This window comes from Kocuria sp. HMSC066H03 (genome assembly GCF_001812045.1).
GTDB lineage: Bacteria > Actinomycetota > Actinomycetes > Actinomycetales > Micrococcaceae > Kocuria > Kocuria rhizophila.
In genome coordinates, this window is record NZ_KV807503.1 from 230,687 (window position 1) to 287,310 (window position 56,624).

The following is a 56,624-nucleotide window of genomic DNA, read 5'->3' on the forward strand; positions in this document are numbered from 1 at the left end:
ATCTTCCCGGGTCAGGTCCTGAACATCCCCGCCTGATCCAGGCACCTCATCGCTCGTCGATGACCGGCTGACCCGGCCGAGCCGATCGACCGGGTCGGTCGCAGAACCCCGCCCCTCACCGTCATGGTGAGGGGCGGGGTTCTTCGTGTGCCCGAGGTCTGGCGTCCGACATCCAACGTCCGCAGCCTGCGCGCCGCCCGCCGTGCACGGGTTGCCGCCGTGGCGGTGACACCATGGGCTCATGCAGTTCGACATCGTGATCATTGGGGCGGGCATCGCGGGCCTGTCCGTGGCCTCTGAACTGGCGTGGCTGCGCGGCACGGGGCACGGCATCTGCCTCCTGGAGGCGGAGGACGACGTCGCCCAGCACACCTCCGCGCGCTCCGCCCAGCAGCTCATTCCCAGCTACGGCCCGGAACCGGTGCTGGAGCTGACCCGGTGGTCCATTGCCCGGCTGTCGGAGGTCTCTGCGGAGCTGCCCTCGCCCCTGGTGTGGCCGAGCCCGTTCATGGTGGCCGGTTCCGCCGAGCACGTCGCGGCGGAGACGGTGCCTGGCCTGCGCCGTGCCACCGACGCAGAGCTGCTGGCGCTGTGCCCCGAGCTCCGGGCGGACCCGGCGCGCTACCGCACCGCCGCGGTGGACGACTCCGCCGTGCGCTCCGACGCCTCGGCACTGCTCGCGTGGCACAGGCGCCGGGCCGAGGAGGCCGGGGTCAGCATCCGCACGGGGTTCCGCGTGGCCGGTGCGCAGCGGTCCGGTGAGGTCTGGGAGCTGTCGCCCGTGGTGGGCGGGCGGAGAACGGACCCGGGCGACACGGTCCGCGCGGCCACCGTGGTGAACGCGGCCGGGGCGTGGGCGGAGCACGTCGGTTCGCTGCTGGGTGCCGCGCCGCAGGGGCTGCAGCCGCTGCGCCGCACCGCAGCCCTGGTCCGTCTGGACTCGGCCATGCCCGCGGAGCACCCCATGGTCATGGATGCCGCAGAGCACTGGTACTACCGGCCCGACCCCGTGGGGGCCATGATCTCGGTGGGGGAGTCCGAGCCCAGCGAGGCGTGCGACGCGCAACCGCACCCGGGCGCCGTCGAGCGCCTGATCGCGACCGTCCAGCAGAACACGGCACTGCGCATCACCGGGGTGGTGAAGGCGTGGACCGGACTGCGGACGGAACGCGCGTGCGGCGTGCCCGTGTGCGGCTGGGACACCGCGGCCGGGGGCGTGTTCTGGCTCGCCGGGCAGGGTGGCTACGGCTTCCAGACGAGCGCGGCGATGGCCACCGCGGCGGCCGAGCAGGTTGTCGCCGGGCATGTGGGGGACTGGTTGAGCCCTCGGACGGTGGGGGCGCTGCAGCCGGAGCCTGCCGCGTGAGCCCGGTGGATCCGCTCATGGCCGCGCGCCAGGTCAAGCACGCGCTGTTCGTGGTGAACAAGCGGCGCCGCCGAACCCAGAAGGCCCTCCGTTTCGCCGCGGTCACCACGGCGGCGCCGTGGCACGCACGTCTGACGACCTACGAGTTCGACGCCGCCCGCTACCGTCGTTCCTTCGTGGCCCGCACGCCCCCGGCCCCGGACGGGCCGCAGGAGCTGCCGCGGCGCGTGGTCACCCTGTGGCTCGGGGACAATCCCCTGACTCCGCGGCGACGCGCCAACCTGGACGTGATGCGGGACCGGATCGGACTGCCCGTGGAGCTGGTCACACGGGAGAACCTGGACCAGTGGCTGGTGCCGGGGCATCCGCTGCACCCGGCGTACGAGAACCTGTCCCTGGTCCACCGCTCCGACTACCTGCGGGCATACCTCATGCACCACCACGGCGGGGGCTACTGCGACCTCAAGGCGCCCGTGACGTCCTGGGAGGCCGCCTTCGCGCGGATGGATGCGGACCAGCAGGCGTGGCTGAGCGGCTACCCGGAGAGAGCAGCACAGGACGTGACCCGGCTGACCGGCGCGCTCGGCACGGATCTGGCGTGGCACCACCACCGGCTCGTGGGCATGGGGGCCTACCTGGTGCGCTCCCACACCCCCCTGACCGCGGAGTGGCTGCGGGAGGTCGAGCGCCGAATGGGCTACTGGGCGGACCAGGCGGCGGAGTTCCCCGGGGAGGAGCGCGGCGAGGTGGTGGGCTACCCCGTCTCCTGGACCCGGATGCTGGGCGGCGTTCTGCACCCGCTGCAGCTGAAGCACCTGGACCACGTCCGGCAGGACCTGGACCTCAGGCTGGACCTGGGCGACTACCAGTAGCGCGGGGCGCTGACGGCCTCATCCCCGGGGGGGGTGCTGGGACCCCTGTCAGTCCGCAACCCCGAGCTGCCGCGCGAGCCACGCGTACTCCCACGCGGTGTCCTTCCACTGCGCGTACCTCCCGGACGCGCCACCGTGGCCGCCGGCCATCTCGCAGCGCAGCAGCACGGTCTCCGGGCGCGCCACGCGGGTGCGCAGCTCGGCCACCCACTTGGCGGGCTCCACGTAGAGCACGCGGGTGTCGTTGAGGCTCGTGACGGCGAGGATCGGCGGGTAGTCGGCGTCCCGCACGTTCTCGTAGGGGGAGTAGGAGTGCATGTACTCGTAGACCTCAGCGGACTCCACGGGGTTGCCCCACTCCTCCCACTCCAGGGCGGTGAGCGGCAGCTCGGGCATGAGCATGGAGGTCAGGGCGTCCACGAACGGCACCGCGGCCAGCCCGCCGCAGTACAGCTCGGGGGCCAGGTTCAGCACTGCGCCCGCGAGCAGACCGCCCGCCGAGCCGCCCATCAGCGCGATCCGCCGCGCATCCACGTCCGGGCGCGCGGCCAGGTGCCGGGTCACGGCCACGAAGTCCGTGAACGTGTTGGTCTTGGTGTTCTTCTTGCCGTTCTCGTACCACGCGCGCCCCAGCTCACCGCCACCGCGCACGTGCGCCACGGCCCAGACCACGCCACGGTCCAGCAGGGACAGCCGCGAGATGGAGAACGCCGGGTCCGTGCTGATCTCGTAGGAGCCGTACGCGTACTGCAGCACGGGCGCGGGCACGGCGGGGTCCAGGTCCGCGCGGCGGACCAGGCTCACGGGAATCCGCGTGCCGTCCTCGGCGACCGCCCAGTCCCGCTCCACCGTGTAGTCCTCGCTGCGGTACCCGCCCAGCACGGTAGTCTCGCGCCGCAGCACGGGCTCACCCACGCCGAACTCGTCCAGCGCACCGGCCCCGGGCTCGCCCGTGGGGATGTCGTACACGCGCGGCGGCGTCACGAAGGACGTGTAGGACACCCGCACCACCGGGTTCTCGTACTCCGCGGAAAGCACGCCGGTGCTGCTGAGGTCCTCGTCGAACGCGGCCTCGGTCCCGGCCAGCAGCCCGGCGTCCGCCGCCGTGCCGGTGTCCGGGGACGACGACGCCGCTCCGCCCGCCCGCGCGCCCGTTCCGTCGTGCGCCGCCCCGGCCACCAGCGGCTCCAGGGCGGTGCGGGGGATCAGGCGCACCCGGGGCGTGGTGTTCTCACGTAAGGCCACCACCAGGTGGGTGGCCGTGGGGATGCCGGACTCCACGCGCACGGTGTCCGAGGCCGGGACCACGTCCACCAGGTCCACCTCCGTGAGGCTCCACCCAGCGTGCTCCAGCGGCATGAGGCTGATGCGCCCGTTGGGGGCGTGCGCGTCGTGGGAGAGCAGCAGGACATCGGTGCCGGCCACCGTGAGGGGTTCCACCTCGTAGAGCACCCGCTCGTCCCGCGAGAGGACAACCCGCCACGGCAGGTCCGCGGGGGTCTCTGCGCGTGCCTTCTTCGTGCCATCACCGTGACCGGGCGCCGTTCCCGTGCACTCGTCGGGCGCGTCCCGGTGCGCGGTGGAGGGGGCCGCCCCGGCGGACTGGCCATGGGAACCCGGCACGGCGGCGTCGTTCGCGGGAAGCTCAGCCAGGCGCAGGATGCGGTACTCGCTGTACTCCGAGCAGGAGGAGGACAGCATGAGCCACTGCTTGTCCGCGGAGAGCTCGGCGCCGAGCCAGAGGCCCGGGTCGTCCTCCTGGAACAGCAGCTGGTCCTGCGCCACGTCCGTGCCGATCACGTGCCGGTACACGCGGTACGGACGCCAGGACTCGTCCACCACGGTGTAGACCACCTGGGCCGCGTCCGGGGTGAGGAACGCGCCGTAGGAGGTCTGGGGGATCCGGTCCGCGAGCAGCTCCCCGGTGGTGAGGTCCTTGACGTGGACGGTGAACCGCTCGTCCCCGGCGGTGTCCTCGGACCACGCGAGCCGGGAGCCGTCCTCCGCGACGCTGAACGCCCCCAGGGCGTAGAACTCGTGCTCCTGGGACGCGGCGTTCGCGTCCAGGAGGGTCTGCTCGCCGTCCAGGGGCGTTCCGGGCTCCACGGCGGGCGGGGTCCAGTCCGCAGGGTCCGCCACGGGAACCCGGCAGAACACCTGGTGCGCGCCGCCCTCCACGGTGCGGGCGAAGTACCACCAGTCCCCGTGGCGGCTGGGGACCGAGAGGTCCGTCTCCTGCGTGCGGTCCTTGATCTCCGTGTAGATGCTCTCCCGCAGCGGGGCGAGGTCCGCGGTGACGGCCTCCGCGTAGGTGTTCTCGGCGTCCAGGTGCGCCCGGACCTCGGGGGAGTCCTTCTCGCGGAGCCACTCGTAGGGGTCGGCGAACGTGTGACCGTGGAACGTGCGCTCCACGGGACGGCGGGGTGCCACGGGGAAGGTCTGCTGCTCGGAAGTCATGCGCCCCAGTCTAGGGACGCGGCGGTGGGCCGTGCGGGAGTCTCACCGCACGGCCCACCGGGGTGGCGCTGCGTTCCAGTTGCGGCTTGCCAGGCCCGGCGCGGGAGCCGCGCCCCAAACCTTCGCGCGCCGGACCCGCCTGCTGCGGGACCGGGGTCCGCGACCGGTGGCCAGGCCGTCAGCCCCTCAGGGCCTCCCGCCACTTGAGCGCCTTGCCGGTGCGCAGGATGGAGCGTTCGTAGATCACCGCGGCGAGCCAGATGGCCAGGGCGGTCGTCACGATCAGCAGCACCAGGGAGCCGATGTGCTCCCACCACTCGCCCTGGTCCAGGAAGATGCGTAGCGGCACGGCCACCGGGGCGGAGAACGGGATCCAGCTCATGATGCGCAGCGCCTCCGGGTTGTCGTTGAAGAAGATCACACCGAAGTAGGGGAGCATGATCAGCATCATCACGGGCATGGACGTGGAGCCGATGTCCTCCTGCCGGGACACCATGGACGCCGCGGCGGCGTAGAGGGCCGCGATCATCACGAACCCGATGGAGAACAGCATCACGAACCACAGGATGGGCACACCCATCCCGTCCAGGGGCAGCACGTTGCCGTTGATCTGCATCCCCAGCAGCAGTGCCCCGGCCAGCAGCGCCACCTGCAGGATGGCCATGGCCGCGTTGCCCAGCACCTTCCCGGCCATCATGGCCCGCGCCGGGACTGCTGCGAGCAGGATCTCCACGACCCGCGACTGCTTCTCCTCGATCACGGACACCGCGATCTGCTGGCCGAACGTCACGGCGGCCATGAAGAACACGAGTCCGAAGCCGAAGGCCATGAGGTACCGCAGCGCGGGGTTCGGCGCTGCGGGGTCCAGCAGCTCCACCCCCGGGCTCGTGGACAGCGCCTGCACCAGACCCGAGGGGGCGTCCGTCATGGCCAGGACACTCACACCGGCCGGACTGCCGGAATCCGGCACCACGGCGGCGTCGGCCGCGCCGGAGAGCACAGCTTCGCGTGCCGCGTCCGCGGAGGCGACGGTCTGCGGAGCGTAGTCCTCGCCGAGGGCCTGGACGGACGGTGCGGTCTGGTCCACCACGGCCACGCTCGTGGCGTCCCCGGCGAACAGGTCGCCCAGGCGTGGCACGAGCAGCGTGGCGGCCAGTGCGGCGGCCAGCAGGATCAGCGTGGTGATGATGAAGGGCTTGGAGGTGGCCTTCACCCCCATCTCGCGTGCGGCCACGGTGCCCACCGCGGACCAGAAGGGCGTGCGCCGTGGCTGGCGCTGGTGGGTGGTGCTCGTGGGGGTGGCGGTGGCGGTGCTCATCGGGTGACCTCCGTGAAGATCTCGTGCAGGGTGCGGGTGACGGGTCCGAAGCGGTGGACGGTGCCCCGGGCCACGGCCTCGGTGAGGACGGCGTGGGCCGTGGCGTCCGAGGCCGCCCGGAAGCGGACGCGCCCGCCGTCGAAGGCGAGCACCTCCACGCCGGGGGCCTCGCGCACCCAGCCGGTGTCCGCGGCGGCGTCGAGCTCCCACTCGGGAACGGCGTGGGCGGCCAGCAGCTCGGCGCGCGAGCCCGCGGCGCGCACCCGCCCGTCCGCGAGGATGACGAGCTCGTCGCACAGCCGCTCCACGACGTCCAGCTGGTGGGAGGAGAACAGGACGGGAACCCCGGTGTCCGCGGTCTCCCGCAGCACCTGCACCGTGGTCTCCACGGCGTGGGGGTCCAGCCCGGAGAAGGGCTCGTCCAGCACGAGGGCCACCGGGTCGTGCACGAGTGCGGCGGCGATCTGGGCCCGCTGCTGGTTGCCCAGGGACAGCTCCTCGAGCCGGCTGCCCGCGCGGCCGGCGAGCCCCAGGCGCTCGAGCAGCGCCATGGCCCGGGCCTTCGCGTCCGCGCCGGTCATGCTGTGCAACCGGCCCAGGTAGACCAGCTGGTCCAGCACGGTCATCTTGGGGTACAGCCCACGCTCCTCGGGCATGTACCCGATGCCCGCGCGGTAGTCGGCGGTGATGGGGGAGCCGTCCACCTCGATCCGTCCCGAGTCCGCCGAGAGCACCCCCAGGAGGATGCGCATGGTGGTGGTCTTGCCCGCGCCGTTGCCGCCCACGAACCCCGTCATGAGGCCCGGGCGGATGCTGAAGGTCAGGTCCTCGAGCACGTGCGCCGACCCGAAGGACTTGTTCACCCCGTTCACTGTGATCATGGTTCGAGCCTAGGAAGTCACGCCCGTGTCCGACTCCCCCGGGCGGCGGATTCTGCACCCCCGCGATCCTCCGCCCGGGGGAGGAGACGCCCACTGCGCGGTGGGGCCGGTCTCAGGCGCCGGTCACACCGTGCTCGAACGCCCAGATCACGGCGTGGACCCGGTCACGCGCCCCCGTCTTCAGCAGCACGTTGGACACGTGGGTCTTGACCGTGGCCCTGCCCACGAACAGCTCGCGCGCGATCTCATCGTTGGACAGGCCGCGCGCCATGGCGGCCAGCACCTCGGTCTCGCGGGCGGTGAGACCCGCGCGGGCGGCGTCGTCCTGCCCGTCCGCGATCTCGGACTCCGGGCCGGGACGGCCGGCGGACGACGCCGCCGCGTCACCCGCCGGGGCACGGCCGGTCTGCGCATCGACCTCCGCCGCCGGTTCGACGGTGCGTGCCAGCACCCTGCGCGTGACCAGAGGGTCCAGCAGCGCGTCGCCGCGGCCCAGCACCCGCACCGCCTGGATCAGCTCCTCGGGTCCCGCGGACTTCAGCAGGAACCCCGAGGCACCGGCGGAGAGCGCCGCGAACAGGGCCTCGTCCGTGTCGAACGTGGTGAGGATCAGCACGGCGGCACGGGAATCCGAGGCGACGAGCCGACGGGTGGCCTCGATGCCGTCCAGCCGCGGCATCTGCACGTCCATGCACACCACGTCCGGGTCGAGGGCCGCGGCGAGCTCCAGGGCCTCCTCGCCGTCCGCGGCCTCTCCCACCACCTCCATGTCCTCCTGCGACGTGAGGATGGCGGAGAAGCCGAGGCGAATCAGCGGCTGGTCGTCCACGAGCAGGACACGCAGGCTCACGGCATGACCTCCTGCGGGGCGTGGACGGGCACCGTGGCCCGCACGAGCCAGCCGCCGTCCGCCTTGGGGCCCGCGTCCAGTGTGCCGCCCATCGACGCCATCCGTTCCTCCATGCCGATCAGGCCCGTGCCCGTGCCGTGGGCGGCCGGTTTCCCTGGCCGGGCGCCGCGCCCGTTGTCGCTGATCTCCAGCTCCACGCGGCTGGCCTCCGTGCGCAGCCGCACCGTGACGACCGCCCGTGGCCCGGCGTGCTTGCGGGCGTTGGTGAGCCCCTCCTGTGCCGTGCGGTACAGCGCCAGCTGGGCCGGCGGCGGCAGCTGCGGCTCCGGGCCGATCCGCTTGAGCACTGCGTCCTGGCCGATCGCCCGGGCGTCGGCCACGAGTGCCTCGAGGTCGGAGAGCCGGGGCACGGAGTCGGGGGCCTCCTCGCCGTCGCGCAGGGTGTGGACCATGGTCTTGAGCTCGGTCACGGCCTCCCGTGCGGAGGACTCCACACCGCGCAGGTGCTCGGCGGCGGCGCGGGGATCCTGAGACATGGTGAGGCGCGCCGTCCCGGCCTGGACGCCCATGGCCGTGACGTGGTGGGCCACTACGTCGTGCAGCTCGCGGGCGATCCTGAGCCGTTCGAGGCTCACGGCCTGCTCCGCGAGCCGCTCCTGCTGCTGCCGGATCTCGGCGTGGGCGGCCTCGAGCTCCTGCCGCTCGATGGCCGCGTTCCACGCCCCGTCGCCGAAGACCCACGCCCCGGCGAAGTAGGCGATGTTCACGACGAACTGGATCGCGGCGATCGCCATGTAGGCGTTGACGCCGCGCTCACCCACCTCCGGATCCGTGAACTGCTCCACGGTGCTCCAGCCCAGCCACACCGCCATCCCCACGGCCACGGCGGCGCGGGACCACGTGGCGCGACGGCGGTCCGGGCACCAGGCCCCCACGGAGTAGAAGCCCAGGAACAGCACCACCTGGGAGGCGTACATCTCGATCCCGACCCACGTGACCAGCGCGAAGTACACGAAGGACACCGCCACCATCACTGCCACGGGGAAGCGACGCCGCCATGCGAGCGGGGTGGCCAGCACGACGGCGCCCAGGGCAACCCACCCGACATCCGCCTTCCACGGGACCGACTGCACGAAGTCGGAGAGGTACACCAGCTCGACGCCGGCCAGGGCCAGCACGCCGGCACCCCGGGCATCCCGCCAGCGCCACCCCGGCGGCAGGGCGCGGTGGGGCGGGGAGGTGTCCGGGGCGGGGTGCATGGGTTCACCCTACCGAGGTCGCTCGCGGGGCTGTCCGGGTGCACCACGCACAATGGTGGGGTGATCGCCTCCCTCGACACCTCGCCCCGTGTGCCGCGCGCCGACCTCCGCATGCAGATCCTGCTGGTGCTCGGGGTGTCCCTGGGCGCTTCCGCGGTGTACTCGGTGCTGGACCTCGTGGAGATGGCGGTGCAGTCCTCGATCGCGGAGAGCTCCACCACGCTCAACCAGCCCCTCAGCCCGGTTCCGGTGATCGACGCGCTGCGGCGCCTCACCAGCATCTGCTTCGCAATCGTGCCCGTGGTGCTCGCCCTGTGGTTCCTGGCGGGAACCACCTCCCGCATCCCCGCGGTCCTGCGCGGCATCGGTGCGGACGCGCGCCGCCCGGGGCACGACGCCGCCCGGGGCCTCGCGCTGTTCGCCGTGATGGGCGGTGGGACCCTCGTGCTCTACCAGGCCGGGCGGGCGCTCGGGATCACGGCGGAGATCACCACGTCCACCCTGGAGAACACGTGGTGGACGGTTCCGCTGCTGCTGCTCACCGCCCTGCGGCACGCGCTCGTGGAGGAGATCATCGTGGTGGCGTTCCTCGCGGAACGGATGCGGCGGCTGGGCCGCTCGTGGTGGACGGTGGCGATCGTGTCCTCGGTGCTCCGGGCGAGCTACCACCTGTACCAGGGGGTGGGACCGGCGCTGGGCAACCTGGTCATGGGGCTCGTGTTCGTGTGGTGCTACCGCCGGTACGGGCGTGTGATGCCGCTTCTGGTCGCGCACTTCCTGCTGGACGCAGTCGGCTTCCTCGCACCGCAGCTCCTGGCGGGCTGACCGCCTGGGTGGGTGGCGGCGTCGTGCCCCGCCGGATCAGATGGTGACGGGCCCGTCCGGCGTGCCGAAGGTGACCGCCATGAGACCGGGCGTGCCGTGGGGAGCGGACCACGTGACGTCCACCGAGCGCAGGACGTCCTCCACAGGGCCACCGAGCCAGTCCGTGACGCGCTCGGGGGAGCCGGCGATGTCCATGCCGGTCAGCCGGACGTCCGTGAGCCGCGCCTGGGAGGGGTGCATCTCGTCCGCGGAGTCGAAGTGGATCATGAACGGCAGCTGCGGATCCGCGATCAGGCCCTTGACGCCGATCTGGTGCCAGTCCAGGCGGCGGCCGTCCGGGAAGATCCGGCCGCCCGGCACGGAGGGGCGGCCCAGTTTCTGCTCGAACGGGGCGAGGTCCGGGACCTCCACGACCCACCCGAGCCAGCCGCCGCCAGCCTCCGAACGCGCGCGGACGGCCTGACCGAACGGCGCCTTGTCCGCGGCGGGGTGCTCCAGGACGGTCACGACCTCCACGTACTGGTGGTCCGTGAGCGGCAGGATCATGTTCTGCGTGCCGAACCGGGGGTGCACGCCGCCCTTCACGGGCTCGATCCCCAGGCGGTCCGCTATCCGCTCGGTGGTGGCCTCCAGCCCGTCCGGCTGCGCTGCGAAGGAAACGTGGTCCAGCTTCATGCAGTCATGGTGGCACCCGTCACACGGGGGTCCAAATCGGCGGGTGCAACACTGCGGACACCGAACTTGACGCGGCGGCCCCCCGGTTCCCACACTTGAGGTCTAGGTCACGAGAGTCAGCGCCAAGCCCCAGCTTGCTGACCGGCAACCCTCCCTACCGCGGCGGGGTGCCCTGGGTGAAGACCTGGCCGTGACGTCGTCCGACGTCCACGGCAAGCGCGGGCCACCGGTCGCCCGTTCGTACGGGCACCGTGCGGACGGTCGCCTGGCCCCTGATCCTTCCGAGAAGGAGCACGGCCATGAGCACTGCACCCACCCCCGACAACTCCCAGGACTGGGCGTTCGAGACCCGCCAGATCCACGCGGGCCAGAACCCCGACCCCGTGACGGGTTCGCGGGCGTTGCCCATCCACCAGACCTCGTCCTTCGTGTTCCCGGATGCGGACACGGCCGCCGCGCGCTTCGCGCTGCAGGACATGGGCCCCATCTACTCCCGCCTGACCAACCCCACCACCGAGGTGGTGGAGAAGCGCCTCGCCTCGCTGGAGGGCGGGGTGGGAGCCCTGATGGTCTCCTCCGGGCAGGCCGCGGCCACGCTCGCGGTGCTCAACCTGGGCGGAGCGGGAACGCACGTGGTGGCCAGCCCGTCCCTCTACGGCGGCTCCTACAACCTGCTCAAGCACACGCTGCCGCGCCTGGGCGTGGAGACCACCTTCGTGGCGGACCCGGACGACCCCCAGCAGTGGCGGGACGCCGTGCGCCCCACCACCGTGGCGTTCTTCGGGGAGATGATCCCCAACCCCCGCAACGACGTCCTGGACGTGGAGACCGTTGCCGGGATCGCCCACGAGGCCGGGGTGCCGCTGATCGTGGACAACACAGTGGCCACCCCGTACCTGGTGCGGCCCATCGAGTGGGGCGCGGACATCGTGCTGCACTCGGGCACCAAGTTCCTGGGCGGGCACGGCACCGCGATCGGTGGGTTCATCGTGGACGCCGGGCGCTTCGACTACGGCGCGGACCCGGAGCGGTTCCCGGGCTTCAACCAGCCGGACCCCACCTACAACGGTCTGGTGTACGCCCGTGACCTGGGCGCGGACGGCGCCTTCGGCGTGAACCTCTCCTACGTCCTGAAGGCCCGGGTGCAGCTGCTGCGGGACTTGGGCACGTCCATCTCCCCGTTCAACGCGTTCCTCATCGAGCAGGGGATCGAGACCCTGTCCCTGCGCGTGGAGCGCCACGTGGCCAACGCCCAGCGGGTGTCCGAGTGGCTCGAGTCCCGCCCCGAGGTGCGCTCGGTGTCCTACGCGGGGCTGCCGTCCTCGCCGTGGCACGAGCGCGCGCGGAAGTACGCACCGCGCGGGGCGGGTTCCGTGCTCGGCTTCGTGCTGGAGGGCGGCAAGGAGGCGGGGATCGCGTTCGTGGACGCGCTGAGCCTGCACTCCCACGTGGCGAACATCGGGGACGTGCGGTCCCTGGTGATCCACCCGGCGTCGACGACGCACGCGCAGCTCTCCGAGGACGAGCAGCTCGCGGCGGGCGTGGAGCCGGGCTTCGTGCGGCTCTCGGTGGGCACCGAGGGGATCGAGGACATCCTGGCGGACCTGGAAGCGGGGTTCGCAGCGGTGGCCGCGGCACCGGGCACCCAGGAGTCGACCCACGAGCGGGGCGATCGGGACCCGGCGACCTCACCGGCGGACCGGCCCCTGGGAAGCATGGAGCCGATCGCGGACGCCGGTGCGGAGCCCGCCGCGGCTGCCGGGACCGGCGCGGAAGGCGGCCCTGCGGCGTCGTCGACGGCGCGTGCGGACGTGGCCGCCGAGCCCGCGGCATGACCGTGGTGCAGACAGCCCCGGCGGTGCGCCGGGACGGTGTGGTGCGGGCCGCAGAGATCGGGGAGCTCACCCCGGAGTCCGGGTTCCGGCTGCCGGACGTGCGCCTGGCCTACGAGACGTGGGGTGAGCTGGCCCCGGACGGCTCCAACGCGGTGCTGGTCGAGCACGCGCTCACGGGCGACTCGCACGCGGCGCGCGGCACGGCCGTGGGGTACGGGGACACAGCGCCCTTCGACATGGCCGGGCACCGTGTCGCGGCGGACACCGGCGGCTGGTGGGACGGGCTCATCGGACCGGGAGCGGCCATCGACACCACCCGCTGGTTCGTGGTGTGCGCGAACATCCTGGGCGGCTGCCACGGCAGCACCGGCCCGGCGAGCCTCGCGCCGGACGCCGCACCGTGGGGCTCGCGCTTCCCACGCGTCACCGTGCGGGACACCGTGGCCGCGGAGGCGCGGCTCGCGGACCGGCTCGGGATCCGGCGGTGGCGGCTCGTGGTGGGCGGTTCGATGGGCGGTGCCCGCGCGCTGGAGTGGGCGGTGTGCCACCCGGAGCGGGTGGCGGCGTGCGCGGTGATCGCCGCGAACGCCCGGGTCAGTGCTGAGCAGCTCGCGTGGGGCCGCACCCAGGCGCTCGCGATCCGGCAGGACCCGCACTTCCGCGGCGGGGACTACTACGGAGGCCCGCACCCCGCCGAAGGACTCGGCCTCGCGCGGCGGATCGCGCACATCACCTACCGCAGCGCGCACGAGCTCGCCGCGCGCTTCGGCCGGGAGGCGCAGGGCGGAAGCGCGTCGGGGGACGACGCCGGGATCGCGGACGCCACCGGTCCCCGGGGCGGCTGGGGTGCTGCTCGCCCGCACCGCACCGTGGACCGGGGGCGCTACCGGGTGGAGAGCTACCTGGACCACCAGGCGCTCAAGCTCGTGACCCGTTTCGACGCGAACGCGTACCTCAGTGTCAACGAGACGCTGATGTCCCACGACGTCGCCCGGGGCCGCGGCAGCCTCCGGCATGCCCTCGCCCGCACCCGCTGCGAGTGGCTCGTGGCGGCGGTGGACTCGGACCGGCTGTTCCCGCCCGAGGAGTCCGCCGAGCTCGCGGCCACACTGCCGGGTGAGCACGAGGTGCACACCATCACCTCACCGAGCGGTCACGACGGCTTCCTGCTGGAGACCCCGCAGGTGGGCCGGCTGCTGCGGGCCACGGTGCTGCGGGACTGAGCTGGCGGGCGGCTCGAAGACTGGCGGGGGATGGCATGGGCTGCATGACGTTCATGTCATCCCGCGGGGGCGTGCCAACGGATGCAGGCCCGTTGCCATGGTGGGAGTCCAGTGTCATGCTCTCCCACATGCAGCCCCAGACACTCCTTGCCGCCTATGACTCGCAGCTGCGTGGCGCGGCTGAAGTGGCCGACGCGCCCGTCGTGGTGAAGATCGGTCCCGTCCTCGCTGCGGTCTTTCCTGAGCGTCACCGAGCATTCGTCACCCATGCCCCGTTTCCCACGGCCGAATCAGAACTGGATGACCTGATAGCCAGTGTGGTTTCCAAGTTCGCCTCGGACTCTCGGGTGGACCACATCTCGTGGAAAACCCGAGCACATGACCGCCTGCCCTCCCTGGTCGCCACGCTTCAGCACCACGGATTCGCTCTCGGAGAACCGGAGACGGTCATGGCGGGCGAGGCGGATGTGCTCATCTCCGCGGCCGCCGGCCCGGAGCAGCTTCGTGGCTACACGGTGGAACGAGCGGTAACGGAAGCGTCATTGCGAGAAGCGGAGAATCTTGCTGGTCGGGTTTTTGGGGACTCCCCGGAAAGGATGCGACTGCAGGAAGACGAGCTGGTCGAGCGGTGGCGCAGCGCCCCTGAATCGTTCGAGATGTGGGTGGTACGTGATGAGGACGGCCACGTGGTGTGCTCCGGCCGCTCCGAGTTCCCGGAGCGAACCGACTTCGCAGGACTGTGGGGCGGCGCGTGCCTCGGAGGCCATCGCGGGCGCGGGCTGTACCGAGCCCTGGTGGTCCAGCGGGCCCGCTCGGCCCGGCACCGAGGGCGGACACTGATCCACGTCGACTGCAGCGAGTACTCGCGGCCCATTTTGGAACGGGCAGGCCTGCTTCCCCTCACCACGGTACGGTCAGCCACCCGTGCCTGCCCCTGACCGCGGTGGGCATGCCCTTGCCATCATCCACGCTACGGCTGCTAACGCAGTCCGTGCATGCGCAGTCCCCACTTGAGAGGAATCCCGGCGTTACTGGTGATATCGCCAGCGAGCGACCTCAGTCGAATCGGTGCACAACGACCGGCTGCTCCCGCCGTTCCTGTTCTCCTGCCGCGGCACTATGGCCGCGGCGACATATCGAGTTCCGCACCAAAATAACGACAAGAAGCGACAGGGGCAAGGGGAGGAGGGCGAAATGGTCTCCGAAGGGCTGGAACATAATGCGTGCCACTAAAAATACGGCCACGCCGACGGAAAGAGGTACAAGCAGTATCCTGAGCCGTTCGGTTCGCCTGTGGTCATGCCCGAGTGGGCTTCCGTGAAGGTTGTTCTCGGACGTCCCACGACCATATGCCGCCGATCCCGTCTTTCCACCCGCCTCGTGTAGTTTTCGGGTCATTGCTTACCAGTGTAGCCGGAATGTAATTCCGACTTCATATTTCTCGCTGTGAACGGCTCCCGCCGGCCTTGTACCGTCTGCGGATGGATAAGGTGACCGCCCATGCGGGTGGCCGTCGGCGGTTGCCGGGCGTCCAACGAGCTGGTTTCGCCGGGCGCGGCCACAAAATACGGCACCCGCACCCCGGAGGTGGGTTCTAGCGATCCCCGCAGCACCCTGAATTTCAGGGAGTTGCGGGGATCGTGTTGTCAGATGAGTTGAAGGTGGCGTTTTTCCAGGCGCTGGAACGTGGGGATGGCAGCATCACAGTGGCTGCTCGCGATGTTGGTGTGAACCGGAATACCGCATACGGCTGGGCACGTAAAGCAGGGATCCGTGGTCGCGGGATCCCCAGCACCGGGCCGCACCCGCGGAAGGACGAGTACTTTCAGCTCAGGGCCGGAGGCCTCTCGCGGCGTGAAGCGGTAGCCATCGTCGGAGTCCATGAGCGCACCGCGCAGGAATGGGACCGCGGCATCAAACACACGGGCCATGTCCGCATCTATCCAGATGGCCGCCGGGTGGACTACAACACCGGTATGACCACACTCCTCGCGGGTCCTGCGCTACCAGCTCTGGAAGCCCAACTAGATCCCCGCTTCCTCACGCTGAAGGACCGGGAAGTGATCGCTGACCTGCACCGTGCTGGGCACAGCTTGCGCGCGATCGGCCGAGCGTTGGGCAGGCCGGCCTCGACGATCAAACGCGAGCTCGATGCCCGTTCAGTGGACGGGGCGTACCAGCCGTATGCCGCTCAGCGTGGCTGGGCAGCATCTCGGCCCCGGCCGAAGAAACCCAAGCTCTGCCTGCCTTCCCGGCTGCGGGACTACGTCCAGGACAAGCTCATGCTGCGGTGGTCTCCGGAGCAGATCAGTCACACTCTGGTCAAAGAGTTCCACGACGATGAGAGCATGCGAGTGAGTCCCGAGACTATCTATCAGGCCCTCTACCTCCAAGCCCGTGGCGGTCTGAAACGGGAGGTCGCAGCCGCGCTGCGCACCGGCCGGACCCGCCGCAAGCCCCACAAACATCCTGATCAACGCACCTCGCGGTTCGTTGATCACATGGTGATGATCTCCGACCGCCCACCGCAGGTCGAGGACCGGGCCGTGCCCGGGCACTGGGAAGGCGATCTCATCGTGGGCCCCGGCAGCGCCTCGGCGATCCTCACCTTGGTCGAGCGTTCCACTCGCTACGTTCTGCTGGGGCACCTGCCCGGTGGCCACAGCGCCGAGGAAGTCCGAGATGTGCTCACAGCGCTGATCACCACGTTGCCCGCACACCTGCGGGGCTCACTGACCTGGGACCAGGGATGCGAGATGGCACGGCACAAACAATTCACGGTCGCGACAGGGGTGCCGGTGTACTTCTGCGACCCCCACTCACCATGGCAGCGCGGTAGCAACGAGAACACCAACGGCCTGTTGCGTCAGTACTTCCCCAAGAGCACCGACCTTCGGCCTTACAGCCCGCAGGACCTCGAGCACGTCTCACAGGAACTCAACGCACGCCCACGCAAAACGCTCAACTGGGATACCCCAGCCGAGCGTCTGCGTGATCTACTGACAACCACATAACCATCAGGTGTTGCGAGGACCCCTAGAAACCGCCCGGGAGGGGAGCGGGCGCCGTCGTCGTGTGGTGGAGCAGAGCGGGAGGGCTCAGGCCTCCTCGGCCTGCTGGGGGATCTCCTCGCCCGCGCCGGGGATCGTGGCCTGGCCGAAGGCGGGGCGCTTGGCGGTGATGTAGTCCCCGGAGCTGCGGCGGCGGATGCGGCGGCCCACCCACGGGACGAAGTACTTGCGGGCCCACACCATGTCGTCCCGGCGGGCCTGACGCCAGTTGCGTGCGGGGCGCTCCTCGGGGTGGTCGGGGGTGAGCCCGTGGTCCACACCCAGGCAGTCCAAGGCCTCGCACGCGATGAGCTGGTGGCCCAGCGGGGAGAAGTGCAGGCGGTCAGGTGCCCACATCTGGGGGTCGCTCAGCTGGTTCAGCCCCCACAGGTCCACGAGCACGGCGTCGTGGCGGGCGGCCACCGTGCGCACGTTCTCGTTCCAGATGGCCACGCGGCCGCGGATGCTGCGCATCACCGGGGTGTTGCCGATGTCCGGGGCGTCGAACATGACCACGGTGGCGCCGGTCGCGGCGATCTGCTCGATCACGGTGTCCAGCCGGGAGGCGATGTCGTCCGGGTCCGCGCCGGGTCGGAGCATGTCGTTGCCGCCGGCGCTGATGGTCACGAGGTCCGGTGTCAGCTCGAGCGCCGGCTCCAGCTGCTCGTCCACGATCGGCTGGAAGAGACGCCCGCGGATGGCCAGGTTGGCGTAGGCGAAGTCGTCGGTGGTGCGGGCGAGCTCCTCGGCCATGCGGTCCGCCCAGCCCCGGAACCCGCCGGGGACGGTGTCGTCCGGATCGCCCACGCCCTCGGTGAACGAGTCGCCCATGGACACCATCCGGTGCCACGGGTGCAGGGGCTCGGCGGGGGACTCGGCGGTGGGATCGGGAGACGTGGTCCGGGGCGCAGTGCTCTCATCCATACGCAAATTACTAACACGTATTCCTGGGCGGCGCCGTCATGGTCCGTCACGGGACCGTGTGAGGATGGGGCCATGGCACAAGCACCCCACGTGATCTGGAACAACGACGAGGCCGACCGCGCCGGCACGCCCCTGGTGGTGATGTTCCACGGCTACGGCTCCCACGAGGGAGACCTCATGGCCCTGAGCGCGTCCCTCCCGGACGGGTTCACCGTGGCCTCCGTGCGGGCACCGCAGCGCGCGGGCGCGGGTTTCCAGTGGTTCGCGCTGTCCTCGGACCTGGGCTTCACCACGGACGCCGTGGTGGCCGCCGCGGAACCAGTGGTGCAGTGGCTGCGGGACGAGTCCCTGCAGCACACGCACGTGATCCTGCTGGGCTTCTCCCAGGGGATGGCGATCGCCACCACGGTGGCCCGCCACGCCCCGGACCTCGTGGACGCGGTGGTGGGGCTGTCCGGTTTCGTGGTCCCGGTGGCGGACGACGACGCCCAGGCCAACTTCTTCCACGACGCCGCCCTGCGCGACGAGCCGTTGCGGATGTTCTGGGGCCGGGACCCCGAGGACCCGGTGATCCCGCCCGCCCTGGTGGACCTGACCGCTGAGTGGGCCCAGCAGCACGCGGACGCCACCAAGGTGCAGTACCGGGGGATCGGTCACGGGGTCTCACCCCAGGAGCTGTCCCATGTGTCGGAGTACCTGCGGGCACTCACGGACTGAGCGCACCGGCCACCCGACTGATCGTCCGGTCCGGCGCACCCACTGCGGTGGGGGTGCCGGACCGCCCTATGCGCTGACGATGCGCACGGGCGGCATACCGGAGGCCGGGACCTCCAGCACGTCCCCGGGGTGCAGCTGCGCGCCCCGGCGGGTCTCCACCGCGCCGTTGACCTGCACCGCACCATCGGACACCAGGGTCTTCGCGTGGTGGCCGTCCTCGGCCAGGTTGGCCAGCTTCAACGCCTGGCCCAGGCGGATCATCTGGTCCCGGATGGGCATCTCTTCATACGCAGTGTCGCTCATGCGTCCATTGTCTCAGGCGTGCCCGGGGCGGATCGCCGGGAACGCGGCCCGGTGCCCGGACGTGCGGGGACGGGGTGGGGTGAGGAGGGACGGGAACGCCACCGGGCGGCGTCGTGCCCCCAAGTAGTTGCACGTCCAATGAACTGGGGATACGTTCGGGGGAGACGTGCATCACACCCTCCCACCATCCCCAGGAGAAGCCATGACACTCGTTCCCCACTTCGTCGCAGGCCGGAAGACCCCGGGAGACTCCGGTCGCACGCAGGACGTCTACAACCCCGTGGAGGGCGCGGTGAGCGCCCAGGTGCCGCTGGCATCCGCAGAAGAGGTTGCGCAGGCCGTGACCGCTGCCGAGGAGGCGTTCCCGCAGTGGTCCGGGCTCAACGCTCAGCGCCGCGCGCGCATCCTGCTCAAGTGGGTGGACCTGATCACCGAGAACATGGACGAGCTGGCCACCCTGCTCTCCAACGAGCACGGCAAGACCTTCCCGGACGCGAAGGGCGACATCCAGCGCGGCGTGGAGGTCGTGGAGTTCGCGGCAGGTGCACCGCACCTGCTCAAGGGCGAGTTCTCCAGCGGCGCGGGCACGGGCATTGACGTCCACTCGATGCGCCAGCCCCTCGGCGTGGTCGCGGGGATCACACCGTTCAACTTCCCCGCCATGATCCCGCTGTGGAAGGCGGGCATTGCGCTCGCCGCAGGCAACACCTTCGTGCTCAAGCCCTCCGAGCGGGACCCCTCCGTGCCCGTGCGGCTCGCGGAGCTGGCGCTCGAGGCGGGCATGCCCGCGGGTGCGCTGAACGTGGTCCACGGTGACAAGACCGCCGTGGACGCTCTGATCGAGGATCCGCGCGTGCGGGCCGTCGGGTTCGTGGGCTCCTCGCCCATCGCCCAGTCCATCTACACCGCGGCAGCCGCGCAGAACAAGCGCGCCCAGTGCTTCGGGGGCGCCAAGAACCACATGGTGATCATGCCGGACGCGGACCTGGAGCAGGCCGCGGACGCCCTGATCGGTGCGGCCTTCGGCTCCGCCGGCGAGCGCTGCATGGCCATCTCCGTGGCCGTCCCCGTGGGGGAGGCCACCGCGGACAGGCTGCGCGCGCTGCTCGAGGAGCGGATCGCCACGCTCACGCTCGGCCCGTCCCTGGAGCCGTCCTCGGACTTCGGTCCCGTGGTCAGCGCCCAGGCCAAGGAGCGCATCGAGTCCTACATCGCCGCGGGCGAGAAGGAGGGCGCGGAGCTCGTGGTGGACGGCCGCGGGGCCACCGTGGACGGGCACCCCAACGGGTTCTGGGTGGGCGCCACCCTGTTCGACCACGTGACGACGGACATGAGCATCTACCGCGAGGAGATCTTCGGTCCGGTGCTGTGCATCGCGCGCGCCGCGGACTACGAGGAGGCCCTGCGCCTGCCCAGCGAGCACGAGTACGGCAACGGCGTGGCCATCTTCACCCGCGACGGGGACACGGCCCGGGACTTCACCACCCGCGTGGAGGTGGGCATGGTGGGCGTCAACGTCCCCATCCCCGTGCCGATCGCGTACTACACCTTCGGCGGCTGGAAGGCCTCGGGCTTCGGGGACCTCAACCAGCACGGCACGGACGGGCTGAAGTTCTACACCAAGACCAAGACCGTCACCACGCGCTGGCCCTCCGGGACCAAGGAGGGCGCGAGCTTCGTGATGCCCGCGGGCAGCTGAGCCGCGCGGCGTCGTCGTGCGCCACGCCGTGGGCGCGCCGTACGACGCCGCCGTGCCCCGCAGTCCCGCCCCGCCGCCGGGCCCCGCACGACGGCGCCCGGCGGAGTCCCAGCACTCCGGCCCTCCCGCATTCCCGCGGCTCCGCGACGCGCGGCGCCACCGCCACCCCTGGAACGAGGAACGTCATGACAGAGACCACCAGCCAGCAGCTCCCCACCGTAGCCTTCCTGGGCCTGGGCCACATGGGTGGACCCATGGCCGTGAACCTGGTGAAGGCCGGGGTGTCCGTGACCGCCTTCGACGTGGTGCCCGCCGCCATGGACGCCGCCCGTGAGCAGGGGCTCACCGTGGCGGAGACCCCGGAGGACGCCGTGCGCCAGGCGCAGGTGGTCATCACCATGTTCCCGTCCGGGCAGCACGTGAAGGACGCCTACACGGGGGCCGGCGGCGGCGAGGGTCTGCTGGCCGCGGCACCCGCCGGGGCCACGTTCCTGGACTGCTCCACCATCAACATCTCCGAGGCGCAGGAGGCCGCGGCCCTGGCACGGGAGAAGGGGTTCACCGCCGCGGACGCCCCGGTCTCCGGCGGAGTGGTGGGTGCCACCGCCGGGACGCTCGCGTTCATGGTGGGTGCACCGGACGAGGTCTTTGAGCGCGTGCGGCCCCTGCTGGAGATCATGGGCGCGCGCGTGGTGCACTGCGGCGGCAACGGCATGGGCCAGGCCGCGAAAATCTGCAACAACATGGTCCTGGGCGTGTCCATGGTGGCGGTGAGCGAGGCGTTCGTGCTCGCGGAGAAGCTGGGCCTGGAGCACCAGGCGCTCTACGACGTGGTCTCCAACGCCTCGGGCCAGTGCTGGGCGCTGACCACCAACTGCCCCGTTCCCGGCCCCGTGCCCACGAGCCCCGCCAACAACGACTACGAGCCCGGTTTTGCCGGCGCGCTGATGGCCAAGGACCTCAACCTCGCGGCCACCGCACTGGAGCAGACCGGTGCCACCGCGCCCATGGGGCGTCTTGCGGCGAAGCTCTACAACCAGTTCGTGGCGGACGGCCACGCGGGCAAGGATTTCTCCGAGATCATCACGACGCTGCGGGAGGGGTCTCGGGAGGGGTGAAGTCCCCCTCGCGGGCACGGAGCCCGCTCAGCGCCGCCACGACCGCCTCCACCTCGTGCGCCGCGAGTCCGGTGTCCAGGAAGAGCTGCTCGTTCAGCGCCTTCGTGGCACGGCCCACCACGTCCAGGCCGGTGGGGGTGAGCGCCACGTTCACCGCCCGCCGGTCCGTGCTGACAGGTTCCCGGCGCACCAGCCCGGCGTCCTCCAGCCGGTCCACCGCGTTGGTGATGGACGTGGGGTGCACCTGCAGCAGGGCGCTGGCCCGCTTCATGAGCATCTTGTGCTCGCGCGCGAAGCTGAGCAGGGCGAGCACCTCGTAGCGCGAGAACGTCAGCCGGAAGGGCTTGAGGATCCGGTCCGCCCGGCCCAGCAGGATCTGCTGGGCCCGCATGATCGAGGTCACCGCGGCCATCGGGCCCGCAGCCTCGGTCCAGCCCCTGCGCTCCCAGTTGCGCTGTGCTTCCGCAATGGGGTCCCTGTTGAGCGGCTGGTTCTGGGGCATGGGCACAGTCTAGGGGCGCGCAGGGGGCGTGATCGGGACCACACGAAAATACATGCCTGCGTTATAGTCGGAAGTACCACTATCGACCTGCCCACCACCTTAGGAACAGGACCATGACCTCAGCCGCAGCATCCCCGCGCGCCCCCCGCTCCCTCCCGGGCCCCGACCTCCTGCACCTGGAGCGCCAGCTGCCCGAGTCCGAGCGCGAGCGGCTGCACGCCATCACGGAGCACCTGCAGGCCGAGGTGCGGCACCAGAGCGTGGATGCGTGGAACAAGGAGGAGCTGCCGCGCCACCTGCTGCCCGCGCTCGCGGATCTCGGGCTGGGGCAGGTGGCCCAGGACGGGTCCTCGCGGCTGTTCCAGGGGCTGGTGCACGCGCAGATCGCCCGTGCGGACATCTCCCTCTCCGCGCTGCTGGGCATCCACAACGAGCTGATCGTGGGCACCATTGCCGCGTTCGGCTCCCCGGAGCAGCAGGAGACGTGGCTGCCGGGGCTCATGAAGCTCGAGAGGCTCGGCGCGTTCTGCCTCACGGAGCCGGACCACGGCTCGGACATCGCGGGCGGGCTGGCCACCACGGCCACCCGTGACGGGGACGGCTGGGTCCTCAACGGCCGCAAGCGCTGGATCGGGCTGGGCACCGTGGCGGACCTCGCGCTCGTGTGGGCACGGGACACCGCGGACGGCCGCATCAAGTGCTTCGCGGTGGACACCTCCCTGCCGGGGTACACGGCGTCCAAGATCGAGCACAAGATCGGGCTGCGGATCATGCAGAACGCGGACATCGAGCTCACGGACCTGCGGCTGCCCGCGGATGCCCTGCTGCCCGGCGCCGAGGACTTCTCCGCGGCCAACGGACTGCTCAAGGACTCCCGCGCGTGGGTCGGCTGGCAGGCGGTCGGCGCCCAGATGGCCGTGTTCGACATCGTGCGCGACTATGCAATCGAGCGGATCCAGTTCGGCAAGCCGCTCGCGAGCTTCCAGCTGGTGCAGCAGGTCATCGCGGAGGCGGCCGGCAACCTTGCCGCCTGCTCGGGGCTCATGGCCCAGGTGACCCGCGTGCAGGAGGCGGACGACCTGCAGATGATGCAGGCCGCCCTGGCCAAGTCCACCGCCACGCGATTGGCCCGCCAGAGCGCGTCCCAGGCCCGGGACGCCCTGGGCGGCAACGGCCTGCTCAGCCACTGCGGGATCGCCAAGGTCATGGCGGACATCGAGGCCATCCACACGTACGAGGGCAGCTACCACATCAACTCGCTGATCGTGGGTCGCGCGCTCACGGGCGTCTCAGCGTTCGTCTCGTAGCGGCGCGCCGGGGACGACGCCGCTGGGCCGGGTCCGGCGCCCGCCCCCGCCCTCACCGGCGCAACCGCCCCGGGCCGCGCGATCCCCCTGCGCGCCGGGGTGCCCTGTTCCGAGGGCATGCTGCGAGGGCGGGGCGGCGAGGTGAGGCGCGCGGGACCGTGCGGTGCGCGGGCACTCCGGCCGTGCGGCGTCGTCGTGCGCGGGGGTTAGGTCCGGCCTGCGGAACCTCGCTACCCTGGAGCGGAACGGCTCTCCCCGTGCGGGTCGAGAGCCTGAGCCCACCGATCCCCACGCGCGAGCCCCCGCGGCTCCGCGCGAGAAACGGAAGTGAGACCGCATGGCCCCGAAATCCACCCTGGACAATGTCATCTCCCTGGCCAAGCGCCGGGGCTTCGTGTTCCAGGCGGGTGAGATCTACGGGGGTTCGCGCTCCGCGTGGGACTACGGGCCGCTGGGTGCGGAGCTGAAGGAGAACATCAAGCGCGAGTGGTGGCAGACCTTCGTGCGCGGCCGCGCGGACATGGTGGGGCTGGACTCCTCGATCATCCTGCCGTCCGCGGTGTGGCAGGCCTCCGGGCACGTGGAGACCTTCACCGACCCCCTGGTGGAGTCCCTGCACACCCACAAGCGCTACCGTGCGGACCACCTGCTGGAGGCGTACGAGGCCAAGCACGGCCACCCCCCGGTCAACGGCCTGGCGGACGTCAAGGACCCGGAGACCGGCCAGGACGGCAAGTGGACCGAGCCCCAGCAGTTCTCCGGTCTGATGAAGACCTTCCTGGGCCCCGTGGACAACGAGGAGGGCAAGCACTTCCTGCGCCCGGAGACCGCCCAGGGCATCTTCGTGAACTTCCTCAACGTGGTGACCGCCGCGCGCAAGAAGCCGCCGTTCGGCATCGGGCAGATCGGCAAGGCGTTCCGCAACGAGATCACCCCGGGCAACTTCATCTTCCGCACGCGCGAGTTCGAGCAAATGGAGATCGAGTACTTCATCCACCCGGACGAGGCCAAGCAGTACTTCGACGAGTGGGTCGAGGCGTGCTGGAACTGGTTCGTGGACCTGGGCGTGAACCCGGACAACATGCGCCGCTACGACGTCCCCGCGGACGACCGCGCGCACTACTCGGACGGCACCATCGACATCGAGTACCGCTTCGGCTTCCAGGGCTCCGAGTGGGGTGAGCTGATGGGCGTGGCCAACCGCACGGACTTCGACCTCAGCAACCACACCGAGGCCTCCGGCACCAAGATGCAGTACTTCGACCAGGCCTCCGGCGAGCGCTACACCCCCTACGTGATCGAGCCGTCCTTCGGGCTGACCCGCTCCATGATGGCGTTCCTGGTGGACGCGTACGTGGAGGACGAGGCACCCAACACCAAGGGCGGTGTGGACACCCGCACCGTGCTGCGCCTGGACCCGCGCCTGGCCCCGGTCAAGGCCGCCGTGCTGCCGCTGTCCAAGAAGGAGGACCTGCGCCCCGCCGCGCAGCACCTGGACGCCGAGCTGCGCCGGCGCTGGAACATCGACTACGACGACGCCGGGGCCATCGGGCGCCGCTACCGCCGCCAGGACGAGATCGGCACGCCGTTCTGCATCACGGTGGACTTCGACACCCTGGAGGACCAGGCCGTGACCATCCGCTCGCGCGACGAGATGACCCAGGAGCGCGTGGGCCTGGACCGCGTGCAGCAGTACCTGGTCGAGCGCCTGGAGAAGTGAGCGCATGAGCATCGACTACCGCCCCTGGCAGGAGGACGACGACCTCCGCCTGCTCGAGCTGTGGCCGGACCCCGAGTCCGCGCCCGTCCAGGCGTTCCGCGCCCGGCTGGGTGCCGAGGACCAGAGCGGTTTCGCCGTGACGCTCGTGGCCACGGACGACGACGTTCCGGTCGCCGCCGGGGTCTGCTACGCCTCCGCGTGGCACCCGCAGCGGCTGTGGCTGTTCGTGGAGGTCGCGCCGGACCACCGCCGCGAGGGCATCGGGCGGGAGCTGGCGTCCCGGCTGCGGGCGGCCGCCCGTGAGACGGGTGCTCCCGTCGAGGCCCTGCGCACGCGCGTGACCCCGGGCTCCACGGGAGAGGGCTTCGCCCGCTCCCTGGGCTTCGCGGAGGCCATGCGCTCCCGCGTGGTGCGTGTGGACGCCGGAGCCCTGCCCGCGCCCACGCTCGGGCAGAACGCGGACGGCTCCGACGCCGAGGCCGTGGAGGACCTCGCGACCGGCTCCGTGGAGCTGACCCGCGCGGTGGAGTCCTTCTACCGGGAGGTCCACGCGTGGGACCCGGTGGGGGACGTGAGTATCGGCGCGGTCAACAGGCAGTTCCTCTCGGACACCGCCGGGGCCTACGGTGCCGTGGTGCTGCGTCGCACGGTGGACGGCACGGACGGCAAGGGCCCGATCGCGGCGTTCGCCGTGAGCTACCGCCCGTTCGACCCGGCCAACCCGCACGACGAGCCGCAGCCGAACGAGGTCGCGGACGTGCTGCTCGGCTACGTGCCCGGTGCGGCCGGGGCCACCCCGGAGCAGTCCGGCGCGGCCCTGGAGACCCTGCTGGCGCTGCTCGTGAGCGACTATCCGGTGGAGCTGGAGGTGGACGACTCCATGGGCCCGCTGGTCAGCGTGGTGGACAACCTCCTGGCCGCGGGAGTCGCCCGCATGGTCACGGAGGCCGAGACGCTGGTGCTGGACTAGCGCAGCCCACGAGAGCCCTCCTGCCGCGCCCGCGGTGGGAGGGCTCTCGCGTGTCCGCGGGATGCTCGCGCGCGGCGCGCGCACGTCGGTGCAGTGTCCACTGTGGCGTTGCCTGCCCCACCTCTGGCACTCCCAGGCTGCCACCTGGCAACGCCTCACCCCCGCGCATGCGCTTTCCGCGGTGAGGACCGTGGTAAGACGTTCACGGACGAAAGGACCTCCATGCCCGCTTCCCAGGCGCACTCCTCGCAGCACACCGGCCCCACCGCACCCGGGCCCTCTGGCGACGCCGCCGCACCGCAAGATTCCCACCCGCACGCCACTGGTGCGCCCGACGCCCAGCCCCTGAGCGGGCGGCTGAGGCTGATCGCCACCGTGGCCACCTTCGGCGGCCTGCTGTTCGGCTACGACACCGGCGTGATCAACGGCGCGCTGCCCTCTCTGGTCTCCGACATGCAGCTGACCCCATTCCTGGAGGGGCTCGTGGCCTCCATCCTGCCGTTCGGCGCGGCGTGGGGTGCCGCGTTCGGCGGGCGGCTCGCGGACCGGTTCGGGCGGCGTCGTGTGCTCATGGTGCTCGCCGTGGTGTTCGTGGTGGCGACCGTCGGCTGTGCACTCGCGCCCTCCGTGGGCGTGCTCGTGGCGTTCCGCGCGGTGCTGGGACTCGCCGTGGGGGCGTCCTCGGTGATCGTGCCCGTGTTCCTCGCGGAGCTGGCGCCCGCCCACCTGCGCGGGCGCGTGGTCGCGCAGAACGAGCTCATGATCGTGGGCGGGCAGGCGCTCGCGTTCGTGTTCAACGCGGGACTGGCGACGGCGTTCGGCCACCTCCCGCACGTGTGGCGCTACATGCTCGTGCTCGCCACGCTGCCCGCCCTGGCGCTGTGGATCGGGATGATCGTGGTGCCGGAATCCCCGCGCTGGCTCGCCCGGAAGGGGCGCGGCGAGGAGATGGTGCGCGTGCTGCGTCGGATCCGGGAGGACGCCTACACGCCGCAGGAGGCGGACACGGTGCGGGAGCTCGCCGCGCAGGATGCGCACCGCCCGGCGGCCAGCGTCCTGGACCTGGTGCGCGTCCCGTGGATCCGCCGGATCTTCGGTATCGGCGCGGGCATGGCCGTGATCAACCAGATCTCCGGGATCAACGCCATCCAGTACTACGGGGTCACCGTGCTGCAGGACGCCGGGTTCGGGGGCAACGGCGCGTTCTACGCGAACATCATCCCGGGGGTCGTGGGTGCCGCGGCGGTGGGCCTGGCCATGGTGCTGCTCAAGCACGTGGGGCGTCGGCCCATGCTGCTCACCGGACTTTGCGGAACCATCGTGTCCCTGACCGCCTTTGCGCTGGTCTACCTGCTGGTCCCGGAGGGCAACCCCGCACGGGCCTGGGCGGTGCTCGCGTGCATCGTGGTGTTCGTGGGCTTCATGCAGTGCTGCATCGGGACGGTCACGTGGCTGTACATGTCCGAGATCTTCCCGCTGTCCGTGCGCGGGGTGGGAATGGGCGCGTGCGCGTGGTTGCTGTGGATGATGACCTTCGTGGTGGGGCTGACCTTCCCCCTGCTCACGGACGCCCTGGGCGTGGGGTACACCGTGCTGATCTTCGTTGCGCTGCAGCTCGTGGCGCTCGTGTGGGTGCACCGCGTGGCCCCCGAGACCAAGGACCGCACCCTGGAGGAGCTCGAGGAGCACTTCCGCGCCGCGTAGGGGACAATGGCGTGTCGCCACCGCACCACCCGATCATGTGAGGAACCGTCCGTGTCCTGTGAACCCGCCGTCGTCGCCCCGCCGGAGGAAGCCGGGTGCCCGCAGTGGGTGCCCCAGCCGGACGTCCTCGCGCGCGCCGAGCTGCTGAGCGAGCGCTTCGAGCGGGCGTACGGCCGCGCGCCCGTGGGCGTGTGGGCCGCGCCGGGCCGCGCCAACCTCATGGGGGAGTACATCGACTACTCGGGCGGGATGTGCCTGCCCTTCGCCCACCAGTACGTCACGCTCACTGCCGCGGCACCGCGCACGGACGGCGTGCTGCGGGCGCTGTCCCTGCAGGACGCGGACGAGTCCGTGGCGGACGAGAGGCTGCGCGAGATCGCGGTCGGGGACGTCGCCCCCGGCCGGGTCGGCGGCTGGTTCGGGTACGCGGCCGGGGTCGCGTGGGGGATGAACCGCGTGGCGGCCGGGCTCTCGGCACACCCCGTGGCGGTCCCGGAGCTCGCCCTGGCGCCCGGTTTCGGCGCGGACCTCATGGTGGACTCCACCGTGCCGATCGGTGCGGGCCTCGCCTCCTCCGCCGCGCTCGAGTGCTCCGTGGCCCTCGCCCTGTTCTCGCTGAGCACCGGCAACGACCGCCCGGACGACGCCCTGCGCCGCGCCCTCGCACGCGCGTGCATGGACGCCGAGAACTACATCGTGGGTGCGAACACGGGCGGGCTGGACCAGACCGCCTCGCTGCGCTCGCACGCGGGGGAGACGCTCGCCCTGGACTGCCGGGACTTCGGGGTCACCAGCCTGCCCGCGGACCCCACGGACTCCGGGCTGGCGTGGCTCGCGGTGGACACCCGTGCTCCGCACCGGCTCGCGGACGGCCAGTACAGCTCCCGCCGGGCACAGTGCGAGGCCGCCGCCGCGGTGCTCGGCGTGGCCCGGTTGCGGGACGCTCTGCCCGAGCACCCCACCGACGACGACGCCGCGGCAGTCCTCGAGCGCTTCGACGCCCTGCTCCGGGAAGGCGCCCCGCTCGACGCGGACCCGGACGGCACCCGGCTGCGGCTGCGGCACTCCCTGACCGAGATGGTCCGTTCCGTACGGATTGCGGACGAGCTCGCGTCCACCGAGCCGGACTGGCACCTCGTGGGCCGGCTGCTCGTGGCGGGCCACGAGTCCATGCGCGTGGACTGCCAGGTCACGGTTCCGGAGCTCGACGCCGCCGTGACCGCGTGCCTCGACGCCGGGGCCCTGGGCGCCAAGGTGGTGGGCGGCGGTTTCGGCGGCTCCGTGATCGCGCTGGCACCTGCGGATGATGTCGAGGCGCTCGCGGCGTTCGTGTGCCGGTCCTTCGCGGAGCACTGCTTCCGCGACCCCCTGTTCCTCACCCTGACCCCGTCGCCCGCGGGGCGGCGAGTCCGCTAAGATTCAGCGCAGTAGCACACATGCTGAAAGGCCGAATTCTCTGTCTTGGAATTGCATGCTATACAAAACATAACATCGTAAATTGATAGCGGCGAATATAAATTATTAAGTAGTTCAAGGTCAACCAGATCAAGGTGCGTGATGACTACCCTCATTGCTAAAGTCGATCACATTACCCATGCTGGCCTCGCTATGCTGAGGTTGCCTGATGGCCGTTTGGTTGCCGGGGACAACTACGTGTCGAACCTACATCCGGAAGTGGGGGATGTACTAGTCCTTGGAGACGAGTGGGGGTTCGGCTCAGACGACGACTGGGAACCTGAAGTGGAACTAGGGGTTGTTGAGCAGGTTGTAGAGGACACAGCTATCGTTCGCGGCCCTCAGGGTCTAGTCGCTCGGACGGCGCCTGAGTCTATCGGTATATCAAATTCGGATTTAGTATTATTCAACCGAAGTCCACGGATCTTAAAAACGCTAGGAAAGAAACCCGCGCCACCACCCCTGTTTGATGATGGGTTCAACCCCCAAAGTCTACGCAAAGCTCCGAACTTAGATCTCCGCTGGGATGATTTTGTTGGTTTCCCAGATATCAAAGAGCAGGCACAGACCATGGCTGCCGTACAAATGCGACTGGAATCTCGAAAAAAGCTGATCGACTTAGGTGTTAATCCGATTAAAGGTGTTCTGTTCCAGGGTCCGCCAGGTACAGGAAAAACATTTCTTGCTAAAATTATGGCCGCGCAATCCGGTGCGGAATTTTATTTAGTCACTGCGGCATCACTTGGAGGACGGTTGGTGGGCGAAAGTGAGCAGAGACTCGAGTCCATCTACACCGATGCCGCAGCTCAGAAGATGTCGATAGTGTTTATTGATGAAATTGATGTTTTAACTAAAGATCGCGCGAATGAAAATGACCACGGTTCACGGCTGGTCAATGTGTTTTTGACAAACATGGATGGGGTCGACAGTCCCACCAATGTTATAACGGTCGGGACAACAAATCGCGTGGGAGACATTGACCGCGCGCTCAGGCGGCCAGGCCGTTTCGATCGGGAGTTGACATTCCGTAGCCCCAACCTCGAAGATCGCAAAGCCATTCTTTCGTCTGGTAATCACGTCCGGTCCGAAAATTTTGACTACGGAAAAATCGCGGATGCGACAGACGGTTGGACTGCGGCAGAAGTCGGAGCAATTTGGCAATATGCAGCCGAAATGACAGTGCTAAGTGAGCGCACTCGAATCGCTTACGATCATTTCATGATGGGGTTTGAGCGTGCTAAGTGCTCCAGGGATAGACGATTGGCTGGTAAATAATGAACAAGCTACGTGAGTGGTGGCTGAAGAGACGCCGGTCTCGGGCATTGAAAAAGATTAATAAGCTGCGCCGTAAAGTGGAGCCAATCGGGGGGCTCAAGCAAATAATCTATCTAGACGCGGTGGCGCTTAGAAGCCTTTATATATCGCGTTATGGCCCGGAAGATGCGCGCATCACAATTACGAATTCCAAGACACGTGATGCGGAACTTGGTGGTTCGGTTGGTATTTCCTCTTCGGGTGTCGGGTCTGCTGGACTTGGCGGTCAATTTAAGCGTAGTACCGAGAAGGCTATACAAGTCGAACGTATTTCTTCAGAGCAGTCGCTTCTAAAAGACTTATTGGACCGAGAGTCCATTCAGGGTGGGGGCAGCGAATTCTGGGATGCGACCATTCTGTCGGACAGGGTGACCTCTACGAACCAAATTAAGCTACATCGCGGAACCATGGTTCAAATTCGTATTCGACTCCAAGCTGACATCACATTTCGTATTAGCTCCCTAGCTGATTCCATTGCGAAGTTGGCAGAATCGTCCCCCGATGTAGTCTTGTCGGGGCCGTCCGAAATGTTGCAGATTGCTGATATTCTACGCCAGCTACTTCTCGAGCAGGCTCCGATTGACGCGGAATTAACCGATTGGAGTCTTTCCCCTGATCAACGTGCACTCGTCCCTGTTTCAGAAGCTTCCTTTCCTGTGCGGCTCGCGGCTCTAACTGAAATCGAAAATTATTGGATTGATGTGCGTCGCGCATTGTTTGACAATGCGGAGTGCACAGCGCTGATTCGGGTTAGCGAGGATTTCCCTTCGCCTAGATGGTCTCCTGTCAAACTTTTCGATGCTGTGAGAGGCATTCCTGGGTTTGGGGAAGTCGAGGCGTCTATCGCCAAGGTGACGGATATGTTGAATACCGCTGTAGCGGCGCCGCCACCACAAAGCAATTCATTTACCCCTGCCCTTCAGCACTATGCGGGTAAACGATGCCCGATTCATATTCACGATGTGATTAGTAAACAAATCCCAAGGATTGCAGAACAATATCAAACAACTTCGGATATTGCCACCGAATTTGACAAGGCTCTTGATGAAATTGATGAGTTAGCCAGGCTTGAAAGCATTTCCGCAGAAGATCCCGATGAACTTGGGCGGTGGAGGTCCGAAGCCCTTGGGCTTGTTACCAGTTTTGAACAGCAGAGCTTTGATTCCTACGACGAGAATAATGCGGTCGCGGAATCGCCTCGATATTTAGTTGGCGAAGTAATTGCCCTCTATTGGTAATTGGATGCATTGTGGATGCCGTCTCATCTAGAGTCGGGTGATGTGTCGAACGGGAGTGCGTTCTAGATCGTTTATTTTGCGTTTGCTCTCGACTGTCGACTTGGGTACGCATCCGCCTAGCCGCCCCGGAAGCGGGTGGTCTGATTCATGGCCATATGTGTTTTGCATCCACCAGCGTTCTTGCTTGCTTGTGGTCACAAATAATTGCCATCAAAAGTTTGAGATGGAGTGGTTTGATGTTTTCTATCTGGGTATCTAGTCGCCGACTTAGGCGCGGCCTCACCGCCCGTGGGCGCGGTGACCTCGCTGAGGCCCGGACGCTGCTCGAGGACGCCCTGCGCACCGCCCGCCTGGGTGACGCGTGGTGCGCGGCGGGTGATGCGGCGTCGTCGCTCGGGGACCTGGAACGGGACGCGGGGAACCTCACCGACGCCGAGCACCACTACCGGATCGGTGCCGTGCAGTACCGCCGGGCGGAGCGCACCGCGCGGTCCGTGCGCGGGCGGGTGCGGTGCCTGGAGGAGCTCGGGGACGTGCTGCTCGCGCTCGGGCGTCCGTGGGACGCATACCGCGTGTTCCAGGAGGGCGCCGAGGTGGCCGGGGTGGATCCCGACCGGCCGGCTCACGCGGGTAGCACCGGGTTCGTGACCCGCGAGGATCTGCGCTGGACCTCCCACCTGGCCACGGCAGCGCAGGCGGCGGGGCGGCGTCGTGTGGCGGAGGAGCACTACGAGGCGGTGCTCAGCGGCTGCGAGACCCGCCGGGACGTGGCCGGGCAGATCCTGTGCTGGCGGGGGCTCGCCGCGCTCGCCGCGGACCGGATGGCGTGGGCCGACGCCGCCCACGCCCTGGAGAACGCCTCGAACCTGTACTCGGCGCTGCCCGATCCGGAAGCTCACACGGACGAGTGGGTGGCCTGCCTGCGGGAGCTCGGGGCCGCGTGCAAGACCCTGGGTCGCCGGGACGAGCAGGTGCGGGCGTTCAAGCTCGCGGTGCGCCTGGAACAGATCGCTGCGTCCGAATGAATGGGTTGAGCTTCCTCGTAACTGACCATTAATGATGGATCCGTGTGGTACCTTCAATTTCATGCATGCAAACACGAAGCAACGCTGATTTAGTCGGATAAGACCCGTCATTGATTCAGATCGCCTTATTCTGACAAGATGACGTGCCCCGACTGCTAACGGTGTATTCCAATCGCAACAAATGGATAAAAATGTCTCCACGCAACGAATTCGGAGAATTAAAAATTCGCACACGGGCGAATATAATCGCAATCATTTCAGGTTATGTGCTGGCTGTAGTCTTTCTCGTTCTTTGGTTGCTAAGACTCGTTCCATACGAAACTCAATGGGGCAGCTTAGGTGAGTGGGCATCTGCCATATTCACGGGAGGCGGCTTATTGTTCGCTGGTATATCTGCGAGAGCAGCGCGGGACGCTTTAGTGAATGATCGAATACGCAGAGACAAGGAGGATGAACTTAGGAAGACAACAACTAGGAACAATCTTGTTTTAAAGTGTGAATGGGAAACTTTTTATGGCGGCCGAGTAGGGATGGCTGCGGGGCGTGCCAGTTACCACATCAAGAACACATCGGCTCACCCATTTTTTAACTGCAAAATCGAATTCACGAATGAAACCGAGAATCCCAGCCACGATCACTATTGTGATGATCTTGAGGATAAACTATCTAATGAATTCGGGCAATCGAAGTCGTTTAATGCTTGGTACCAGGCGAAAGTCGTTGGTACTCTACTTCCTGGTGAGGAACTGCGGGGGGATATAAATATTTACAACAAGTATGCTCTTCCTGGATGGGATCCAGATAAATTTGCACTTCCTGCACTATATTTCACGGACGTTTGGGGTTTGAGCTGGAAGCGAGACCGATCCACGACTGGTTGGATTTTGGGTCAGGAGATACCGCAGGAAAATCCCATATGCATGTGTTGTGAATGATACCTTAATTCAGTATAAAACATATAAGTTGTCACTAAGAAATAAATGAATAGAATTTCTGGAGGCTAGATCTATCCTCTCTGAGCCTCGAGTAGAATTTGGGATTAATTAGCACTGGGAGAGGTCGCTCATGTGCTCAGGTAGGCATCGATCCATTCCGCACTTCCGATTGGACGCATACACGGACGAGTGGGTCGCGTGCCTGCGGGGCCTCGGGGCCGCGTGCAAGACCCTGGGCCGCCGGGACGAGCAGGTGCGCGCATTCCAGCTCGCGGTGCGCCTCGAACAGATCGCGGTGTCCGGAACCGGACGGAACACCCCCGCCTGAGAGGGCACCGGGCAGGACGACGACGCTCGGCGCGATCCGCGCGAGCGGCGTCGCCCAGGGTGCGGGGTCCGGTACTGCGCGGCCGCGCACCGGAACGGGTGCGGCGTCGTCGTGTCCGGGTGGGGGAAGGGGCTTGGCCGCGGCCCGTTGCTCGCAGGTGAGACAATGGCAGGCGATGAGCACCGAGACGACTGAGACCGCGGGCCGCGAACCGGCCGTGCTGAACCTGAAGCCGCTGCACCTGGGACCGTTGACCATCGACGTCCCCGTGGTGCTGGCTCCCATGGCCGGGGTGACCAACAAGTCCTTCCGCAAGCTGTGCCGCGAGTACGGCGGGGGACTGTACGTGACCGAGATGGTCACGGCGCGCGCGTTGGTGGAGCGGCGGCCGGAGTCCCTGCGGATCATCCACCACGACCCGGACGAGACCCCGCGCTCCATCCAGATCTACGGCGTGGACGCCGTGAACGTGGGCAAAGCCGTGCGGATGGTCGCGCAGGAGGACCGCGCGGACCACATCGACCTCAACTTCGGCTGCCCCGTGCCCAAGGTCACCAAGCGCGGCGGCGGCTCCGCCCTGCCGTGGAAGACGGACCTGTTCCGGGCAATCGTGAGCACCGCGGTGCGCGAGGCCGGGGACATTCCCGTGACGGTGAAGATGCGCATCGGCATCGACGACGAGCACCAGACCTACCTGGACGCCGGGCGCATGGCCCGGGACGAGGGCGTGGCCGCCGTCGCGCTGCACGGGCGCACCCTGGAGCAGCACTACTCGGGCACCGCGAACTGGGATGCCATCGCGCGGCTGCGCGAGGCCCTGCCGGACATCCCCGTGCTCGGCAACGGGGACATCTTCTCCGCCGAGGACGCGGTGCGGATGGTCGAGCACACGGGCGTGGACGGCGTCGTCGTGGGCCGCGGCTGCCAGGGCCGCCCGTGGCTGTTCGGGGACCTGCAGGCCGCGTTCGAGGGCAGCCCGCGCCGCTTCCGGCCGGGCGTGCGCAAGGTCGCGGACACCGTCTACCGCCACGCGGAGCTGCTCACCGAGGAGTTCTGGGACGAGGCCAAGGGCTGCCGCGAGATCCGCAAGCACGTGTCCTGGTACTTCAAGGGCTATCCCGTGGGCGGTGAGCTGCGCGCGAAGATGGCGCAGGTCCCGGACCTCGCCGCGCTGCGCGAGCTGCTGGACCAGCTGGACCTGGACGCCCCCTACCCCGGTGCGGACGTGGAGGGGCCCCGCGGTCGCGCGGGCTCCCCCAAGAAGCCGCACCTGCCGGACGGCTGGCTGTCCTCGCGGATCCTGGGCGACGCCGAACGGCTGGGTCTCGCGGCCGCCGAACTCGACGTCTCGGGAGGCTGAGCGCCGTGCACACCCCGGACCGCCTGGGCATCCTGGCCCCCGGCTACGAGCCATCGGACACCGAGCGCTACGTCAGCGAGGACCACCACAACCGCCACCGCAGCCACTTCGAGCGGGACCGCGCGCGCGTGCTGCACAGCTCCGCGCTGCGCCGGCTCGCGGCCAAGACGCAGGTGGTCGCCCCGCAGACGGACGACTTCGTGCGCAACCGCCTCACCCATTCGCTGGAGGTTGCGCAGATCGGGCGGGAGCTCGGCAAGGCGCTGGGCTGCGACCCGGACGTGGTGGACGCCGCGTGCCTGTCCCACGACCTCGGCCACCCGCCCTTCGGGCACAACGGGGAGACGGTGCTCGCACAGCTGACCCGGGGGATCGGGGGCTTCGAGGGCAACGCGCAGACCCTGCGGCTGCTCGTGCGGCTGGAACCCAAGCTCGTGACGCCCTCGGGGGAGCCCGCGGGGCTGAACCTCACGCGCGCCACGCTGGACGCCACATGCAAGTACCCGTGGTCCGCCGCGGACGCCCCGCCGCGGACGGACGGGCGGCCCAACCGGAAGTTCGGCGCATACGAGGACGACCTCCCCGTGTTCGAGTGGTTCCGCGAAGGTGCCGTGGAGGGCCGCAAGTGCCTGGAGGCGCAGGTCATGGACCTCGCGGACGACATCTCCTACAGCGTGCACGACGTGGAGGACGCCGTGGCCGCCCACGCCCTGCAGCTGGACCTGCTGGCCGAGCCCACCCAGCGCGGGCGGGTCATCGAGTGCACGCGCGGCTGGTACCTCCCGGACGCCACGGACGAGGAGCTCGACGCCGCCCTGCGCCGTCTCGAGGCCACCCCGGCCTGGGTGCCGCGCATGGACGGCACCCGCGGGGACCTCGCGCGGCTCAAGAACATGACCAGCCAGCTCATCGGCCGCTTCGCGATGTCCGCGGTGGAGGCCACCCGGGAGGTCGCCGGTGAGGATCGGCTCACCCGGTACCGGGCGTCCCTGGTGGTGCCGCGCGAGACGGAGCTGGAGATCGGGGTGCTCAAGGGCATCGCCACCGCGTTCGTGATGACCGTGCGGGACGCCATGCCCCTGTACGAGAACCAGCACGAGATCCTCACCATCCTGGTGGAGGCCCTCATGGAGACCGACGGCCGGTTCCTCTCCCCGGAGTTCGCCGCGGACTGGCGGGGAGTGGCGGACGGACCGGGGGCGGAGGCCGCACGGCTGCGGCTCGTGGTGGACCAGATCGCGTGCCTCACGGACCACTCGGCCGTGGCACTGCACGACAGGATCCGCGGCACCAACTGGCGGACCGGGGACAAGCCGCTCTGGTGAGCGGGCGGGCCCGGGCCTGCCCGGGGCGGATGGGGCGCAGACCGTGGCCACGCGGGCGGTGGCCGCGCCGGGTTGGTCCCGCGCGGCGTCGTCGTCCCCTGGGGCCCGGCCGCGGCAGGGCGTCGTCCACGCACCGTGCGGGCACCCTGCACACCCGCCCGGGCGGCGCCGTCCGTGGTTTGACGGGGTGCCTAAACTGGCCCAGTGGCCGGACTGATCAAGCGTGAAGACATCGACGAGGTTCGCGCGCGCACGGACATCCGCGAGGTCGTCGAGCAGTACGTGACGCTCAAGCCCGCGGGGATCGGCTCCTACAAGGGGCTCTGCCCGTTCCACGACGAGCGCTCGCCGTCCTTCCACGTGCGCCCCCAGATGGGTACATACCACTGCTTCGGCTGCGACGAGTCCGGGGACGTCATCGCGTTCCTCATGGAGATGGACCACACCCCGTTCACGGAGACCGTGGAGCGGCTGGCCGCACGTATCGGCTACGAGCTGCACTACGAGCAGGGCGGGGCGCCCAACCGCGAGGAGGTGGGCCGCCGGCAGCGCCTGCTGGACGCCCACAAGGTGGCCGCGGAGTTCTTCCAGCGCAACCTCTACACCCGCCAGGCCGCCGCCGCCCAGAAGTTCCTGGGGGAGCGCGGCTTCGACCAGGACGCCGCCCGCACCTACGGTGTGGGGTACGCACCGCAGGGCTGGTCCCACCTGCTGAACCACCTGCGCAACCAGGGGTTCACGGAGCAGGAGCTCAAGCTCACGGGCATGTTCTCGGAGGGCAACCGCGGACTATACGACCGCTTCCGCGGCCGCCTCATCTGGCCCATCCGCGCAGTGGCCGGGGAGGTGATCGGCTTCGGGGCGCGCAAGCTCTACGAGGACGACCAGGGCCCCAAGTACCTCAACACCCCCGAGACGCAGCTCTACAAGAAGTCCCAGGTGCTGTACGGCATCGACCTGGCCAAGCGGCCCATCGCCAAGACCAAGCAGGTGGTGGTGGTGGAGGGCTACACGGACGTCATGGCGTGCCATTTGGCGGGGGTCGCCACGGCGGTGGCCACGTGCGGCACGGCGTTCGGCCCGGAGCACATCAAGATCGTGCGCCGCTTCCTCTCGGACGACTCCGCCGGCGGCGAGGTGGTCTTCACCTTCGACGGCGACGCCGCCGGGCAGAAGGCCGCGCTGCGCGCCTTCCAGGAGGACCAGCGGTTCGTGGCCCAGACCTACGTGGCCGTGGAGCCGAACGGCATGGACCCGTGCGACCTCCGACTGGCCCGCGGGGACGTGGCCGTGCGGGACCTCGTGGAGACCCGCACCCCGCTGTTCGAGTTCGCGCTGCGGGCCACCATCAAGGAGTACGACGTCAACAGCCTTGAGGGGCGGCTGCGCGCCATGCGGGCGTGCGCGCCCATCGTCGCGCAGATCCGCGACCCCTCCCTGCGCCCCGCCTACGCGCGCGAGCTCTCGGGGTGGCTCGGGATCGAGACGGACGAGGTGATGCGCGCGGTGACCGCGGCGGCCAAATCCGCGCAGCGCGGCGGTTCGGGACCTGCTGGCTCGGGGCCTTCCGGCCCCTCCGGCCAGGGGCCCGCGGGTTCGGGGCGTTCTGGAGCAGGACCGGCCGGTTCCGGGTACGACGGCGCTCGCGGTCGGCAGCAGGCCCAGGGACCATCGCGCGGGGGAGCGGACCACGACTCGCAGGCATCGCGGGGAGGGGCCGGCACTCACGAAGGTTCCCCCGAGGAGCCGCGCACCGTGGAGCTCCCCGATCCCCGGGAGCCGGTCTCCCGCATGGAGCGCGAGGCGCTGGAAGTCGTGCTGCAGGTCCCGGACCTCGTGCCGCTGGCCTACTGGGGGCACTTCGAGTCCGCGGGCATGACGTACCGGGTGCACCAGGTCATGCACGACGCCGTGGTGGGTGCCCGCGCGGACCTGGGAGAGGGTGTCCAGGGCGGACGCGTGTGGCTGGAAGCCGTGCGGAACCACCTGCCCGAACCGCTGCACGGCTACCTGGCGCAGCTGTCCGTCACGCCGTTGCCTGCGGCCACCGAGCAGCAGATGCGCAACTACGCGGTGGGGGTCATCACCTCGCTCGTGGAGATGCACATCAACCGGGAGAAGTCAGACAAGCTCGCGCACCTCAACCGGCTCAACGCGCAGCGCGAGCCGGACCTCTACCAGCAGCTCAACCGCGAGCTGCTGGACCTGGAGCTGCAGCGGCGCAGCCTCATGGGAGTCTGATTCCCAGCGGGCAGCCGGTAGCCAGCCCCAGGTCCCCGCGCACCCGGCACCCGGTAGATGACGGGCCCGGTAGTGGCCCGCCCGGGCGATTTGAGGAAGCTCGCTGGGCGCTGTAAAGTATCGTCTCGTTGCGCAGCAACATGTGCATTCCCCCGTAGCTCAATTGGCAGAGCATTCGACTGTTAATCGAAGGGTTACTGGTTCGAGTCCAGTCGGGGGAGCCAGCAAGCCGGGTCTGACCTGCGGAAACGCAGAACGGGCCCGGCTTTCCTTGTGCTCGGAAACGCCTTAGGCCATGGTGTCGCCACGAATTCGTGGCCGCCCGTCCGTTGCCCCGGGGCCCTCGGGAACGGCACCGATACAGTGGACCTCTGCTGCTACCTCGCGGCCCCACGACGACGACAGGCGGGTGACCCGGTTCCATGACCCTCGCGTCCCGCCGTCTCGCGGCGCTGATCGCCGTCCTCTACTCCACGTGGCTCGTGGCCCCGCTGCTGGATCCACAGTTGCATCCGTGGACCTCCTACGCCTCCGAGTATTTCGTGGCAGACCGCCCCGCGGCCACGCTCCTGCGCACCACGGACGGGATCTCCGGGATGCTGCTGATCGTGATGGCCGTCCTGTCCTACTCGCGGGCCCGCACGCTGTGGCGCGGACTGCCCGGCGGCCTCGGGGCACCGGAGACCGCCCCGCCCACGCGGCGTCGTGCGCGGCAGGCCGTGCGGGTGTGGTGCGCGGCCCTGGCTGTGGCGGGTGCGGCCACGGTGGTGGACGCCATCAACCCCATGACGTGCGCGCCCTCGGTCTCAGCCGAGTGCGCCGCCGCCGAGGCCGCGGGAACGCTGCCGCTGCAGCACCACATGCATACCGCATCCTCCGCCGTGGCGGGAACGGCGTTCGTCGTGGCCATGCTCGCCTCGCTCGTGCTGAGCACCGCCGCCGATCGGGTGATCCGGATCGCCAGCTGGGTGGGCGTCGTGACCATCGCCCTGTCCGCGGTGGACGCCCTGCTCACCAGGATCCCCACGGAGGGGATCACGCAGCGGATCTCGATGGTCGCGATCGTCGTGTGGCTCGTGGCCGTCGCGGGCCTGCCGGTCGTGGACCGGGTGCGCGCCGCACCCCGGGCGGTTGCGGCGTGAACCACTCCACCGCCGCGCTGTGGCGCGAGCACCTGAGCGAGATCCCGGTCCAGGGCGTGCCGGTCCGGGTGCTGGACATCGGCTCCGGCCCGGCGCTCGTGTGCTCCTCGGGCGTGGCCTCCGTGCTGTGGGACTGGGCGCCGGTGGTCGAGCTGCTGCGCGGAGACCACCGCGTGATCGTGCTGGACCGTCCCGGCTACGCACCGGGTCAGGAAGTCCCCGAGACCCTTCCGGAGCTGGACACCGAGGCCGCGCGACTGCTCGCCGTTCTCGACGCCCTGGACGTACCCGGCCCGGTCACCGCGGTGGGGCACTCCTTCGGTGCCGCAGTGGTCGAGGCCGCCGCCCGCCTCCATCCCGGCCGCTGGGGGTCCCTGGTGCTCCTGGACGGCTCCGTCCCCGAGGCCGAGGGTGCCGACCCGACGCACGACGCGGCCCGCACCGCCCGCCGCTTCCGCCACCGCACCCACCCCGCGGTGCGCTCCCGCGCCGTTCGTAGCATCTGGCGTCTCGTGGGGCCGGCGGTCTCGGTGGCGCTGGTGCCCGGGCGGCTGCGCGTGGCCCGGGTGATGGGCGGTCTGCGTGCCGAGGCCTCCGCACCGAATGCGCTGCTGGCCTCCCTGCGCGAGCTCGCGGGCTACGTGGCGTGCATGAACCGGCTCCGCGAACTGCGGACCCGGCTGCCTCTGGATCCCCGGGTGCCCCTCACGGTGGTGGCCGCCAACGGCCGCGTGCCCCGGCCGGGGCTGTCCCGGTGGGTGCGCCACGTCCTTGCCCAGGCCGCTCGGCTCGCGGTGGAGACCTCGGTGCGCTCCGTGGTGGTCTCCCGCAGCGGGCACTTCGTGATGCTTGACCAGCCGCGCCGCACCGCCGAACTGATCGCGCAGGCCGTCCCCCGCTGACGCCCCGGCGCACGACGCCGCCCGCGCACCGGGCTCGCTCCCTGCACCACCCGCTGCTGGTCAGCGCGCCAAGGACAACATTTTGTGTCCTTATATGCGAATGATTATCATTACAGTCTAATGACTACGACACCCCGTCTCTCACCCCGGGCCCACGCGCTGCTGGTGCTCGCGCTGCTCGTCGCGCTGGGCGCCTCCGTGCCCGCCGCCGTCTCGGGGGGTGCCGCGGAGATTCCCGTCGCGGACACCGCCCGGTTCTTCTGGGCCGCACTGACCGGCGGAGCAATCCCTGCGGCGGACTTCACCGACTACACCGTGGTGCTGCAGATCCGCACCCCGCGGGTGTTGCTCGCGGCGGTGGTGGGAGCGGGGCTGAGCGCCCTGGGCATCGCGGCGCAGGCCATGGTGCGCAACCCCCTGGCGGACCCCTTCATCCTGGGGATCTCCTCCGGCGCGGCCGTGGGCGCGAGCGCCGTCGTCTCCTGGGGACTGTTCGCCGCGCTCGGGGGACTCGCGCTGAGTGCGGCCGCGTTCCTGGGCGCGCTGGCGGCGTCGGCACTCGTGTACCGGCTGTCCCGCACCCCGGGCGGGGTGGCGCCCGTGCGCCTGATCCTCACGGGCGTGGTGCTCTCGTTCGGCTTCCAGGCGCTGATGTCCGCCATCGTCTTCTTCGACGCCAAGGGCGACGCCGCCCGCACCGTCATGTTCTGGATGCTCGGCTCCCTGGGCGCGGCCACGTGGCAGCAGCTTCCCCTGCCGGTCGCGGCCACCGCGCTGTGCCTCGCGTGGCTCGCATGGCGCGCACAGGACCTGGACACCCTCTCCATGGGGGACGGCTCCGCCGCGAGCCTGGGCGTGGACCCGGATCGGATGCGCGTGCAGCTGTTCGCGCTCACGGTCCTGGGCACAGCCACGCTCGTCTCGGTCGCGGGGACCATCGGCTTCGTGGGACTGGTGGTCCCGCATGCCACCCGCATCGTGCTGGGTCCGGCCCACCGGCGCGCCGTGGTGGTGGCCCCGCTCGTGGGCGCGCTGTTCATGGTGTGGGTGGACCTGCTCAGCCGCGTGGCCGTGCCGCCCCGTGAACTGCCGCTCGGCGTGGTCACCGCGCTGATCGGCGTGCCGGTGTTCCTGGTGCTGATGCGCCGCGCCGGCTACGTCTTCGGGGGTTCCCGGTGAGGGCGCCCGCGCCGCGGCCCGCGGCAGCCCCGGGGGGAGCGCTCGCGCCGGGCACGACGCCGCCCGACCCGGCCCCCGCAGGCACGTCGCCTTCCGGCCACGTTGCCGGACGCACCGCGCCGTCCGGCCAGGCCACCGCCGCGTCCATGGACACCCCGCAGTGCGGGACCGGTCTGGAGCTGGCGGAGCTGAGGCTCGACGTCGCCGGGCGCACCGTGGTGCCGGGCCTCACCATGCGGGTGGCGCCGGGGGAGGTCGTGGGGCTGGTGGGTCCCAACGGCTGCGGGAAGTCCACCGTGCTCAAGGCCCTCTACCGTGCCCTGCGCCCGTGCGGCGGGGCCGTGCTGATCGACGGCGAGTCCCTGCACGGCATGCGCTTCCGGGACTCGGCCGCACGGGTCGCGGCGCTGCCCCAGGACGAGCGGAGCGAGCTGGACTTCCTGGTCGCGGAGGTCGTGCGCCTGGGTGCCGCGGCCAACCCGCGCCTGCGCGCGGAGGAGCTGAACGGCGTCGTGCGGGATGCCATGGCCCGCGCGGGGGTGGCGGACCTGGCCGACCGCAGCGTGCTGGGGCTCTCCGGGGGCGAGCGCCAGCGGGTGCTCATCGCCCGCGCCCTGGCCCAGCGCACCCCGTACCTTCTGCTGGACGAGCCCACCAACCACCTGGACCTGCGTCACCAGACGGACCTGCTGCGCACGCTGCGCGGCACCGCCGGGACCGGCCCCGCCGTGCTGCTGGCCTTGCACGACCTCAACCTCGCCGCCGCGCTGTGCGACCGGGTCGTGGTGCTCGCCGAGGGGCGCGTGGTAGCCGACGCCCCGCCCCACGAGGCCCTGGACCCGGACACCGTGGAGCGCGTCTACGGCGTGCGGCCCCTGCTGATCACCCGTCCCGACACCGGGACACCCCATCTGCTGTTCCCCATCGACCGAGAGGACCCCTCATGAGAACACCCCCTGGCTCCGGCCCCCACGGCGTCGAGCGTGCACACGGAGGCACCGGCGCGCCCAAGACCCGTCCCCCGCACCTGCCCGGTGGCGAAGCCGCCCCGCACGGAGGCGCAAGGTGCGCTGGGGACGGGCCGGGCGGCGTCGTGCCCCGCAGTGCACCCGGAGGCGGCCGGGCGCTGACCCGCCGCGGCGCGCCCCTGGCCGTGGGGCTCGTGGCGAGCCTGCTGCTCACCGGCTGCGGCGCGCAGGTCCAGAAGGACGCGGCGTCGGGCGCGGAGAAGACCATCGAGAACTGCGGTCGCAGCAGCACGTACCCCACCCCGCAGAAAGCCGTGGCGTACGACGTCTCGGCCATCGAGAAGATGTTTTCGCTCGGGCTCGCGGAGCAGATGCGGGGAATCGTGCTCCCGCAGACCGTGAGCAGCGTGGTCGAGAAGTCCCCCTACAAGGAGGACTACGGCAGGACCGAGACCATCTCCGACTCCGTGCTGGGCCAGGAGGCCGTGGTCAGCGCTCAGGCGGACTGGGTCTTCGCCGGCTGGCAGGCCGGGTTCAGCGAGGCCCGCGGGGTCACCCCGGACTCCCTGCAGGGCGTGGGGATCAACTCCTACATGCAGCACGAGACGTGCAAGGGCTACCAGGGGGACACCTCCGACCCCGACCCCCTGGACGCCACGGTCGAGGACCTGAAGGATCTGGGGACGATCTTCGGCGTCGAGGACCGTGCGCAGGAGCTCGTGGGACAGCTGCAGGAGAAGCGGCGCGCCCTGCAGGAGGCACCAAGGCCCGAGAACCCGGCCCGCGTGTTCGTCTACGACTCCGGAACCTCCGAGCCCTACACCGCGGGCCGGCGGACGGCCCTGAACGGGATGGTGGAACTGGCCGGGGCCACCTCGGTGACCAGGGACCTCGATGCCCGCTGGGACACCGTGGGGTGGGAGTCGGTGGTCACGAGCGAACCCCAGGCGATCGTAGTGGTCGACTACAACAAGCAGCCCGTGCAGGAGAAGCTCGACTACCTCCGGAACGAGTCCCCGGTGAAGGACTCGCCCGCCGTGAAGAACGGGAACATCTACGTCATGGACTACGGTGAGGCCGTCTCGAGCCCCCGCAACATGGACGGCGCCCAGAAGCTCGCCGACTACCTGCGGTCCAAGGGGCTGCGGTGAGCGGGGCGGGGCTGCGGGCACCAGAATCCACGGCCGATCTGCTGGCCCTCGCGTGCGAGCACCTGGACGCCCAGCACGACGACGGGCCGGTGGCACGCAGCGTGTTCACCGTGCAGCACGGCACGCGTCTCGCCTCGGACAGCGCGCTCTACCGCAACCAGTACGTGCTCGTGCGCGTGGCCGGGGCCTTCGGCGGGTGCGCGCTGGAGGCTCGTGAACTGGCGCCGGAGCTGACGGAGCTCTCCGGGATGCCCGTGCGTCAGCTTTTGGAGCACCCGTGCCTGCCGGTGCGCACGGCTGCCCTGGACGCGTGGCTCGCCGCGCGGCAGCCGCACCGCGACGACCCCCGCGCCCGGCCCGTGACCCTGCCTCGCGGCACCCCGGACACCAGGGCCAGTGCGCGGGACGCCACCGTGGCGCAGCTGCTGCCCGTGGCAGCCGGACAGAGGATCGCGCTGATCGGAGTGGTGAACCCGCTGGTCGCAGCCCTGCGCGCACGCGGTGCAGAGGTGCTGCCGTGCGATCTGGCGCTGCGACGGACCCAGTGGGGAGACCCGGTGAGCCCGGACATGGAAGAGGTCATGGACACCGCGGACGCCGTGCTCGCCACGGGGATGACGCTCGGCAACGGCACCTTCGACCGGATCCGGGCTCGGTGCCTTGAACGGAGGATTCCCCTGGGGATCTACGCGCAGTCGGCGCCCGCCGTGGCGCGCGAGTTCCTGGGCCGCGGGGTCCTCGCCCTGAGCGCGGAGCCCTTTCCGTTCTCCCAGTTCAGTGCCGACGAGACGCAGCTGTACGTGTACACAGCGACGGAGGAGCCCCACGGCCGCGCCGGGAGCGGAGAGGGTCTGGCACTGTGAGCACGCCGTCCACGCGCGCCCACCCCTCCGGCGGGGCCACACTCACCGATTCCCAGATCACCAGACGCATCCTGCCGCTGCTGGCCGCGTGCGCCCTGGGTCTCGTGCCGTTCACGGTGTACTCGAACTTCCTGGTGGACATCACCCGGGACAGCGGCCAGGACGCCGAACTCATGGGCTGGCTGCGCGGCACGGGCGGCGTGGCGGCACTGCTGGTGGGTCTGTGCTGCGCTCCGCTGCTGGACCGGCTCTCCCGCGGCGCGGCGGCGGCCGGGGCGCTCGCCGTCCTTGCGCTCGCCTGCCTGCTGGGTGTGCTCGGATCGGTGTGGTCCTGGGCCGGGTTCTGCCTACTGGTCGGTGCCGCCACCGCGGTCCTGAACCCGGCGGTCTCGGCCATGGCCGCAGACCGTTTCCAGGACCGGGCGGCCTCCGGCCGGGCCGCGACCCAGGTCTCGGCCACGATGACGCTCACCGCCGTGCTCGCCGCTCCGCTGCTCGCCGGCCCTGCGGCCCTGTGGGGGTGGCGGGGGGACCTCGTGGCCACCGCAGTTCTGGCCGCGGTCACGGCCGCGCTGCTGCTCCGCGGCACAGGGCGCGGGGAGCCGGCCGTCCCGCACTCCACGGCGGGCACGGGGTACGTGGCCGCCCTGCGCGCGGTCTGGACGCTGCCGGGGGTGCCGGCCATGCTGCTGGTCTCCACGCTGCGCACCACGGCCTTCATGGGGCAGCTCGCGTACCTGGCCGTGGTGTACTTCGACCGCTTCGGTGTGGGGCCGGGGATCTTCTCCCTGGTCTGGACGCTCTCGGGCCTCGCGTTCTTCCTGGGCAACTGGTTCGGGGGGCGCCTGCTGCGCTCACTGGAATCCACGAGCCGGGCCGCATGGACCGCGTGCGGGGCCGCACTCGTCGCGGCCGCGGCCGTCCTGCTGCTCTTCCGCACGGAGCACCTGGGGGTGGCCCTGGCGGCGACGACGCTGCTCGGCGCCTCCCACGCCGTGGTCGCCGCGGTGGTGACCACCCTGCTGGTGCGGGTGTCGCCGGGACACCGGGGAACCGTGCTGGGTCTGAACGGCGCCGGACAGAGCTTGGGCGTGTGCGTGGGGGCCACCGTTGCCGGAGCGGGGCTCGGCGTGGCCGGCTGGGAGGGTGCGGGGACCGCCCTCGCCCTCGTGACCGGGCTCGGAGCACTGGTCGCGGCACGCACGGGGTGGGCGCTGCGCGCTGCCCGGCCGTGCGACAGGAGCGGGTCGTGAGCGTCGGACCGGCTGCCTCGGAGGTTCCGTGGCGCGCCGGCCGCGGCCACTGCATGGCCCACCACGGGGAACTCGTGCAGGGAGTCTTCCCCTGCGGTTCCGGATCCCTCCCGGCACTGGTGACAGTTCCTGTTCCCGGGCTGCGCTCCCGTGCGGAGTTCCACCCCGGCAGCCGGGCGGGGGTGCGGGCCGGCAGGGGACACGAGAAGGCCCGGCGCGCGGCCCAGCTGACCCTCCGACTGTGCCGGGACCGCGGTATGGCCTGCCCACCGGGAGGGGAGGTGTCGATACACAGCGAGATTCCGTCGGGGTGCGGCATGGGGTCGTCCACCGCGGACGTCGTCGCGGCCATCCGGGCTGTGGAGCGCAGCTGCGGGCTGCGGCTGTCCCGGCGGGAGGTCAGCGAACTCGCCTGCCGGGCGGAGACGGCCTCGGACCCGCTGGCATACGGGTGCACGCCGGTGCTCTTCGCCCAGCGTCACGCACGTGTGCTCCGCCGCTGGTCCGGAACCTTCCCTCCTGTGATCCTCGTGGGGTGCCGGCTGCCCGGCGGGCCCGTGGACACCCTGGAGCTCGCGGCCCGGGACTATTCCGCGGGTGAGCGCCGGGAGTGCGCAGAGATGCTGCGCGACCTGGAGCGCGGCGTGAGTGAGCGCAACGCCGCGCTGCTGGGGCGTGCCGCAACGCGCTCGGCCCTGCTCAACCAGGCCCGGCTGCCCAAACCGGAGCTGCCCGAGCTGCTGCGGATCAGCCGGGAGACCGGGGGCGCGGGAGTCCAGATCGCCCACAGCGGCACGGTGTGCGCCGTCGTCCTCGACGCCACCCGGCCCCGCGCCGCCCACCGTGCGCGGGAGGCACGGGCGGCCCTCGACGCGATGGGCCTGCAACGAACGATCGACCACGTCTGGAACGGAGCATGAGCACACCACGAGCCGAGCAGCACCCTCTTCCGGAGATCATGGACCACGCCTCCCAGGCCGCGGGGGCTCCGGATTTCATCCGGCTGCGTCCTGGACTGTTTGCCCTGCGCTTCGAGGTGATGAAGGTGCTCTCCGCGCGCGGCGCCGTTCGTCGGCTGCTGCGGGAGGGACGGATCGCCCCCGGCGGGACCGTGGTGGACTCGTCCAGCGGAATCTACGCGCTGGCGCTCGCACTCGCGTGCCACGAGGCGGGGCTGCGCTGCGTCGTGGTGGGGTCCACGACCATCGACGAGACCCTGCGGCTGCAGCTGGGAATGCTGGGTGTGCGTCTCGAGCAGATGCCGCCCTCCAGGTCCTTGCGTGCGGACCAGGACCGTCGCGTGGCCCGGGTGCGCGAGCTGCTGGACGAGCACCCCGACTGGCACTGGATGCGGCAGTACCACGACGCCGTGCACTACCGCGGCTACCAGGACCTCGCCCGAGCTCTCGGTCTCAGGGTGCAGCGGGAGGGCTGTGACGCCGTGGAACTGGTGGCCCCCGTGGGTTCGGGAGCCTCCAGCGGGGCGCTGGCCCTGGGCCTCGCGGCCTCCGGGCTGGACGTGCACCTCACGGGCGTCCAGCCGTTCGGTTCGGTGACCTTCGGGTCACAGGACACGGAGGACCCGGACATGCTGATCGCCGGGATCGGCAGCTCGATCGAGTTCCGCAACGTCCGGCACGGGCTCTACCGCGAGATCCACTGGGTCAGTGCCGAGGTGGCCCGCGCTGGGGCCGTGTCCCTCTGCCGGGACCACGCCCTCTTCGCGGGTCTCAGCTCGGGCGCGGCGTACGCCGTGGCGGGTGAGGTCCTGCGCGGGACGCCCACGGGGCCGCGGCCGGTGGACCGGTGCGTCCTGATGCTCTGCCCGGACACCGGCCACCGGTACGTCCAGCAGGTCTTCACCGGTTTCGAGGAGGTCCCACCGGTGGGGGAGTACGCCCCGCACCGGCTGCGACGGGGAGAGACTCCCCGGCTTCCGTGGTCCTGCACCCGGTGGGGCGGAGCGGTCCCCGGGACGGCGGGCCGCGGCCTCAGATGACGTGCTCCTCCCGGGCACGGCTCACGGCGGCGGTGCGGTTGTCCACGCCGAGCTTGTCGTAGATGTGCACCAGGTGGGTCTTCACGGTGGCCTCGGAGATGAACAGAGACTTCGCGAGTGCCCGGTTCGAGGCGCCCGTGGCCAGGCCTCGCAGGATCTCGACCTCCCGCGGGCTCAAGGAGGTCCCCGGGGTGCGGACCTGGTTCATGAGCCGCGCCGTGACCGAGGGCGAGAGCACGGGGCGGCCCGCGGCGGCGTCGTGCACGGCCTGCCCAATGCTCTCCGGCTGCGCGTCCTTGAGCAGGTAGCCGGTGGCACCGGCCTCCAGCGCGGCGACCACGTCCGCCTGGGTGTCGTACGTGGTGAGGATCAGCACGGGTGGTCCGCCCGCGGCGACGATCCGCCGGGTGGCCTCCAGCCCGCCCATCCCGGCGCCCATCTGCAGGTCCATGACCACCACGTCCACGCCGTGCCCGGGTGCCTCCAGCCGTTCCAGGGCGGCGCGCCCGTCCTGCGCCTCCGCGCACACGGTGATGTCCCCGAGGGACTCCAGCACCGCCCTCAGCCCGGCGCGCACCACGGGGTGGTCGTCCACGAGCAGCACTCTGGTGGTCATGCGGTGGCCCTGCCTCCGGGTCGGTGGTGGTCTGCTTCGGTGGACGACGCCGCAGGGTCGCCCTCGCCGGGGTGCGGCACGAGGACCGGGGGAGCGGCGTCGTCGTCGGTCCCCGGGATGGCGGATGCCCCCGCCCGGGACGTCTCCCGTGCGAGCGGCAGCCGCACGTTCACGGCGGTGCCGCTGCCCGGCTCGGACTCCACGGTGAGCTCGGCACCCAGCTCGGCCGCGCGGCGTCGCAGGTGGGAGAGGCCGAACGAGTCCTCCTCGTGCGCGCGGGACACCGAGCGGGGATCGAAGCCCACGCCGTCGTCCACCACGTCCAGGGCCACGGCGTCGTCCCAGCCCTCCAGCGTGACCACCACACGGGTGGCCCGGGCGTGGGAGAGGACGTTCGCGAGCGTGGACTGCGTGGCCCGGATGAACAGCGTGCGCTGCCGGTCCGTGAGATCGGGTGGCGTCCCCTGCACGCGGAACTCGCACGTGAGCCCGGTGCCTGCGGCACGGGAGCCCTCCTCCGTGCGGCGGCAGACCTCGGCGAGCGCGCTCGGGAGGGACTCGTCCAGGGCGGGGGAGGCGAGGTCGCGGACGAACCGCCGGGCCTCGGCCAGGTTCGCGGCGGCGGTGTCCTCGATCGTGGCCAGCCGCGCGGCGGTCACCTCTCGATCGTCCAGGGACAGGGCCTGCTGGGCCGCGCGGGAGACGAGCACGATCGAGGTGAGGCCCTGGGCGAGGGTGTCGTGGATCTCCCGGGAGAGCCGTTCCCTCTCGGTCATGGTGCCCGCGGTGCGCTCTCGGCGCGCGAGCTCGGCGCGTGTGGACTCCAGCTGGCGGATCACGCTCACGTGGCGCCGGGCGTCCCGGTACAGGGCGCGGTAGCCGTAGCTGACCAGAACCGCCACGACCGCCCCGATGCTCGGTCCCACGGCCATGGGCGCCGTGAAGGTTCCCGAGGGCAGGTGGATCAGCTGGGAGAGCACCACCACGCCGGTGAGTACCACGATGCTGACCAGGGCCACTGCAGGAGGCAGCAGCACGGGGTAGAGGAAGAAGAGGGGGAAGACCACCCACGCGAAGTCCCGGCCCAGCAGCGCCAGGGCGATCCACAGGACGGTCACGGAGCCCAGCCACACGGGGGTCCAGCGCAGCCGCGCCGGGTTCGCGCGACCGCCGGCCACCCGGTTCTCCACCGTGGTGCCGAGCACGTAGGTCGTGGCGAGCAGGGCGGAGAGCACGAGCACCACCGCCGTGGTCGCACCGTCTCCGGAAGGCTGCATGAGTGTGCGCAGCACCGCCAGACCGAGCAGTGCGGCGAAGCTCAGGTGCAGGGTGACCCGCATGACCCGCAGCAGGGCCGGGGTGGACAACTCCTGACGCACGATCTGCCTTCCTGGACGGCGGCCGGGGAACGGGGGCAGGAGTGGCCGACTCCGTGGTCATGGTACGCAGGTGGCTCGACAGGGCATCAACCGATCGGTTGATTCCCGGATCAACCGTCTGCGCGGCCCGGTTCAACCGCGCTGGCGATTCGCGGCGGCCCGCGGCGCACGAGACTGGGAACAGTCCAGAAAACTACGTCACGGGAGTTCCCATGTTCTTGTCCCTGAGGGACATCACGTTCGCCAAGGGCCGGTTCGCGCTGCTGGCCACGGTCGTGGCTCTCATCACCCTGCTGCTGGTCCTGCTCACGGGCCTCACCAACGGTCTGGGTCATCAGAACACCTCCGCCCTCGAGCGTCTCGAAGCCCAGCGCATCGTCCTGCAGGCGCCCCCGGGTGACTCGGACACGCCGTCCTTCACCACGTCGCAGATCGATGAGAAGCAGCTCACCACCTGGGAGGACGCCGTGGGAGCTGACCAGGTCGAACGACTGGGCATCACGCAGACGAGCGCGAGCCGCGGGGCGCAGTCCCAGGGCGACTCCACCCGCACGGACACCACCGCCGTGGCCGGCATCGCCCTGGAACCGGGGACCTCCCTGGCACCCGGCCTGACCGCGACCTCCGGGGCCACCCACCCGGGCAAGGGGGAAGTGGTGCTCAGCGAGACCCTGGCCGAGGACCTCAAGGTCTCGGTGGGGGACACCGTGTCCATGGGCGGCACCAGTCTCAAGGCCACCGGGATCACGGAGGACGAGTACTACAGCCACGTTCCCGTGGCGTGGATGAGCACGGAGGACTACCCGGCCGTGGCCCACACCTCCCCGGAGGAGCAGGCCACCGCTCTGGCACTGACCACCGCCGACTACCCCCAGGACGTGCCGGGCGACTCCGACACCGTGGCCCTGGACACCAAGGGCTCGCTCGCCGCGCTGCCCGCCTACCAGTCCGAGCGCGGATCGCTCCTCATGATGCAGGCCTTCCTCTACGGCATCAGCGCAATGGTCGTGATCTCCTTCCTGACCGTGTGGACCATCCAGCGCACCCGCGACATCGCCGTGCTGCGCGCGCTCGGCGCCGGGCGCAAGTACGTGGTGGTGGACTCGCTCGTGCAGGCCGCCGTGGTGCTGACCGTTGGCGTCCTGGTGGGCGGCGCCCTGGGCCTGCTGGGCGGAATGCTCGCGGGCTCCGCGGTGCCCTTCGAGCTGAGCGTCGCCAGCGTGGCCGTGCCCGTGGTCGGGGTGCTGGTCCTCGGCCTGCTCGGTTCGCTGCTGGCCGTGCGCCGCGTCTCCACCGTCGACCCGATGATTGCCCTGGGAGGTAACTGATCATGCATGCTGCTGAGTCCGAACCGCGCCACCGCGCCGAGCACCACGAGCACCACCGGGGCCGAGCCCACGACCCCCGCCACGAGCACGACGCCGCCCGCCACCCGCAGGGCGACGCGCACCAGGGCGAGTCGGCCGGCGACGCCGCTCCCGCGCTGAGCGTCCGCGAGGTCACCCTCGAGTACCCGGACGGCACGGCCAACGACGGCACCCCGCGCACCGTGCGCGCCCTGGACCGCGTGAGCCTTGAGCTGCAGCGTGGGGAGATGACCGCCCTGATCGGTCCGTCCGGATCGGGCAAGTCCTCCCTGCTGGCCGTGGCCGCCGCCCTGATCAAGCCCACGTCCGGGACCGTGATGGTCGCGGGGGAGTCCCTCACCGAGCTGCCGGAGAAGGAGCTCGCCCGGATCCGCCGTGGCCACACGGGCATGGTGTTCCAGCAGCCCAATCTGCTCGCGGCCCTGACCTCACGCGAGCAGCTCGTGCTCTCGGCGCACGTGGCGGGCGCCCGGGGCAAGGAGCTCAAGGCGGCTCGCACCCGCGCGGACGAGCTGCTCGAGCAGGTGGGCCTGGTGGACTGCGGCGACCGCCGTCCCCACCAGCTCTCGGGTGGACAGCGTCAGCGGGTGAACATCGCCCGCGCGCTGATGAACGACCCCCAGCTGCTGCTCGTGGACGAGCCCACCGCGGCCCTGGACCAGGAGCGCTCGCGGGCCATCATGGAGCTGCTCGCGAACCTCACCCACCAGTTCCGTCTGGCCTCCCTGGTGGTCACGCACGACACCGAGTTCGTGCCGCTCGCGGACCGCTGCGTGACCATGGAGGACGGCCGTCTGCAGTGACCACCACGCCACCGGCGGCGCGCGCGGACATGGCCTGTCCGCGCGCTCGCCAGTGGTATTTTGGGAGCGGACTGACCTTTTGAACACCACCACGTACTCATCGGAGGCGGCATGAGCCATGCAGTGGGCCCCAACAGCGGCCACTCACCCAGGGCAGGAACTCGCACCACCAAGAAGCCGGGCGCGGCGTCCATCGTGGACGTCGTCAAGGTCTTCCTCAGGCTGCTGCCCAAGCAGCTCAAGGACGAAGCACAGCTGGCCGTCCTCGAGCTCAAGGCCAAGGGCATCAAGCTGGGCATCGGCGCCGCGTTCGCAGTGGTGGGTCTCATCTTCCTGGGCCTCGCCGTGATCGCCCTGGTGGGAGCGGCCATCGCCGGGCTCTCGCACGTGATGCCCGCGTGGCTGGCGGCGCTGCTGCTCGCCGTGGTGTTCCTGGTGGTGCTTGCGATCCTCGCCCTGATCGGCGTGTCCAAGATCAAGGGCGCTCTGCCGCTCATGCCGGAGAAGGCCGTCTTCGGCCTGCGCTACGACCTCGGCGTGGTCAAGGAGGGCTCCGCCTACAACGAGGGCCGCGTGCAGCGCGACATCAACGAGGCCGAGCAGAAGAAGCAGCGCGAGAAGGAGGAGGCCGCGAACGATCCCAACAGGGTCAAGCCGGTCAAGCCCACCGAGGAGCAGCTGCGCAACCGCCTCAAGCTGCGCCGCGAGCACCTCAAGAGCCTGCGCGACGACACCCAGAACCGCGTGGACTCCGTGCAGTCCGCCACCCAGGGCTTCGTCCACCGCACCTCGCGGACGTTCTCCTCCACCCAGGAGTCGGTCAAGTCCACGTTCGCCTCCAAGGGCGGTTCCCAGGGCGTGCGCCCGGAGGGATCCACCTCCGCCTCGGACCTGCTGAGCGAGCGCTGGCAGCCCCTGGCCGTGGCCGCCGCCGCGGGCACCGCGTTCCTCGTGTTCCTGCGCAAGCTGCTGAAGTAGTCGCACCTCTCGCGGTTCCTCGGAACCCATGAGTCCACAGAAGGCCGGGCCCTCGGGGCCCGGCCTTCTGCGTGTCCGGAGGCTCGACACCCCGGGTCCGGGACAGCGCACGTCCGGGACTGTGGCGGGCCCGCATCGTGGGGGGACGTCGTACGGGTGGCGCGTGCGGCGTCTGACCGGGTGCCCGTGCGGCGTCGGCGTGTGCCCGGAGCGTGTGGCTGGCTGAGAACCCTACGATGGGACCGTGACGTCCCAGCGAGGCTTGCGATGAACCAGTGGGTGGCGGTCGCGCTCGCGCTGGCCTCGGCGGTGTGCCTGGCGGTCGGCACGCAGACACAGTCCCGGGCCGTCACGGGCCACACCTCCGGAGCTCTGAACCCCCGGGCGCTGCTGACGCTGCTGCGCAACCGGCGGTGGCTCGCGGGGACCGGGCTGCTCGTGCTGGGGATGCTCCTCAACGTCTCGGCCCTCGCCCTGGCCACCGTGACCGTGGTGCAGCCGCTCGGCGTCGTGGCCCTGGTGATCACCACGCTGCTGCACGCGCGCCACGAGGGGCTGACGCTCAACCGCCGCACGTGGCTGGCCGTGGCCCTGTGCACCGCGGGTGGTGCGGGCTTCGTGGTGTGCGCCGTGGCGGGAACCGATCCCGCGCACCGGCCCGGTCCGGAGGCGGAGCGGCTGGTGGTGCTCATGCTGGTGGGTCTCGTGGTGCTCATGGGCATCGCGGAGATCTTCGTGCGCCGGCACCGGATCAGCATCTTCTACGTGCTCTGCGCGGGAGTGCTCTACGGCTTCGTGGCGGTGCTCGTGCGCCTGGTGGTCACGGCAGTGGGGGACGGCGGGATCGCGGCCGTGAACTGGCTCAGCGTGCTCATGGTCGTGGTGGCGGCCGCGCTCGGGGGCTGGATGGTGCAGTGCGCGTACTCGTGCGGGCCTCCGGACCTGGTCATCGCGGGGCTCACCGTGGTGGACCCCATGGTGGGCGTGGCGCTGGGGCTGGCAGTGCTGGGAGAGGCCGGGCCCACCTTCACAGGTGTGCTGGGGGCGGGCATGGGCGTGGCAGGTCTGATTGCTATAGTCGGCGTGGTCCTGCTCTCCCGGTACCACCCGGAGGTCGTCACGCGCCGAGCCGCTGCTCGCAACGGCACCCGGGGCCAGGGGAGCGGCACCAGTCCCCGGGCCGCCTCGGCCGAGCGCCGGACCGGCCACGCCGACCAGTGACCTACGTACGGAACCCAACGCCTTGAAGATTCTGATCACCGCAGAGACCTACCCGCCCGACGTCAACGGGGCGGCGCAGTTCGGTCGCAGGCTGGCCCACGGGCTGCTCGAACGCGGTCACGAGGTCCACGTGGCCGCTCCCATGCCCACCCGCGGCGCCTCACGGACCATGGAGGACCACGGCATCACGGAGCACCGGTTCCGCTCCCACCACGCCGCCACCCATCCGTACTTCCGGCTGTGCCTGCCGTGGGAGATCAAGCGGGAGGTGGCCCGGCTGCTCGACGAGCTGAAACCCGACGTGGTCCACGCCCAGTGCCACTACATCCTGGGCCGGCTGATGATTCGCGAGGCGGCGCGCCGGGGCATCCGGGTGGTCGGCACCAACCACTTCATCCCGGAGAACATCGAGCCCTTCCTGCCGTTCCCGGAGTGGTTCATCCGGGGCTACCGCAAGGTCTCCTGGTGGGACATCGCCAGGGTGTTCCGCCACTGCGACGTGATCACCGCCCCCACGCCGCTCGCGGTGCGCACCATGGTGGAGAACGGGGTGCCGGACCGTGCGGTCGCGGTGTCCAACGGCATCGAGGCCGGGCACTACGAGGCCGCGGCGGGCGAGGAGATCCGACACCCGGACCACCTGGTGGTGCTGTTCTGCGGTCGGCTGGCGGTGGAGAAGAACGTCAACGAGCTCATCGACGCCCTGGCCCTGATCCCCCGGGAGAAGAACATCCACGCGGAGATCGTGGGGGAGGGGGAGCAGCGGGACCGCCTCGTGGCACTCGCCCACGAGCGGGGAGTGGCGGACCGCGTCCACTTCCTGGGGTTCCTGACCGATGAGGAGCTGCGGCTCGCGTACCTGCGGGCGGACGTGTTCTGCCAGCCCGGCACCGCAGAGCTGCAGTCCCTGGTGACCCTCGAGGCCATGAGCGCGTCCACCCCGGTGGTGCTCGCCAACGCCCGAGCGCTGCCGCACCTCGCGGACGAGGGGCGCAACGGCTACCTGTTCACGCCGGGGGACCCCGCAGACCTCGCGGCCAAGCTGCAGCTCGTGCTGGACGCCTCCCCCGAGCAGCGTCGCGCCATGGGCGCCCACAGCCACGAGATGGTGGCCCAGCACTCCTTCGCGCGCACGCTGGACACCTTCGAGCGGATCTACGCCGGCGCCAGCCGCTGAGGACACGGGGCGGCGGGGAAGGCCCACCCCCGTTTGATCAACTCCCCTGCACGGGAAACCAGCATCATGCGTGGGTCCCGCATGCACCTGTTCCGCCCACCGCGTGCGGTACCGTGGAGCCGCACTCGGTCACCGGGCGCAGATCCTGGGGCGGTAGCTCAGCTGGTCAGAGCAGAGGACTCATAATCCTTGGGTCGTGGGTTCAAGCCCCACCCGCCCTACACCACCGGCCCCGCGCGAGCGGCACCGGACGGAGGCCCTCGACGACGGTCGGGGGCCTTCCGCGTGTCCGGAACCCGGGGGCTGGGCCGCCGGTCTCCGACCGGGCAGCGGCCGCCGCGCACCGCAGACCGGGCACGGGGCCCGGAACGTGGGGTACCTCCCCTCGCCCACCGGGCGCCGGCCAGCAGTCCCCGGGCGCCTGACACCTAGCAGCAGTCAGGACGCACCGGGCGCGCTGCGCTCGGCATCCGGCACGGGCAGCAGCACGGAGGGGCGCAGGTCCACCACGAACTGCAGCGGGTTCACGTACTCCCCGTGCTCCCGGACACCCCAGTGGACACTTCCGCCCCGCGGCCCGTGACCCGGCGCCGCCACGCGGGCCACCACCTGCCCCCGTTCCACACGCTCACCACGGCGTACCGTGGCGCTGACCGGCTCCACCGAGGACATCCGCCCGTCTCCGTGGTCGATCGTGAGCACCTCGCGGTCCACCACCACGCCCGAGAAGCTCACGACTCCCGCGGCGGGGGACCGGAGGGGGGTTCCCGGCGGGGCGGAGAGGTCCACACCGCGGTGACCCGGCAGCCACTTCTGGGCCGGTGCCTCGA

Annotated in this window: 50 protein-coding genes, 2 tRNA genes and 1 riboswitch (2 of these 53 running past the window's edge); of the genes, 40 read left to right on the forward strand and 12 right to left on the reverse strand. The window is 70.2% G+C overall.

The window, feature by feature from the left end:
• The 3 genes from HMPREF2833_RS00965 to HMPREF2833_RS12805 form a co-directional block, all read left to right on the forward strand.
• On the forward strand, positions 1-36 hold the final stretch of the coding sequence (locus tag HMPREF2833_RS00965; protein ID WP_083310882.1) for a LysM peptidoglycan-binding domain-containing protein. Its footprint begins 648 nt before the window's first position; the window shows 36 of its 684 coding nt (coding positions 649-684); its start codon lies beyond the left edge, outside the window; the stop codon is at positions 34-36.
• Between the two features lie 205 nt (positions 37-241).
• Positions 242-1,366 carry an NAD(P)/FAD-dependent oxidoreductase gene (locus HMPREF2833_RS00970; protein WP_070636306.1) on the forward strand — a complete coding sequence of 375 codons (1,125 nt, stop codon included), beginning with the start codon at positions 242-244 and terminating at the stop codon, positions 1,364-1,366.
• Positions 1,363-2,238, forward strand: a complete 876-nt coding sequence (locus HMPREF2833_RS12805) for a glycosyltransferase family 32 protein (protein WP_070636308.1) — start codon at positions 1,363-1,365, stop codon at positions 2,236-2,238. Before HMPREF2833_RS00970 ends, HMPREF2833_RS12805 begins: the two co-directional genes overlap by 4 nt.
• Positions 2,239-2,286: 48 nt before the next feature.
• Here HMPREF2833_RS12805 and HMPREF2833_RS00980 read toward each other — a convergent pair whose 3' ends face one another.
• The 5 genes from HMPREF2833_RS00980 to HMPREF2833_RS01000 all read right to left on the reverse strand — a co-directional run bounded on the left by HMPREF2833_RS00980 (position 2,287) and on the right by HMPREF2833_RS01000 (position 9,003).
• Complete coding sequence (locus HMPREF2833_RS00980) at positions 2,287-4,695, reverse strand: S9 family peptidase (RefSeq protein ID WP_070636310.1); 2,409 nt, start codon at positions 4,693-4,695, stop codon at positions 2,287-2,289.
• Positions 4,696-4,873: 178 nt separating this feature from the next.
• A complete protein-coding gene (locus tag HMPREF2833_RS00985; RefSeq protein ID WP_083310883.1) occupies positions 4,874-6,013 on the reverse strand; it encodes an ABC transporter permease in 1,140 nt (379 codons plus the stop codon).
• Positions 6,010-6,894 carry an ABC transporter ATP-binding protein gene (locus HMPREF2833_RS00990; protein WP_070636312.1) on the reverse strand — a complete coding sequence of 295 codons (885 nt, stop codon included), beginning with the start codon at positions 6,892-6,894 and terminating at the stop codon, positions 6,010-6,012. The genes HMPREF2833_RS00985 and HMPREF2833_RS00990 overlap by 4 nt, the downstream gene beginning before the upstream one ends.
• A 112-nt stretch (positions 6,895-7,006) precedes the next feature.
• Positions 7,007-7,744, reverse strand: coding sequence for a response regulator transcription factor (locus tag HMPREF2833_RS00995; RefSeq protein WP_070636314.1), 738 nt, complete (start codon positions 7,742-7,744; stop codon positions 7,007-7,009).
• On the reverse strand, positions 7,741-9,003 hold the full coding sequence (locus HMPREF2833_RS01000) for a sensor histidine kinase (RefSeq protein WP_070636316.1): 1,263 nt from the start codon (positions 9,001-9,003) through the stop codon (positions 7,741-7,743). The genes HMPREF2833_RS00995 and HMPREF2833_RS01000 overlap by 4 nt, the downstream gene beginning before the upstream one ends.
• Before the next feature lie 60 nt (positions 9,004-9,063).
• On the opposite strand from HMPREF2833_RS01000, the gene HMPREF2833_RS01005 reads away from it, so the two are divergent.
• A complete protein-coding gene (locus HMPREF2833_RS01005) occupies positions 9,064-9,828 on the forward strand; it encodes a CPBP family intramembrane glutamic endopeptidase (RefSeq protein ID WP_101888458.1) in 765 nt (254 codons plus the stop codon).
• Between the two features lie 36 nt (positions 9,829-9,864).
• Here the strand turns inward: HMPREF2833_RS01005 and HMPREF2833_RS01010 are convergent, their stop codons facing one another.
• Positions 9,865-10,503 carry a VOC family protein gene (locus HMPREF2833_RS01010; protein WP_047979057.1) on the reverse strand — a complete coding sequence of 213 codons (639 nt, stop codon included), beginning with the start codon at positions 10,501-10,503 and terminating at the stop codon, positions 9,865-9,867.
• A 105-nt stretch (positions 10,504-10,608) separates the two neighbouring features.
• A riboswitch (SAM riboswitch) is annotated at positions 10,609-10,728 on the forward strand.
• A 74-nt stretch (positions 10,729-10,802) separates the two neighbouring features.
• Between HMPREF2833_RS01010 and HMPREF2833_RS01015 the strand changes: the two genes are divergently transcribed.
• From HMPREF2833_RS01015 to HMPREF2833_RS01030, 4 genes are all read left to right on the forward strand, one after another.
• Positions 10,803-12,338, forward strand: a complete 1,536-nt coding sequence (locus tag HMPREF2833_RS01015) for a bifunctional o-acetylhomoserine/o-acetylserine sulfhydrylase (RefSeq protein ID WP_070636318.1) — start codon at positions 10,803-10,805, stop codon at positions 12,336-12,338.
• On the forward strand, positions 12,335-13,561 hold the full coding sequence (locus HMPREF2833_RS01020; protein ID WP_070636320.1) for a homoserine O-acetyltransferase MetX: 1,227 nt from the start codon (positions 12,335-12,337) through the stop codon (positions 13,559-13,561). Before HMPREF2833_RS01015 ends, HMPREF2833_RS01020 begins: the two co-directional genes overlap by 4 nt.
• 116 nt (positions 13,562-13,677) lie before the next feature.
• On the forward strand, positions 13,678-14,499 hold the full coding sequence (locus HMPREF2833_RS01025) for a GNAT family N-acetyltransferase (RefSeq protein ID WP_083310884.1): 822 nt from the start codon (positions 13,678-13,680) through the stop codon (positions 14,497-14,499).
• A 1,038-nt stretch (positions 14,500-15,537) separates the two neighbouring features.
• Positions 15,538-16,575: an IS30 family transposase gene (locus HMPREF2833_RS01030; protein ID WP_168165702.1), complete on the forward strand. Its 1,038-nt coding sequence runs from the start codon at positions 15,538-15,540 to the stop codon at positions 16,573-16,575.
• Positions 16,576-16,659: 84 nt separating this feature from the next.
• Here HMPREF2833_RS01030 and HMPREF2833_RS01035 read toward each other — a convergent pair whose 3' ends face one another.
• Entirely contained in the window at positions 16,660-17,535 is an 876-nt protein-coding gene (locus tag HMPREF2833_RS01035; RefSeq protein ID WP_070636322.1) for an SGNH/GDSL hydrolase family protein, read from the reverse strand.
• 72 nt (positions 17,536-17,607) lie between these two features.
• Here HMPREF2833_RS01035 and HMPREF2833_RS01040 point away from each other — a divergent pair, with 72 nt between their 5' ends.
• Positions 17,608-18,252 carry an alpha/beta hydrolase gene (locus HMPREF2833_RS01040; RefSeq protein WP_047979428.1) on the forward strand — a complete coding sequence of 215 codons (645 nt, stop codon included), beginning with the start codon at positions 17,608-17,610 and terminating at the stop codon, positions 18,250-18,252.
• A gap of 66 nt (positions 18,253-18,318) precedes the next feature.
• On the opposite strand, the gene HMPREF2833_RS01045 is transcribed toward HMPREF2833_RS01040, so the two are convergent.
• Positions 18,319-18,555, reverse strand: coding sequence for an RNA-binding S4 domain-containing protein (locus HMPREF2833_RS01045; RefSeq protein ID WP_047979429.1), 237 nt, complete (start codon positions 18,553-18,555; stop codon positions 18,319-18,321).
• Positions 18,556-18,757: 202 nt separating this feature from the next.
• Here HMPREF2833_RS01045 and HMPREF2833_RS01050 point away from each other — a divergent pair, with 202 nt between their 5' ends.
• On the forward strand, positions 18,758-20,254 hold the full coding sequence (locus tag HMPREF2833_RS01050; RefSeq protein ID WP_047979430.1) for a CoA-acylating methylmalonate-semialdehyde dehydrogenase: 1,497 nt from the start codon (positions 18,758-18,760) through the stop codon (positions 20,252-20,254).
• 185 nt (positions 20,255-20,439) lie between these two features.
• The gene (mmsB, locus tag HMPREF2833_RS01055; protein WP_047978998.1) at positions 20,440-21,372 is read left to right on the forward strand and encodes a 3-hydroxyisobutyrate dehydrogenase; all 933 of its coding nucleotides are present in this window, start codon (positions 20,440-20,442) and stop codon (positions 21,370-21,372) included.
• Here the strand turns inward: mmsB and HMPREF2833_RS01060 are convergent.
• Positions 21,338-21,874, reverse strand: a complete 537-nt coding sequence (locus tag HMPREF2833_RS01060; protein WP_047978997.1) for a MarR family winged helix-turn-helix transcriptional regulator — start codon at positions 21,872-21,874, stop codon at positions 21,338-21,340. The two genes, mmsB and HMPREF2833_RS01060, sit on opposite strands and share 35 nt — an antisense overlap.
• A gap of 113 nt (positions 21,875-21,987) precedes the next feature.
• Between HMPREF2833_RS01060 and HMPREF2833_RS01065 the strand changes: the two genes are divergently transcribed.
• The 23 genes from HMPREF2833_RS01065 (at position 21,988) to HMPREF2833_RS01155 (ending at position 48,253) form a co-directional block, all read left to right on the forward strand.
• On the forward strand, positions 21,988-23,181 hold the full coding sequence (locus HMPREF2833_RS01065; protein ID WP_070636324.1) for an acyl-CoA dehydrogenase family protein: 1,194 nt from the start codon (positions 21,988-21,990) through the stop codon (positions 23,179-23,181).
• 337 nt (positions 23,182-23,518) lie between these two features.
• Entirely contained in the window at positions 23,519-24,901 is a 1,383-nt protein-coding gene (locus tag HMPREF2833_RS01070) for a glycine--tRNA ligase (RefSeq protein ID WP_070636326.1), read from the forward strand.
• 4 nt (positions 24,902-24,905) lie between these two features.
• Positions 24,906-25,871 carry a GNAT family N-acetyltransferase gene (locus HMPREF2833_RS01075; RefSeq protein ID WP_070636328.1) on the forward strand — a complete coding sequence of 322 codons (966 nt, stop codon included), beginning with the start codon at positions 24,906-24,908 and terminating at the stop codon, positions 25,869-25,871.
• Between the two features lie 222 nt (positions 25,872-26,093).
• Entirely contained in the window at positions 26,094-27,575 is a 1,482-nt protein-coding gene (locus HMPREF2833_RS01080; protein WP_070636330.1) for a sugar porter family MFS transporter, read from the forward strand.
• Between the two features lie 51 nt (positions 27,576-27,626).
• Positions 27,627-28,991 carry a galactokinase gene (locus HMPREF2833_RS01085; protein ID WP_070636332.1) on the forward strand — a complete coding sequence of 455 codons (1,365 nt, stop codon included), beginning with the start codon at positions 27,627-27,629 and terminating at the stop codon, positions 28,989-28,991.
• A 141-nt stretch (positions 28,992-29,132) separates the two neighbouring features.
• Complete coding sequence (locus HMPREF2833_RS12065; protein ID WP_083310885.1) at positions 29,133-30,305, forward strand: ATP-binding protein; 1,173 nt, start codon at positions 29,133-29,135, stop codon at positions 30,303-30,305.
• Entirely contained in the window at positions 30,305-31,582 is a 1,278-nt protein-coding gene (locus HMPREF2833_RS12290) for a DUF6414 family protein (RefSeq protein ID WP_141756149.1), read from the forward strand. The genes HMPREF2833_RS12065 and HMPREF2833_RS12290 overlap by 1 nt, the downstream gene beginning before the upstream one ends.
• 236 nt (positions 31,583-31,818) lie before the next feature.
• The gene (locus tag HMPREF2833_RS01090; RefSeq protein ID WP_070636334.1) at positions 31,819-32,607 is read left to right on the forward strand and encodes a tetratricopeptide repeat protein; all 789 of its coding nucleotides are present in this window, start codon (positions 31,819-31,821) and stop codon (positions 32,605-32,607) included.
• A 161-nt stretch (positions 32,608-32,768) separates the two neighbouring features.
• Entirely contained in the window at positions 32,769-33,542 is a 774-nt protein-coding gene (locus HMPREF2833_RS12295; RefSeq protein ID WP_141756150.1) for a hypothetical protein, read from the forward strand.
• Positions 33,543-33,711: 169 nt separating this feature from the next.
• On the forward strand, positions 33,712-33,870 hold the full coding sequence (locus HMPREF2833_RS12300; protein WP_246829053.1) for a hypothetical protein: 159 nt from the start codon (positions 33,712-33,714) through the stop codon (positions 33,868-33,870).
• A 175-nt stretch (positions 33,871-34,045) separates the two neighbouring features.
• Positions 34,046-35,230 (forward strand): tRNA dihydrouridine synthase DusB, encoded by a 1,185-nt coding sequence (gene dusB, locus HMPREF2833_RS01095; RefSeq protein WP_070636336.1) that lies wholly within the window; start codon positions 34,046-34,048, stop codon positions 35,228-35,230.
• 5 nt (positions 35,231-35,235) lie between these two features.
• Positions 35,236-36,555, forward strand: a complete 1,320-nt coding sequence (locus HMPREF2833_RS01100) for a deoxyguanosinetriphosphate triphosphohydrolase (protein WP_070636338.1) — start codon at positions 35,236-35,238, stop codon at positions 36,553-36,555.
• Between the two features lie 204 nt (positions 36,556-36,759).
• A complete protein-coding gene (gene dnaG / locus HMPREF2833_RS01105) occupies positions 36,760-38,796 on the forward strand; it encodes a DNA primase (RefSeq protein ID WP_070636340.1) in 2,037 nt (678 codons plus the stop codon).
• A 148-nt stretch (positions 38,797-38,944) separates the two neighbouring features.
• A tRNA-Asn gene (locus HMPREF2833_RS01110) sits at positions 38,945-39,020 on the forward strand.
• Positions 39,021-39,218: 198 nt separating this feature from the next.
• Positions 39,219-39,938: a DUF998 domain-containing protein gene (locus HMPREF2833_RS01115; RefSeq protein ID WP_070636342.1), complete on the forward strand. Its 720-nt coding sequence runs from the start codon at positions 39,219-39,221 to the stop codon at positions 39,936-39,938.
• Entirely contained in the window at positions 39,935-40,840 is a 906-nt protein-coding gene (locus tag HMPREF2833_RS01120) for an alpha/beta fold hydrolase (RefSeq protein WP_070636344.1), read from the forward strand. Before HMPREF2833_RS01115 ends, HMPREF2833_RS01120 begins: the two co-directional genes overlap by 4 nt.
• A gap of 120 nt (positions 40,841-40,960) precedes the next feature.
• Positions 40,961-42,019: a FecCD family ABC transporter permease gene (locus tag HMPREF2833_RS01125; RefSeq protein ID WP_070636346.1), complete on the forward strand. Its 1,059-nt coding sequence runs from the start codon at positions 40,961-40,963 to the stop codon at positions 42,017-42,019.
• 146 nt (positions 42,020-42,165) lie between these two features.
• A complete protein-coding gene (locus HMPREF2833_RS01130; protein ID WP_070636348.1) occupies positions 42,166-42,966 on the forward strand; it encodes an ABC transporter ATP-binding protein in 801 nt (266 codons plus the stop codon).
• Positions 42,967-43,112: 146 nt separating this feature from the next.
• Positions 43,113-44,138, forward strand: a complete 1,026-nt coding sequence (locus HMPREF2833_RS01135; protein WP_246829054.1) for an ABC transporter substrate-binding protein — start codon at positions 43,113-43,115, stop codon at positions 44,136-44,138.
• A complete protein-coding gene (locus HMPREF2833_RS01140) occupies positions 44,135-45,001 on the forward strand; it encodes a Rossmann-like domain-containing protein (protein WP_246829055.1) in 867 nt (288 codons plus the stop codon). The genes HMPREF2833_RS01135 and HMPREF2833_RS01140 overlap by 4 nt, the downstream gene beginning before the upstream one ends.
• Positions 44,998-46,254 carry an MFS transporter gene (locus tag HMPREF2833_RS01145; RefSeq protein ID WP_070636350.1) on the forward strand — a complete coding sequence of 419 codons (1,257 nt, stop codon included), beginning with the start codon at positions 44,998-45,000 and terminating at the stop codon, positions 46,252-46,254. The genes HMPREF2833_RS01140 and HMPREF2833_RS01145 overlap by 4 nt, the downstream gene beginning before the upstream one ends.
• Before the next feature lie 257 nt (positions 46,255-46,511).
• Complete coding sequence (locus HMPREF2833_RS01150; RefSeq protein ID WP_256388760.1) at positions 46,512-47,174, forward strand: GHMP family kinase ATP-binding protein; 663 nt, start codon at positions 46,512-46,514, stop codon at positions 47,172-47,174.
• Complete coding sequence (locus HMPREF2833_RS01155) at positions 47,171-48,253, forward strand: pyridoxal-phosphate dependent enzyme (RefSeq protein ID WP_070636352.1); 1,083 nt, start codon at positions 47,171-47,173, stop codon at positions 48,251-48,253. The genes HMPREF2833_RS01150 and HMPREF2833_RS01155 overlap by 4 nt, the downstream gene beginning before the upstream one ends.
• Here HMPREF2833_RS01155 and HMPREF2833_RS01160 read toward each other — a convergent pair.
• Positions 48,246-48,869, reverse strand: a complete 624-nt coding sequence (locus tag HMPREF2833_RS01160; RefSeq protein WP_039101417.1) for a response regulator — start codon at positions 48,867-48,869, stop codon at positions 48,246-48,248. The genes HMPREF2833_RS01155 and HMPREF2833_RS01160 overlap by 8 nt on opposite strands.
• On the reverse strand, positions 48,866-50,248 hold the full coding sequence (locus tag HMPREF2833_RS01165) for a sensor histidine kinase (RefSeq protein ID WP_070636354.1): 1,383 nt from the start codon (positions 50,246-50,248) through the stop codon (positions 48,866-48,868). Before HMPREF2833_RS01165 ends, HMPREF2833_RS01160 begins: the two co-directional genes overlap by 4 nt.
• 212 nt (positions 50,249-50,460) lie before the next feature.
• Between HMPREF2833_RS01165 and HMPREF2833_RS01170 the strand changes: the two genes are divergently transcribed.
• The 6 genes from HMPREF2833_RS01170 to HMPREF2833_RS01195 all read left to right on the forward strand — a co-directional run bounded on the left by HMPREF2833_RS01170 (position 50,461) and on the right by HMPREF2833_RS01195 (position 56,015).
• Positions 50,461-51,576: an ABC transporter permease gene (locus HMPREF2833_RS01170; RefSeq protein WP_047978655.1), complete on the forward strand. Its 1,116-nt coding sequence runs from the start codon at positions 50,461-50,463 to the stop codon at positions 51,574-51,576.
• Positions 51,577-51,578: 2 nt separating this feature from the next.
• Positions 51,579-52,418 carry an ABC transporter ATP-binding protein gene (locus HMPREF2833_RS01175; protein ID WP_019310861.1) on the forward strand — a complete coding sequence of 280 codons (840 nt, stop codon included), beginning with the start codon at positions 51,579-51,581 and terminating at the stop codon, positions 52,416-52,418.
• A 111-nt stretch (positions 52,419-52,529) separates the two neighbouring features.
• Positions 52,530-53,396, forward strand: a complete 867-nt coding sequence (locus HMPREF2833_RS01180; RefSeq protein WP_029603507.1) for a phage holin family protein — start codon at positions 52,530-52,532, stop codon at positions 53,394-53,396.
• Between the two features lie 267 nt (positions 53,397-53,663).
• On the forward strand, positions 53,664-54,617 hold the full coding sequence (locus tag HMPREF2833_RS01185; protein ID WP_019310863.1) for a DMT family transporter: 954 nt from the start codon (positions 53,664-53,666) through the stop codon (positions 54,615-54,617).
• A gap of 22 nt (positions 54,618-54,639) precedes the next feature.
• Positions 54,640-55,794 (forward strand): glycosyltransferase, encoded by a 1,155-nt coding sequence (locus HMPREF2833_RS01190; protein WP_019310864.1) that lies wholly within the window; start codon positions 54,640-54,642, stop codon positions 55,792-55,794.
• Positions 55,795-55,941: 147 nt separating this feature from the next.
• A tRNA-Ile gene (locus tag HMPREF2833_RS01195) sits at positions 55,942-56,015 on the forward strand.
• Between the two features lie 217 nt (positions 56,016-56,232).
• Here HMPREF2833_RS01195 and HMPREF2833_RS01200 read toward each other — a convergent pair.
• Positions 56,233-56,624 carry the 3' portion of a M23 family metallopeptidase gene (locus HMPREF2833_RS01200; protein ID WP_246829056.1) on the reverse strand. Its footprint extends 334 nt past the window's final position, so the window shows 392 of its 726 coding nt (coding positions 335-726); its start codon lies off the right edge, out of view; it ends in the stop codon at positions 56,233-56,235.

Bases quoted from the DNA above. Each gene is read 5' to 3' on its own strand.
- HMPREF2833_RS01080 (WP_070636330.1), top strand. From the start codon at position 26,094: ATGCCCGCTTCCCAGGCGCACTCCTCGCAGCACACCGGCCCCACCGCA.
- HMPREF2833_RS12065 (WP_083310885.1), top strand. From the start codon at position 29,133: ATGACTACCCTCATTGCTAAAGTCGATCACATTACCCATGCTGGCCTC.
- HMPREF2833_RS01030 (WP_168165702.1), top strand. From the start codon at position 15,538: ATGACCACACTCCTCGCGGGTCCTGCGCTACCAGCTCTGGAAGCCCAA.
- HMPREF2833_RS01065 (WP_070636324.1), top strand. From the start codon at position 21,988: ATGACCTCAGCCGCAGCATCCCCGCGCGCCCCCCGCTCCCTCCCGGGC.
- HMPREF2833_RS01010 (WP_047979057.1), bottom strand. From the start codon at position 10,503: ATGAAGCTGGACCACGTTTCCTTCGCAGCGCAGCCGGACGGGCTGGAG.
- mmsB (WP_047978998.1), top strand. From the start codon at position 20,440: ATGACAGAGACCACCAGCCAGCAGCTCCCCACCGTAGCCTTCCTGGGC.
- HMPREF2833_RS01025 (WP_083310884.1), top strand. From the start codon at position 13,678: ATGCTCTCCCACATGCAGCCCCAGACACTCCTTGCCGCCTATGACTCG.
- HMPREF2833_RS01075 (WP_070636328.1), top strand. From the start codon at position 24,906: ATGAGCATCGACTACCGCCCCTGGCAGGAGGACGACGACCTCCGCCTG.
- HMPREF2833_RS01125 (WP_070636346.1), top strand. From the start codon at position 40,961: ATGACTACGACACCCCGTCTCTCACCCCGGGCCCACGCGCTGCTGGTG.
- HMPREF2833_RS01040 (WP_047979428.1), top strand. From the start codon at position 17,608: ATGGCACAAGCACCCCACGTGATCTGGAACAACGACGAGGCCGACCGC.
- HMPREF2833_RS01070 (WP_070636326.1), top strand. From the start codon at position 23,519: ATGGCCCCGAAATCCACCCTGGACAATGTCATCTCCCTGGCCAAGCGC.
- HMPREF2833_RS01130 (WP_070636348.1), top strand. From the start codon at position 42,166: ATGGACACCCCGCAGTGCGGGACCGGTCTGGAGCTGGCGGAGCTGAGG.
- HMPREF2833_RS01000 (WP_070636316.1), bottom strand. From the start codon at position 9,003: ATGCACCCCGCCCCGGACACCTCCCCGCCCCACCGCGCCCTGCCGCCG.
- HMPREF2833_RS01060 (WP_047978997.1), bottom strand. From the start codon at position 21,874: ATGCCCCAGAACCAGCCGCTCAACAGGGACCCCATTGCGGAAGCACAG.
- HMPREF2833_RS01170 (WP_047978655.1), top strand. From the start codon at position 50,461: ATGTTCTTGTCCCTGAGGGACATCACGTTCGCCAAGGGCCGGTTCGCG.
- HMPREF2833_RS01050 (WP_047979430.1), top strand. From the start codon at position 18,758: ATGACACTCGTTCCCCACTTCGTCGCAGGCCGGAAGACCCCGGGAGAC.
- HMPREF2833_RS01150 (WP_256388760.1), top strand. From the start codon at position 46,512: ATGGCCTGCCCACCGGGAGGGGAGGTGTCGATACACAGCGAGATTCCG.
- HMPREF2833_RS12290 (WP_141756149.1), top strand. From the start codon at position 30,305: ATGAACAAGCTACGTGAGTGGTGGCTGAAGAGACGCCGGTCTCGGGCA.
- HMPREF2833_RS01115 (WP_070636342.1), top strand. From the start codon at position 39,219: ATGACCCTCGCGTCCCGCCGTCTCGCGGCGCTGATCGCCGTCCTCTAC.
- HMPREF2833_RS01090 (WP_070636334.1), top strand. From the start codon at position 31,819: ATGTTTTCTATCTGGGTATCTAGTCGCCGACTTAGGCGCGGCCTCACC.
- HMPREF2833_RS01045 (WP_047979429.1), bottom strand. From the start codon at position 18,555: ATGAGCGACACTGCGTATGAAGAGATGCCCATCCGGGACCAGATGATC.
- HMPREF2833_RS00990 (WP_070636312.1), bottom strand. From the start codon at position 6,894: ATGATCACAGTGAACGGGGTGAACAAGTCCTTCGGGTCGGCGCACGTG.
- dusB (WP_070636336.1), top strand. From the start codon at position 34,046: ATGAGCACCGAGACGACTGAGACCGCGGGCCGCGAACCGGCCGTGCTG.
- HMPREF2833_RS00980 (WP_070636310.1), bottom strand. From the start codon at position 4,695: ATGACTTCCGAGCAGCAGACCTTCCCCGTGGCACCCCGCCGTCCCGTG.
- HMPREF2833_RS01015 (WP_070636318.1), top strand. From the start codon at position 10,803: ATGAGCACTGCACCCACCCCCGACAACTCCCAGGACTGGGCGTTCGAG.
- HMPREF2833_RS01035 (WP_070636322.1), bottom strand. From the start codon at position 17,535: ATGGATGAGAGCACTGCGCCCCGGACCACGTCTCCCGATCCCACCGCC.
- HMPREF2833_RS00970 (WP_070636306.1), top strand. From the start codon at position 242: ATGCAGTTCGACATCGTGATCATTGGGGCGGGCATCGCGGGCCTGTCC.
- HMPREF2833_RS01020 (WP_070636320.1), top strand. From the start codon at position 12,335: ATGACCGTGGTGCAGACAGCCCCGGCGGTGCGCCGGGACGGTGTGGTG.
- HMPREF2833_RS01180 (WP_029603507.1), top strand. From the start codon at position 52,530: ATGAGCCATGCAGTGGGCCCCAACAGCGGCCACTCACCCAGGGCAGGA.
- HMPREF2833_RS01175 (WP_019310861.1), top strand. From the start codon at position 51,579: ATGCATGCTGCTGAGTCCGAACCGCGCCACCGCGCCGAGCACCACGAG.
- HMPREF2833_RS00985 (WP_083310883.1), bottom strand. From the start codon at position 6,013: ATGAGCACCGCCACCGCCACCCCCACGAGCACCACCCACCAGCGCCAG.
- HMPREF2833_RS01185 (WP_019310863.1), top strand. From the start codon at position 53,664: ATGAACCAGTGGGTGGCGGTCGCGCTCGCGCTGGCCTCGGCGGTGTGC.
- HMPREF2833_RS01155 (WP_070636352.1), top strand. From the start codon at position 47,171: ATGAGCACACCACGAGCCGAGCAGCACCCTCTTCCGGAGATCATGGAC.
- HMPREF2833_RS01160 (WP_039101417.1), bottom strand. From the start codon at position 48,869: ATGACCACCAGAGTGCTGCTCGTGGACGACCACCCCGTGGTGCGCGCC.